We start from the raw sequence: 57499 nt of genomic DNA, 5'->3' as shown, positions 1-57499 counted from the left end.
GCCAAGAGCCTCACATGGGCGTCGGCGGCGTCGAAATGGACCCATTGCATGTCGCCGACCGGTTTGCCGGTACTCGGAACGACACGTTTGCGGGCATGGTCGGTCGCCGCGTCGAGCGCGGCCTCGGCGATGCCGATCGACAGCCACGGTAGGCCGAGCGCGATGATGTTCGGCGCCGTCGGGTCGACGATCCGGCATCGGTTCTCGTGACGCAGCAGGGTGTTGCGGAAGTTCACCAACTGGCTGCGGGTGCCGCGCAGGCCCATCGAGTCCCAGATCGACACCATCTCGATGCTGTCGTCCCGGCTCACCCCGAAGAACGCCGGTCCCTCGTCGAGCAGCGCATTGACCAGGAAGTGGTCCGCGATCTCGCACCCGGACACGAACCGCTTCGCGCCGTCCAGTTCGAATCCGCCGTCCACCGGTTCGGCCCGCTGGAGCGGCATCAGGAAGAGGTTCCCGCCGGTCGGCTCCGACAGCGCGTTCGCGAACCGTTTGCCCGCCGCCAACTCCTCCGCGTAGAACTGCGGTCCGTAGCCGACCAGCGCCTGCGCCGCGCCCAGATGCATCATCCAGACGCACGCCGTCGACGGGCACGCCTTGCCGACGATGCCGAGGATCTCTCCGAGCGCCTGGTAGGACAGCCCGGAACCGCCTCGCTCCCGGGGCATCGCGGCCAGGTCCAAGCCGGCGTCGTGTAACGCCGTCAGATTGGCGACCGGGAGGGTGGCCTCACGATCGTGCCGGTCCGCCGCTGCCGCGAACTGCCGGGCCAGATCCCGCGCCGCGTCGACGAACCGCTGTTCTTCCCTGGAAACCGCAAACGGTGAAGTCACCGGCCCAGCCTAGAAGTCTCGTGGGGACGTCGGAGTGGGTTCCCGCGACGCGGACGGCGGGCCGGACTCGTCGTTTCGAAGGGCGAGCCTCCCATGCCGAAGCCGAAGCCGAAGCCGAAGCCGAAGCCGCAGCTACAAGCGAAGCCGGTGCTTGGCACGTCCATCGTGTAACCGGTTATACTGGTTACATGGATTCGTTCGGCAGCAAGGGTCTGACCCTGCGTTCCCATACCGGCGTCGCCTACCGGTTCGACCCTGGCGCGCTGTGTCTGGAGCTGTTGGTCACCGGCGGTCCCGGCCCCTACCGCCGGTACGAGGTGTTGCACGAGCCCGTCGACGTGGCCGCCTGGGCGGAGCGGTCGCGGCTGACGCCGACGCCCGTGTTGGAGGTCACCGAAGCCCAGGTGGCCGACCTGCGAAGGCTGCGCGACGCACTGCTGCGGGTGATCCTCGCCCACACACGCGGCGAGCCGTACCCGCCCGGCGACCTGGAGGTCGTCAACGAGGCGGCAGCCCGTCCGGCGCTGGCCCCCGCCATCGCACCGACCGGGAAGCGGCAGTGGGCCGAAACCCATGGCGGCACGCACCTGGCGGCCACCGTCGCCCGGGACGCGGTCGAGTTGCTGACCGGACCCTTCGCGCACCGTATCCGTACCTGCGCCGCCGAGGATTGCCACCTCGTCTACGTCGATACCTCACGCCCCGGCAGCCGCCGCTGGTGCTCCATGGAGCACTGCGGCAACCGTCACAAGGTGAGGGCGCTGCGCGCCCGTCACTCCGAGGAAGGATGACAACGATGCCCACAGGACTGACCAAGGACGCCGGCTGGCAGATCGGCGTGTCCCGCACGTTGCCCCACCCCGTGCCGGTCGTCTGGGACTTCATCAGCAGCCCGGAGGGGATCGCCATCTGGCTCGGCTCCGGGGCGGCCCTCGCCCCGGAGCGCGGCACCCCCTACCGGACGGACGCGGGCGCGGCCGGGGAGGTGCGCGGCTACCGCCCGCAGGACCGTATCCGGGTCACCCACGGCACCACCACGATCCAGGTCGCCGTCGCCCCCACCGCCGACGGGGCCCGGACGATGCTCCGCTTCCACCAAGAGCGCCTGGCGAGCGCCCAGGAGCGCGAACGGCAGCGGACACGGTGGGAGCACGTCATGGACCGGGTCGCCGGCGTCCTCGACGGGCACTGACGGCGGCGCGCAATCCGCACGCCGGCGATGCCGCGTGATCGTCACGGTGAGCGCGACGAAACGGCTCGGGCGATGCGGCAGCAGAGCCGACCGCGCTCGCCGACCGTCTTACCGCGCGCGGCCCGGTGTCGGCGATGCTCGCCGGCGTGTTTCCGGGTCGCCGTCCCCGCGCAGATGCAACGCTCTTGTCAGGGGCGGGCGTTCGCGGACGGGATCGCCGGTGTTCTGCCGTCGAGGACCGGTCGGCTCGGCACGGATGCGCGCGGGACCTCGAAGCGCGCGAGCCGGATGTACGGGGCGAGGCATTCCGGCGGGGTGTTGCGATCGGGGAAGCGCACGTCGAGCCTGAGCCGGCTCCCGTTCGCGTACAGCCGGGCGCCCTCGGGGTCGAGGCAACCCGCTTCGACGGTCACGGAGATCACGACGTTGTGGGCGAAGTCGGTCGCGGGAACGGGTTCCGAAGGCCGCTTGGTCGGGGCCCCGGCGAACAGCCCCGCCAGGACGTCCGCATCCTGTGTCGCCGATTCGGCGATGGCGAACACCTTGGGGAGGCCGCGGGCGTCGGCGAAGGAGATGGTCCGCGTGTCGAGGCGACCGTCGGTGGGTTTGGCGGGCGGTCGGCTGCCGGGTGATGTGGTGCCCGGCGGCGTAGCGCTCGGGGTGACCGGAGTTTCGGTGGAGCCGGCGGAGGGTGAGGCGACGGGAGTGCCGACCGATGCGGTGACCGATGCGGTGACCGGAGTATCGGACGCCGTTCGGATCGGCTCTCCGGCCGTGGGTTTGTCGTCGTCGTCTCCTGCGAGCAGGAGCCACAGTCCGATCCCGAGGCAGGCGGCGGCGATCAGTGTGGCGGCGACGACGATGATCGTCCGGGTGGCGGGTGGTCGTGCGTTCGACTCGGCCATGGTGATGTGACGTCGTCGCCCTGCGACTGGTTCCCCGCATCGCAGAACGTGGCGGTGCGGGTGGGGACGGCCTGGCGTCGTCTGTGCCGGGAAGGTCGGTTCAGGGCATGCGCGTGGGACGACCAGCGGGACCGACACGAGGCGCGGGGGCACGTACTGGGGTGGGTGCTGGGGTCGGCCAACTACCAGGAGCCGTCCGGGCTTTGCCGCGCCCAGGTCGACCACGGCGCGGGTTCCGGACGTACCCCTCCTCGTGTGGTCGATCGGCGGGCCGCACGCGGACTTCGACGTAGACGGACGTGGGCAGGACAGCCGCCGGTCGCTTCGGGCCTCGCGGCTGTCCTGACGCGCGCACGCTCTCGGTCGATGCGCGCCGAGCGGGCCGGTCGGAATGTGTCCGGGAGAGGAAACCGTAGAAGGCTCGGCGCGCGACCGATGGGCCTAACCGGGTCGAACGGCCGCGTAGAACTCCATCGAGAAGACCGGCGCTATGGTCACGTTCTTGCCCGGGCGCGGGGCGTGCACTATCTGGCCGCCGCCGATGTAGATGCCCACGTGCGAGTTGTCCGAGTAGTAGAACACCAGGTCGCCCGGCTGCAGCGCGTCCTTGGAGATCCGCGGGCCGTCGTTGACCTGGGTCCAAGTGGTGCGACTCAGCGAGACGTTGGCGGCCTTCCACGAAGCCTGGGTCAGTCCCGAGCAGTCGTAGGAGCTGGGACCCACGGCCCGAGGCGAGTACGGCTTGCCGATCTGCGCCTTCGCGAACGCGACCGCGGCCGCGGCCCGGCCGGAGACGGGGACGTTGTTCGCCGGCGGCGGTGTGTCCGGCTTGTCCCGCGAGCTGCGGTCGGTTCGCTGGGGGTTCAGGTGCAGCAGGCGCAGCCGGGCCGGCAGCCGCAGGTGTCCTTCTGCTGTCGCCGGGTGGGGAGTTCGACGGGCGGGGTCGCGCAGCAGCCCTTGCCCTGCCAGGCGTCGCGGCCTTCCTTCGCGGCGATGGCGGCGATCACCAGGGCTGCGACGGGGTCGGCCCAGGACCAGCCGAGGGTGGTGTTGAGGATCAGGCCGATCAGGAGCACGGCGGACAGGTACGTGCACAGCAGGGTCTGCTTCGAGTCGGCGACCGCGCCGGCCGAGCCGAGTTCGCGGCCCGCGCGGCGTTGCGCGGCGGACAGGAACGGCATGATCGCGAGCGAGAGGGCGGCGATGACGATGCCCGGCAGGGAGTGCTCCGCCTCGCCGCTGACGGCCAGGGCGCGGACGGCGTCGGCGCCGACGCAGGCGGCGAGCGCGAAGAAGGACACGGCGATGATCCGCAGGGTGCGCTGCTCGCGTGCTTCGCGCACCGTGTGCTCGCGGGCGGAGAACTGCCATGCGACCGCTGCCGCCGAGGAGACCTCGATGACGGAGTCGAGGCCGAAGCCGACCAGCGCGGTGGAGGAGGCGAGCGTCCCGGCGGTGATCGCGACGACGGCCTCGATCACGTTGTAGGTGATGCCGGCGGCGACCAGGAGCCGTATTCGCCGGGCGAGCGCATCGCGGCGGGCGGGGGAGGGCCCCAGGGATATCACGGTCACGGACAGCAGCCCTTCGCCTCGGCGTCCGGACACGCCGCGGCCGGGTCCACCGCCAGGACGACGCCCAACAGGTCGCCGAGCGCGTGCGCGAGCCGTGGGTCGGCCAACTCGTACCGCAATCGGCGTCCCTCGGGGATCGCGACGACCAGGCCGCAACCGCGCAGACACGTCAGGTGGTTGGACAGGTTCGTGCGCGATACGCCCAGGGCGTCCGCGAGTTCGCTCGGATAGGCCGGGCCCTCGCGCAACGCCAGCAACAAACGCGAGCGTGTGGGGTCCGACAGCGCGTGACCGAAACGAGCCAACACCTCACCCTGCGCCGAAACAGTCATCATGCGCTGAACAATACAGTCGATGCTGAATAGTCTGGAACGGGGGTGGCGGATCGTTCGGCCAGGGAATCAGTGCGACAGCCCCAGCTCGCCGGCTCGCAGTCCGGCCTGGAAGCGGGAGCCGGCCTCGAGTTCGGCCATCAGTTCGGCCACGCGCCGCCGGTAGGTGCGTAGTGAGACGCCGAGGCGTTTCGCCGCCGATGCGTCGGTGAGGCCCGAGCCGAGGGCTTCGAGGATCCGGCGGCCGTCGGCGTCGAGGTGCGGGACGTCGCCGCGCAGGTAGGTTTCCGGATCGACGGCGGTGTCCCAGATCGCCCGGAACAGCGAGTGCACTCCGTCGACCAGGATCTGCGACGTCGTCACCGTGTACTCGCGGCCCGTGGGGGTCTCCGGGCCGGCGAGAATCATCACCCGCCGGTCGATGAGGATGGTTTCGTGCGGCAGCGGCGAACGGCTGATCCGAACGAGAGCGCCCTTGCTCCGTACCAGCCGCAGGTGCGCGCGGGCCTCCTCGTCGGCGAGTGCCACCGGGCTGAGCAGCTTCCGAGGAGTGAACTCGGCGGGATCCGCGGCGCGCATGCGATTTCGGACCGCGGCTCTGGCTCCCGGGTGGGACCAGGTCTTGAGGTCCCGGGCGGCGCACAGGAATTCGGTCCGCGCGGACTCGAAGAGATGACCTGCGCGCGCGGTCAACTCCGCGTCTCCGCGTACCGAGAACACTTCTTCGTTCCGCATCCGACCAGTGTGGCAGCTTGCTGCCATGAGCTCGCCGGGCGTCGTGGCGGTGGACACCATGAGTGTCATGACGATCAAGACTTTCTCCCTCGGCGGGGAACTGACGATCAACCGGCTGGGCTTCGGGGCGATGCGCCTGGCCATGGGCACCTTCGCCGGTCCGACGCGAGACCCCGAGACCGGAATCGCGGTGCTTCGCAGGGCAGTGGAGCTGGGCGTGAACCACATCGACACGGCCGGCTTCTACGGCAGGGACTCGGTGTGGGCCAACGAGCTGATCCGTAGGGCTTTGGCCCCGTACCGTGAAGACCTGGTGATCGCGACGAAGGTGGGGCCGTTGCGCGGACCGAACGGTGTGCCGAGCGGGCAGGCGACGGCCGATCAGCTCCGCGGCCTGGTCGAGGCGGATCTGCGCTCTCTGGGTCTCGACCGGCTCGACCTGGTCTATCTGCGGGTCGGCGGGATAAGCGGACCGGGTGGCGAGTCGATCGCCGAACGGTTCGCGGTTCTGGCCGAGCTCCGCGCGGAGGGACTGATCCGGAACCTGGGTGTCAGTAACGTCGACGCCGCCCAGTTGGCGGAGGCCCGGGGGATCGCGCCCGTCGCGGCGGTGCAGAACCGGCACGGTGACGACTCGGTCCGGCCGGCGGAAAGCGAGGAAGCGGGCATCGCGTATGTACCGTACTTTCCACTCGGCGGTGGCGTCGGCAGCGGCCCAATCGACGCCGAACGGCTCGGCAAGGTCGCGGCACGCGTGGGCGCGACCACCGCGCAGGTCGCGATCGCCGCGCTGCTGGCGGAGTCGCCGTCGGTGCTGTTGATTCCCGGCACGGGCTCTGTGGACCATCTGGAGGAGAACCTCGCGGCGAACGACCTCACTCTCGGCGTCGAGGACTTGTCCGACCTGCGAGGCTGAACGGTCGGCTCGTTCCGGCGAACCGGCTCGACCGCCGCGCCCGTCTCCGCCGCCCGCCCGCCCGACGTCCCGGGCCGCCGGCGGGCGGCGCCGGGCGAAGAAGGCACACCCGAGCAGCTCGGTCACGGCGTCGATGGCCGGTTGTGTCGGGTTCGGTTTCGATGGCGCGTTCTTCGAACCGTCGTACTTGCTCCGGCCGCGGCCGCGCACCGACGGCCGCCTCGGCCTCTCGCTTCGCGACCCGAGCCGGGCCGTGGGGTGCGTCGAAGGAGTGGCCCTGGCCGGCTAGGGTGGACGCCATGTACACCGTCGACTTCGTCGAGTTCCCTTCCGACTCGGCAGCCGCCACCGGCACGTTCTTCCGGGATGCGTTCGGGTGGACGTCCACCCCCTACGGTCCCGCCTACACCGACGTCGGCGGAGCCGGGATCGGCGTCGGTATCCAGGCGGACCCCGACCAGCGGACGGCCGCGGCGCTCGTCGTGGTGCGCACCGACGACCTGGACGCGGCCCGGACCGCGGTCGTGGCCGCGGGCGGGGTGGTCACCGTCGAGGCGTTCGACTTTCCCGGCGGACGCCGCTTCCACTTCCGCGAACCGGGCGGGAGCGAACTCGCCGTCTGGCAGCCCGCCGACTGACGCGCGGCCGACGCCCCTGGACAGTCCGTCCCTTCTCCCAGCGGGACCACCGACGGCCGAAGTCCAGGGCGGCGATCTCCTCGCCGGCGATCCCGTCCGCTCCGCCGACCGCGGCCGGCGGGCGCACCCCGCCGGCCGCACTCGCCGCTTCTCCGTCGTGTCGTTCGGAGGCCGCGCACCAGGCCGTTGCCGAGTCAGTTGCCGGCGGTGGTCCGGGGCGGCGCCTTGAAGCGGTCGGCGTGTTCGGCCACCCACTCGGCGAACGTGCGCGCCGGGCGACCGGTCACCCGCTCGACGGTGTCGACCACCGTCTTGGACTCCTCGCTCGAAGAGGCGTACCAGCCGACGACGTATTCGGCGTCCGCACGGGACACGCCGTCGGCGATCAGCCTGTCGACCGCCTGTTGGTGGGTGATCCGGACAAAGGTCACGTCGCGGCCGATCGCCCGGGACAGGATGGCGAGCCGTTCACGCGAGGTCGGTGCTTCGGGCCCGGTCAGGTTGTACGCGCGCCCCGCATGCCCCTCGTCGAGCAGCGCGGCCGCGGCCACCGCGCCGATGTCGGCCTCGTGCACGAGCGCGCTGGGAAAGTCGTAGGGCTCCCGCACGACGCCCTCGGCCCGGATCGACTCGACCCAGGTCAAAGTGTTGGACATGAACTCCTGCGGTTCCAGGCGTGTCCACTCCACACCCGAATCCGCCACGGCCTGCTCCACCGGCCCCACCCCGCCGCCCCACACCACGGTGATGCGTCGCACGCCCGCGTCGACCGCCCGCCGCACCAACTCGGGCCCGACCTCGGCGAGTCCCGCCGTCACGGTGATGTGCAACCGGCTGACGCCGTCGAAGGCACCATGCAACTCCCCCGGAGCCGTGTGGGTGCCGGTCACCAACTCCGTGCCCGGCGGAAACCGCCCCTCCGCGGCGGCCGGGTTCCGCGTCAGTGCCCGGACGTGCTCGCCGCGTCGGACCAGCTCTGCCACAACGTGCCGACCGGTGTTCCCGGTGGCGCCCGTTACCAATGTCGTCATGAGGGATCTCCCGATTCCGAAGGGTTGTCAGGTGGTCGACAGCGAGTTCTCGGCGGTCTCGGACTTCGCGTCCCGCTCCGGCGTCCCGTCGTCCGAGGGTGTGGCGCCCCGGCTCTTGCGCAGCATGGCGAGGGCGAGGGCCGCGCTGGTCGCGGTGATGACGGCGCACGCGACGCCGATGACGTTCAGCCCGTTGGTGTAGGCCTGCGCGGCGGCGGCCAGCAGGTTCTCCGAAGGCTCGGCGGGCAGGTCCCGGGCGGCGGTGACGGCGTTCTCCATGCTTGCCTTCGCGGCATCGGCGGCGCCGGGGGTGGTGTCGGCGGGCAGGTCGAGCGAGTCGCGGTACACGGCTGCGCCGAGGCTGCCGAGTGTGGCGACGCCGAGCGCGTTTCCCAAGTCGCCGCAGATGGAGGAGAGGGCCGCCGCGGAGCCGCCCCGCTCCGGCGGCACGGACCCGACGACCAGGGTGGTGCCGAGCGCGCCGAAGGTCCCGACGCCGATGAAGATGATCACGAACGCGGCCATCAGCAGCGGCAGTCCGCCGACGGGATCGACGAAGACGAGCATCAGGTAGCCGATCGTGCCGATGAGCAGGCCCACCCCGATGACGGTGCCGAGCGCATGCCGTTTCGCGAGCACCGGCGCCAGTTGCGCGGCGATGATCGATGCAATCGCCGACGGCACCATCCACAGCCCCGCCTCCATCGGCGAGAGTCCCTCCACCATTTGGAGGAAGCCGGAGATGAAGAGGTAGCCGCCGCCGGTGGCCAGCATCGAGACCATCAGAATCAACAGCGCGGCGGTGAACGCGCCGACCCTGAAGAGCTTCAGGTCCAGCAGCGGCTCGGCCAACTTGCCCTGCCGCGACACGAACAGGACACCGATGGCGATACCGACGCCGATCGCGGCGACCGGGGCCGACGCGAAGCCGTAACGGGCAAGCTCCTTCAGCCCGTAGATGATCGACAGGATCGATGCCAGCGACAGCACCACACTGAAGAGGTCGATCCGGCCGGCCTCGGCATTCTTGTACTCGGGCAGGACCAGGGGCGCGACGATCAGCAGCACCGCCATGACGGGGACCCCGAGCAGGAACACCGAGCCCCACCAGAAGAACTCCAGCATCACGCCGCCGATCGCCGGGCCCAGGGCCGTGCCCCCCATGAAGCAACCGGCCCATACCGCGATGGCGCGGCCACGCTCGTACGGGTCGTGGAACATGTTGCCGATGAGGGCGAGCGTCGACGGCATCAGCGTCGCGGCGGCGACGCCGAGCAGCGCGCGGGTGACGATCAGGGCTTCCGCGCTGGTGGAGTAGGCGGCCGCGACGGAGGTGATGCCCACTGCCGTGGCGCCGATCATCAGCAGCCTGCGGCGGCCGATGCGATCTCCCAGCGCGCCCATGGTGATGAGAAAGCCGGCTATCAGAAAGCCGTAGATGTCCATGATCCACAACGTTTGCGTGCCGGTGGGCCGCAAATCCTCGGCGAGATGCGGCAGCGCCAGGTACAGCACACTCTGATCGAGGGATATCAACAGCGTGGGCAGGGCCAGTACCGCGAGCCCCAGCCATTCCCGGGGCCCGGCCTTTCGGGAAGGGGTCTCGGGAGCGATCGATGACATCGATGACCTTCCTTGCTCTGTGGTGCTCGGCTTTTGCTGCTCGGTGCGCGTCGTGCTCGATTCGTCGTGATCGCCACCCTGCGCTGTGGCGCTCTCGACGATCTCTCGGTCCGCTCTCGGTCGGCTCTCGACCTCGCGGGTGCCGTCAGGCGGAGGGCAGGGTTCGGGCGGCGCCGAGCCCGACCCGGCCGGCGTCAGGTGTTGTTCCGCGCCGGGCTCGTCCCGGCCTGCGTGACCTCGGGCGATCGGGCCGTCCGACGGCTGCCCTGCGGTGGACGGCGTCCAAGCCGAGCCGACAGGGGCGGGGTGTGCCCGTCGCATGCGCGGGCGGGACCGGGTGATGCTTGGGGGTGGAGTGGCTTCACCGACATGCGTCATCCGGCGATGTCGCGGACTCTCTCGGCGACCGCCACGCCACGAGCCGCGGCACCCGCCGCTGCGCCGGACCCGGCGTCGGCCGCCGCCGTGCCGTCGCTGCCCGTCGCGTTCGGCGTCCCGGCCCGACCCGCGGCGGGGTCGGATCGCCACGAACCGGCCCGGCTCGCGAGACTCCCACCGGAGGGCGGATGTCCGAGTTTCGACGGATGCGGGGGCGCCGTCGCCGGGTTCCTGGGCGGCCGGGAGGGTTACGGTGACCGTCAATCCGCCGCCTCCCCGGAGTTCGGCGTGGATTTCGCCGCCGTGGGCGCGGGGTCATCACGGTGCTCGAACGTCGTGCCGAGGTCGGTATCCGCCGCGCGCTGGGGGCCACACGCGGCCAGATCCGTGCCCGGTTCCTGGTCGAGTCGCTGATGCTGTCCGCACTCGGCGGGTTGGCCGGTGGCATCCTGGGGACGGCGGTCACCAGCGGGTACGCGAGCACTCGCGACTGGGACGCGGGTGTCCCGGCCCGGGCGACGGCGGGCGGCTTCGGCGCCACCCTGGTCATCGGCGCCGTCGCCGGTCTCTACCCGGCGATCCGCGTTTCGAGCCGTCCCGACGGAGGCCCTGGCCGCGGCTGCCCGCCGGCGCAATTCGGCATCATGATGCGGGGATCGGCGGATGGTTCCGCAGGGGGTCCGCGAACGAGGCTTGTGCCGTCGCCCGAGCGCTACCGACAAGGAGCCGGCCGCCATGCCGACCGCTTCCGACGACGGACCAGGTGGTCCGTCCCCAGGGCACGTTCGCCGGCTGTCACGGGTGCGGGCGTTCTGGTGCGGGGCGGTCGGCGCGTGGGTGGCGGAGCTATACGGTTCGGGGTTCGGTGGGTCTCGGTCCCATGGCGTTGACGCGCTTCGGGGGGCGCAGGTCGACCATGCGGCGTGTGCCCCACAGCCGGTCGTAGGCGTACGCCGCGTGGATGCCGACCTTCAGGGCCAGTCGTCGACCGCGCGACCAACGGAGCAGCTGACCCATGTGGGCCATCACTGCGAGGCTCACATCGCGGTTCACCTTGATTTCGGCGCGGGCGGTCTTCCGCAGGGCGTGTCCGATGTCCGTCACACAGCCGCGCGCGGACAGGCGCAGCAGCTCCTCGTGGCAATACGCGAGGTGGTTCTCCTCGTCGTCGCAGATCATCCGAATGCCTTTGCCGATGTCGGGATCGTCGCCGAGGTATCGGCGCAACATCCGCATGTCCTCGGCGGCGCGCTGCTCGGTGACGCGGCTGTGCACCAGGTATTCGACGATGTCGACCTCGGTCATCGGCTCGCCGCGGCGCAGCCGGTCGTGGGCGAGGCCGAAGCCTTGACGTTCGAGCAGCATGCAGTAGTCCGTCTCGGGCGGGACGTCGACCGGATCGAGTCCGCGACGGCGCAGCATGGCATTGAAGATGCGTCCGTGCTTGTCCTCGTCGGCGCCGTGCCGCGCGATCTTGGGTGCGAGTTCCGGGTCGGAGACCAAGGCGGCGATCCGCCCGTTCTCCCACCCGCCCTGGCTCTCGCCTTTCGCCGCGATGCTGCAGAACAGGCGGAATGCCTCGTCGTCTCGGTGGATCTCCCGAAGGATGCCGCGGGGGCTGAGCATGACCGGGCCCTCCATCTCCGCAGGCACTGCGTGTGCCGCTGAACTCGGTCATTGGACCAGGTACGGGAACAATCGTCGGATGAGCGTGCATACCACCTCGTGGTAAAGCGAAACCGGGCGATCGATGTACAACCGTTTGCCGCGATCACCGCCGACGACGGTTCCGCCATCGTTCCCTTCGCGCCGGTCCGGCCCGGTAGCGTCACCGAGGGCAACCAGATCAAGGATGAGCGGCGGTGCCGGGTGGATCCCGGCGTGGCTCGTAGTGGCCGATGCCCTTTCGAGCACGGCGGCCCGTGCACCGCCCGCTCGGCGCAATGGCACTCCCCGAACGCGCGGCCTTTCGAACGCGCGGCCTTCACCGCCAAGGCGACGTGCTCTGCTCCGTCGGGAATCAACGGCGGTCGGGGTCAATCGGCCGCGATCTTACGAGATCAGCCCCGCCCCCGGGGTCGCACTGCGGAGACCGAGGCCCACCGCTGCCAGGACCGCGCACCTCGCCACCTCGTCCGGCGTCAACCGTCCGTCCCGCAACGCGACGGCGACCCAGTCGACCGGTCCGAGGCCATCGCCGGGGTGGTCGATACTCCGTCCTCGAACCGGCTTCGTTGTGGCGGCGCCGGCGGCGGTGGACCTGCCGATGGTGCGGGTCGCGGGTCTCGCCGACCTCGCGGTGCCGGGTGGGCTCGCGAGGTCGGCGTGTTCGCGTGGTCGGTGTGTCCTTGAGGTGGTGGAGGGCCGGGCGCGGACGGGAGTCGGTTACAGGGCCTCCCGCAGTCGGACGGTGAATTGTGCGGGGTCGTCGACGAAGCCGGTGTGGTCGCCGGGGAAGAGGACGGGTTCGCTGCCGAGCGCGGTGGCCAGGGCGCGGGAGGTGCGGTCGCAGAGTTGGCCCGCGGAGGTGTCGCCGATGCCGACGATGATGCGTGTGGTCGCCGATCGGAGGGTGGTGGGGTCCGGTCGCCAGTGGGTGGTGGGGCGCAGTTCGTGCGCGAACCAGCGGAGTTCGTCCGCCTCCTCGTGCGGGGCTCGTTCGCCGCCGAACATCGCCTCGATCGCACCCTCGGGCAGTGCGATGTCGGCCTGGGCCATGAATTTGCTCCAGGCACCGGTGACGTCGCCGGCGAGGCGGGTGGCGATGATGTCGTCGGTCCCGGCGTGGAGGCGCTCGCGGTCGTCGAGGAGTTCGACGAGCGGAGGCTCGTGGGCGACGACGGTGTGCACCTGGTCGGGTCGGGTCTGGGCGAGGGCCAGTGCGGTGACGGCGCCGCCGCTGGAGCCCAGGACGGCGGCCGGCCCGAGGTCAAGGTGCGCGATGAGCCGGGACAGGTCGTCGGCGCGCAGGTGCGGGGTGGAGTCCTGGTCGGGGTCGTCGACCGGGCTGCGGTTGATGCCTCTGGGATCCGTGGTGAGCACGGTGTGGTCGGCGGCGAGCAGGTCGGCCATCGGCGCGAAGGCGGCCGCGTCCATCGGGGCGCCGACGAGCGCGATCAGCGGCCCGGTGCCGCGCACCTCGTAGTACAGGCGTGCGCCGGGAACCTCCAGGGTGCCGGTCGTGATGCAGACGTCTGCGGTCATGGTGTCCTCCTCGGACCGGGCGGTGTCGCCCGCTCGAACGGGATTGCGGGGCGATTTCTTCGCCCCTTGCCATGACGACGAACGAGACACGGCTCGATCGACACGGTCGTCGAAACTTCCTCGGCCACGGGGGTGACCGCCGCGCGGGACGGCGGCCGGACCGCGCACCGACGACGCGGTGCGCGGCGTAGCGGCCGGCCGCGAGCCCGCGGCCGTCCGCGCACCCAGGACAGGTGCCGCGGACGGCGCCGCCGATCGTGCGTCTCGGTCGCCGGTACGGAGCCGTCCGCGTACGCCGACCGAAGCCCGCTGGCGCCAGGCGCGCGGCGGGTCGGCGTCCGGAAGTCGGGAAAGATCTTCCCGGTGTCACTCGCGCGCAGTACGGTGCAGGGCCGATGATCTCGGAGGTGAACCCCATGTGGGTCATCCGTGAATGGCGTGACGGCGACGGACACCGCGTCAAGGTGGTCTTGGACCCGATCCGGGCCGCGCGGTCGGACGCCGAACTCCGGGAACGCTACCGCCACATCCTCGACCACGTCACCGAGCCGGAACCGGCCGTGATCGAGCGCGTCGAGCCGGCCGGCGTCGGCGCGTTCGCCTCGGCACGCCGCGAAGCCCCCCGCACCCGCCGCTACCTCGTCGGGCTCGACGACCTTGTGCCCGGCCTGCTGCCACCCGACCTCGACCTGCGGCCGTCGGCCTGACGAGCCCGAACATCGACCGTCACCTCGCCTGGTCGGTTTCGTACCGCTCCACGCTGCTCTCATCGTTTACCACGGCTTAACGACCCTTGCCCGGCTTCGCGTTGTTCGCCCGAGCAGCCTCGCGGCACGCTTACAGGCATCCGAACCGCCCGTCCCGATGGCACGGGGAAGCGGAAGTGGCGCAGGTCACGGAGCTGCACCTGTCACAGGGGTCGAGTGGTCGGTGTCTCGTGCTCCAACAGCGACACCAACAATGAACGGGAAGACATCATGAGCAAGGTCTGGTTCGTCACCGGTTCGTCCCGCGGCTTGGGCCGCAGCTTCGTCGAAGCCGCGCTGTCCCGCGGTGACAAGGTGGCCGCGACGGCCCGGGACACGGGAAGTCTCGACGACCTGGTCGCCGCCCATGGTGACGCCGTGCTTCCGCTCGCAATGGACGTGACCGACAGGGCGGTCGTCCTGGAGAGCGTAAAGCGGGCCAAGGAGCACTTCGGCCGTCTCGACGTCATCGTGAACAACGCGGGCTACGCCCGGATCGGCGCGATCGAGGAGCTGACCGAGCAGCAACTGCGCGACCAGTTCGAGACCAACATGTTCGGCGCGGTGTGGGTGATCCAGGCCGCATTGCCCTACCTGCGCGAGCAGGGTGCGGGGCACATCATTCAACTGTCCTCGGTGGCCGGGCTCATCGCCATGCCGCTCGGCGGTGCGTACCAGGCATCCAAGTGGGCGCTCGAAGCCCTGAACGAAACGCTCGCCCAGGAGGTCGCCGAATTCGGCGTCAAGGTGACCGTGATCGAGCCCGCCGGCTTCGCCACTCGGTCCGGCAAGAACCCGGACCCGCTCGCCAACGGCCACGTGTCCGAGGCAGACCCGATCTACGACGGTCTGCGCCGGCGCCTCGCCGACGTCATGGGCAAGCAGCCCGGCGGCGACCCGGCTGCGGCGGCCCGGGCCCTCCTCAAGATCGTCGACTCCGACAACCCGCCCCTGCGTGTGCTCTTCGGCCGGGGCTTCCACCCGATGCTTCAGCAGGTCTACGCCGACCGGCTCAAGACCTGGTCCGACTGGGAGGACCTCTCGGCCGAGGCACACGGCAGGCTCGACCACGAAGATCGGTGACGTCCCATCCGAGTCTCTTCGAAGGGGCGGGCCCGTGCGGCCCGCCCCTCGGGGAATCGCGCCCGGCGACGCCGTGGTCGACGACATCCACCCCGTCGACGAGTCCACACGAGGTCGTTTCCTTCCGGAGGGGTCGGCGAGCGACGGGCCGAGGAGCGCGGATCGGCACCCAACGCCCGAGACTCCGGTGGTCGTTGGGAGTCGGCATGGATCCGGCGGCGAACGGGTGAACCTCGACGCGGGCGTGGTCGCCTCCCGCGCAGGGCGGGTATCGCGTGCCAGGCGAGTGGATGGTATTCGCGTCGGACCGTTCCGGGAGCCCAGTGTGCGCCGTGCCGCAACGATGTTCGCAGCGTTTGCCGCCACGGGTGCGATCACCCTCACCGTGCCCGCCTGTGCCGCCGCCGCCAAGGGAACGATCGTGTTCCTCGATACCGGTCGGGTCGTCAACAACCCCGGTGGCTGCTACAACGCCAAGGCCATGCCCCTCGCGGTCGCGAACAGGACCAGCGAATACGTTCTGATCTACAGCGGGCCCGACTGCACGGGAAACCCGGTCAGGGTCGTCCCGCCGGGCGGCCGGGCAACGGAGGAGTTCGGCTCCAGCCTGTACGTCGACTGACCGCGCGGACCCGGCCGGGGCCGCGCGGTGTCCCGCCGCAGGCGTCCTTGTCGGCCCCGGGACGCAAACGTCTTCGTCGGTCCCGGGACACCGCAGCGGTGGCCATCGCCGAATTGGCGGGCCTGCCGTCGCGCATCGCCGCCCACGAAGCCAACTCGCCCCCGGTCGACCTGGTGCGCGAAAGCTGCCGCGACGCCGGATTCGAGCCCCTGCTCGGACCACCCTTCACCACCGACCAGGACACCCTCGCCGCGATCGGAACCGGCCGACCCGGTTGGACGGTGTTCTACGCCGCCCAAGCCCGCACGCTGCCCACCATCCGCACCGTGTTCCGTCCGTTCAGCGCGCCCGCTCCGGCGCTGCCGACAGCGCTCGCGGTACGCCCGAACGCGTCCGTACGCCGCCTCGCCACACTCCTCCACGCCCGTCGGATCCCGGCCGATCCGGCACCCCGCGCCCTCGGGCGCTCGCGACCTGCGCAGCGTGGGAAGCGTGAGGGTGCCCGGCAAGTCCCCCGCCCGAAAGCGGCATTCGCGCGTGCGAGAGGATACCGATCGTCCCGGACGCGAGCCCCGGCTCGCCTCGGCGATCGACGGATACCAGAGCCGGGCGAAGACGGGGAGTGGAAGCAACCGTGAACTGGGCACGCAGAACTCTCTCGCCGGCCGTCCTGGTTGCGGGCCTGCTCTTGACGACGGTCGCCTGTCAACCAAAGGACAAGGAATCCGAGAAGTACGTCACCGCCGCCGCGGACACACGGCCGTACGACCAGTGGCTTGCCGCGCGTTCGGAGATACCGGCCGACCTCGCGCTCTCCGGGCAATTCCTCACCGTGCCGGGCCAGGACGCGGCCAAGGGCGGAAATCGGGTGCTGCGTTATCGCGTGCAGATCGAGAAGGGCCTGCAGATCGACGCGCGATACCTCGCCCGTGCCGTGCACGAGACGCTCAACGACGCGCGAAGTTGGGGAGGTGACGGAACGATCGGCCTGGAGCGGGTGAGTTCGGGTGCGTCTTCCTTCACCGTGACCGTGGCCAGTACGGGAACGGTCAACTCGTGGTGCGCCAAGGACGGTTTGGATACCGGTGAACAACGGGTTTCCTGCAACGTCGCCTCCACCCGCCGGGTGATGCTCAACGCGTGGAGATGGGGAACGGGATCCTCCACCTACGGCGATGATCTGGCGAACTACCGACGCATGCTGATCAACCACGAGGTCGGCCATCGACTCGGTCACATGCACGAGACGTGTGAACGGTCGGGCGCTCCCGCGCCGGTCATGATGCAGCAGACACTGACCCTCGTCACCGGCAGCGCCACGTGCGCGCCCAACCCGTGGCCACGTCCGTAGTCGGCGCGGTCGGCACCGAACGTTTCGAGCGGCAGGGCGCCTCCCGACGAGTCGACCAGGACACCTTCGGTGTTCGTGCGCGGGGTGGTCGGCCGGGAGCAGGCCTCGAAGTTGTCGGCCCCACACCCAAGATCTCGCTACCTGGAGTACTAGGCAACGGCAGAACCCGAGCGCAGGATGGTTCGACGGGGTTGGTCAGCCCCTCCGGGGAGCCGCGACAGCGGTGAACCGGCTTTCGGGGCCTGTCGTTCGACAGTGTCGTCGGGCTGTGGGCAGGCTCCGAGCATTCGGCCGGGCAACGGCGCCCGAGCCTCATTCTCGGAGGAAGCAGTGACCGTCACTCATCTCGGTGACAGACTCAACGGCGAGTCCGTCACCATCGCGGCGTCGAGCCCCCGAATCAGGGCGTGGTTGCAGGACATCGCGACCGTGGATCGCATTCATCACCATCTGGGAGCACAACTCCGCAACGGGACCACGGATCCGGGCGCGAGACCGCTCCGTGCCATGCGTCTGCACAGCGACGACGCGCAGGCCTCGATCCTCGCGGCCGTTCGCTCGGCCGCGGCGGAGCCGAACAGCGTCTCGCTCGCCAAGGAGGTGAACGACCACGCCTTGCGGTGGGCGGATGCGTTGGCTCGCCTGACCGCACACGCGGGATGGTTCGGCCACCTCTGTGACGCACTGATCGCGACCCACCACGTCGTGCGAACCGGCGCCACCAAACCCTGCGGTCGCTGCGGGATCCATGGCGAACGCGTGGTGCTCACCAGCCCCTACCCCGGTGTTCTGGACCGGGTCACCGTGTCCTGCCGAACGTGTGGCAGTTCGACCCAGCACCCGTACGGCGAACCCGGCCCCGAGATCGACATCCGCGTCCGCTCGGGATCCGGCTCCGCCGTCCTCGAGATCGAGTCCGTCGCCGAGGCACGAGCCCTCGACTGTTCGACGATTCACTTCCAGTTCGCGCCCGGCGTCGTCGATGGCGGCCCCTCGAAGCCGCTGCCCATCGACCGGGTCCGGCTGGAACCGAGCGGGCGCTTCGCCACGACGCTGGACCTGCCCGACGTCCCGGGCGCGGGAGCCGAACTCCAGGCGTTGTGCGTGAGCGGATTCCAGGTCTCGACCCGGCGCTTCGCCGTCTCGGACGCGGCCACGACCGCTCCTCCTCGCGTCGTGAAGCCCCGCCGGGGAGGCTCCCGCAAGGCCGACCCGAAGCCGGCCGCGGTGGCCGCGGTGGTCGCTGAACCGTCGATCGACGCCGTGCGCACCGTGAAGGCTTGGAAGGCATAAAGGTCCTCATCAAGGCGCTTCCCGTGCGCGGTGGGTGACGAGGCAGACGGCGATGCCACGGCCGTCCACACATGGACGGCCGTGGTGCGCTGTGCGGGCCCGCTCAAACCGAGGTACCGCGCGCGTACTCGACCGGGCGGGCGTACCCGGCTCGGACGGCATCGCGTATCGCGGGGCTCGGACGACGTCGCGTATCGTCGCGGGCGCCGGCGCGGCGGCCGCCCGGGCGTGGATCCGCCCGAGCAGCAGGTCGTTGTCGCTGTTCAGGCGGATGGCTGCCCCGGCACTCAGGCGGGCGCGGGGAAGCGGGCTATGTTCTGCTCCACCCAGGTCCGCAGGTGCGCGAGCGGTGCGCAGGCGTCGGTACCCAACGGGGTCAGGCTGTACTCGACGCGCAGCGGCACCTCGGCGTAGATCTCGCGGTGCACCAGCCCGTGGTCCTCCAGACGGCGCAGGGTCTGGGTGAGCACCTTCGGGCTGATTCCCTGCAGGCGGGTACGCAATGCGCCGAAGCGCTGCGGGCCCTGTTCCAGTGCGCCCAGGGCGAGCGCGCTCCACTTGTTGGCGAGCAGGTCGAGCATGTCGCGGCATGGACACGCTGCCGCGTAGACGTCGACGGGATCGCCGCATTCGCCGGTCTTTGTGGTCATGGCCTGCATGGTATCCGATGGGTACTTGTTGTCCTTGTGGGTAACCACTTCCCTTCGCCTACCGTGTTTTCGGCCCGGTGGGAATCCGGTCCGGGCCGCAGCCACACTTCGACGCGAGGACCCCTGATGAACGCGATCCCTTCGACGATGCCCGCCGTCGCCTACCGCAAGAGCCTCCCGACCGACGACCCGGAGAGCCTGCTCGACCTCGAACTCCCCGTACCCGCCCCCGGACCGCGCGACCTGCTCGTCCGGGTCGAGGCCGTGGCGCTCAACCCCGTGGACTACAAGATCCGGCAGAACGCCGACCCCGGCGGCGAGCCACGGGTGCTCGGCTGGGACGCGGCCGGCACGGTCGTCGCGGTCGGCGAGCAGGTGCACCTGTTCTCCGTCGGCGACGAGGTGTTCTACGCCGGGGCACTGAACCGGCCCGGCGCCAACGCCCGCTTCCACGCCGTGGACGAACGCCTGGTCGCCCGCAAGCCGACCGCGCTGTCCTTCACCGACGCGGCCGCGCTGCCCCTCACCTCGCTCACCGCCTGGGAGGGCCTGTTCGACCACCTGGAACTCGCGGACGCCACCGGCACCCTGCTGGTCACCGCCGCGGCGGGCGGCGTCGGATCGATGGTCGCGCAGCTCGCCCGGGCTCGCACGGGGCTGACCGTCATCGGCACAGCGTCCCGCCCGGAGACCGCCGACTTCGCGCGGCGGATGGGGGCCCACCACATCGTCGACCACCACCAGCCGCTCGCCCCGCAGCTCGCGGAAGCGGCACCCGACGGCGTGGACTACGTGTTCGGCACCACCGGCACCGAACGCAACCTGTCTGTCTACGCCGACGTGCTCAAGCCCTTCGGCGCGATCGTCGCCGTCGACGACTTCGACTCCTTGCCGATGGGCATGCTGAAGGCCAAGAGCATCGCCTTCCACTGGGAGTTCATGTTCACCCGGTCGATGTTCGCCACCCCCGACCAGCAGGAGCAGCACCGTGTCCTCACCGAGGTCGCGCGGCTCGTCGACGCGGGCGCCGTCGTCTCCACCGCCACCCGCGACCTCGGTCCGGTGAACGCCGCGAACCTCCGCGAGGCACACCGGCTCCAGGAATCCGGCGGCACGATCGGCAAGCTCACCCTCACCGGCTTCTGACGGAACCGGACTTCGGCCCGCGCCATTCGTCCGCCGGACGGCGCCGGGACCGGTCCGCGGCGATTCGGACCGCCCGGTTCTTCGCTGTGCCGCGGCTCCGCACGGATTCACCGGTGCCTGAATGCGGGTCGAGGGCCATCCACCCGACCGGGAATTCGGCGGCCGGCAACGCAATCGTGAATTCGTGGGTCTCGGGCTCCCGGGGACCGACAACGGCTGACGCTCGACCGCCGACCGCCGACCGCCGACCGCCGACCGCCGACCGCCGACCGCCGACCGCCGACCGCCGACCGAATCTCGCGTGTGGCTGCGCGTCGGCGTCGAATGGGCGCGGCGGTCTCGGGTGGTCCCGGCGATGAGAACACTCACCGGGGCCGCCGCCGGGTCGCTCGTCGGCGGGCGAGGTCCGATCGCCCAGGGTCGAGGGCGCAGGGCTGTTCGGCGCGCGGGGGCGGTCCGCCGCACGGGCGTCGCCGCAACTTGCCGGTAACGGCCCGCACTTGGGAACACCCCCCGTACGTAGGCCCGTTCGTGCACTCGACCGGAGAGTTGCCGGCGCCCGGTGCCCAGTCGCCCGACGCACTTCGTCCCACTCGACCTCGCGATATGCGGATGTTTCGGTTGTGGTGGGGCGGCATTCCGCCTCAGGCTCTTCCGGCGCGATGCGACATGTGCCATGTTACATGTCGCATACCGCCAGGCTGCGTTCCCGTACGCGGCCACAACGCTCCGGAGGCCTCCACAGATGCGTCTCTCCCGGATATCGAAGGCCAACGCGCGCAGAATCCCTGCGCTCGGCGTCGCCTTCTGCATAGCGCTCGGCCTGTTCGCGCCGCAGAGCCAGGCCGCCCCCGCCGGCGCCACGACCCCGGCCGGGGTAAGCGCCGCCAAAGCCGCGGCCCCGGCGCCGCGGTCGATCCCGGTCCCCAGGTCACCCCACGCCAGGACCGACAGTTTCGGCTTCAAGATCTCCTCGCAGGAAGGCGCCGAGGAGCTTGCCACGCCGGCCGCCCCGACCGCCGAACCCGCCAACACAGACGGGCAGTTCTCGGCCGCCGCAAACGATTGCGGCGACCTGTCCGGAGTGATCAACTCCTCGGGCGCGGCGCTGATCCAACACCTCAAGGCGCTCCCCGGGGTCACCTGCACCTACCCGCTGTTCAACCTCACCGGGGAGACCGCGGGGACGGCCTTCCGCGAAGCCAAGATGGTCACCGTCGCCGACGCGCTGCGCGACACCTCCGCGACGTACCCGGGCAACAACACCACCTCCATCGGACAGTTGGTGATGTTCCTGCGCGCCGGCTACTACGTGCAGGACAACAACGCGGACGCCGTCGGCGACTACGGCCCGGCGCTGGACACCGCGGCCCGCGGCGCGCTGGACGCCTTCTTCGCCTCCCCGCGCAGCAAGGACGTCACCGACGCCAACGGCGAGACCCTCAACGAGGTCGTCACGCTCATCGACAGCACCCACACGGCCGGCCGGTACGCCGGCGTCGTCAAGTGGCTGCTCGCCGGCTACGGCGGCACGTGGCCGAGCCGGATGACCCTTGCCGTGGAGCACGTCGAGTGGGTCGTCGAGAACGGCTTCAAGGCCAAGAACGACGGCCGCGGCTGGCGGGCCGCCCTCAAGGCCGACCCCGCGATCCTCGACACCTGGTCCGACTTCATCATCCGCAACAACACCCAGCTGAACCGCTTGGACGTCGTCAGCAACGTCGGCCGCTTCCTCGGCTACGCCCTCGACGTCCCCGAACTCAAGGACCGGGTCCGGCCACTGCTGAAGGACTTGATCAACCGCTACCCGAACGTCGGTCCGACCGCGCCGCTCACCATGAACCTGGCCTGGTACACGCGCGAGTTCGACCGGAACAACTGTGCGGCGTACGCCATCTGTGACCTCGCCGACCGGGTGCTCCCCGTGGTCCTGCCGATCCAACACTCCTGTAACCCGAACCTGAAGTTCCGTGCCCAGGACATGTCCCCCGGGCAACTGGCCACCACCTGCAACAGCCTGATCAACCAGGACGCCTATTTCCACCGGGTGATCGGCGACAAGGGCGCGATCCCGGGTGACGTGAACACCAACCTCGAGGTCGTCGCGTTCGACGACTACACCCAATACGCGCTGTACGCCTGGGCCATCTACAACGTCGACGTCGACAACGGCGGCACATACGAGGAGGGCAACCCGACCCAGGCCGGCAACCAGGCCCGCTTCATCGCCCACGAGGCGGACTGGCTGCGTCCGTCCTTCGAGATCTGGAACCTCAACCACGAGTACACCCACTACCTCGACGGCCGCTACAACATGTACGGCGACTTCGAGGCCGGCATGACCACGCCGACCATCTGGTGGGTCGAGGGCATCGCCGAGAACGTCTCGTTCGGCTACCGCAACGAGCGCAACGCCGACGCCATCGCCGTGGCCGGCAACAAGACCTACACGCTCGGCGAGTTGTTCGACACCGTCTACGACCAGGTCGAGGACCCCGACGTCAACTCGGCCCGGGTCTACCGGTGGGGCTTCCTGGCCGTCCGCTACATGCTCCAGGCGCACCCCGCGGACGTCGAGACCGTGCTGGGCAAGTACCGCGTGGGCGACTGGACCGGTGCCCGCACCTTCCTGAAGCAGACCATCGGCTCCCGCTATGACGCAGGTTTCGCCACCTGGCTGACGACCACCTGCGCGACCGACGACTGCGGCCCCCTGCCGGAGGTCTCGTCCACCCCGCTCTGCACCAACGCCGACCCCCGTCAGTTCGACAAGAACTGCCGCCGGGAGAATCTCGCGGCCACCACCGGCAACTACAGCTACCACTTCCTGTACCTGCCCGCAGGTGCGAAGGAGTTGACCATCACCAGCAGCGGCGGCACCGGTAACGCCGACCTGTACTACGGCGGCAGCACCTGGGCCACCACCGGCAACTACCAGGCGAAGTCCACCAACGCCGGCAACGGCGAGACCCTGACGATCGCCGCCCCGCCGTCCGGCTGGGTCTACTTCACCCTCGCCGCCGCGCAGACCTTCGGCGGCGTGAACGTCACCACGCAGTACAAGTGAGCCGGTCCGGCGGGCATCACCGTGCCCCGGTGAACCGGGATCTGTCGGACAGAGATCCGTCGGACCGGGATCCGGCCGGCAAGGCGAGCCCGACCGGTGCGGAACAGCCGGGAATCGGGGCGGCCCAGGCATGACGACGGTCCTTGCCATCCGCAACCGGATGGCAAGGACCGTCGCTCGTGGAAGGGACGGCGGGAACGGCCCCGGACCGCGTGCGTGCGGTCGAGGCCGTTCCCGTTCCTAACGCGGGCCCTCGCTTCGGTGGGGATCGGTGGGCACGTCGGCCGGCCTCGGCGCGCGGGCCCGGGGCCGCGACGATTCGGGTTCAGCCGAGCAGACGGGCGGTACTGTCGGGGCGGTTCTTGAGCATCGTGGCCTCCCACGGTTCGAAGTCGATCCGTCGGCGCGGGCCCCGGGTGTCGGGCGGGCCGGCGGGCCGGGTGAGGACGGCCGCCGCGCACAGCGCGGTGAGTGTGCCGGCGCCCAGGGCGATCGGGCCCCACGCGTCGATCCTGCTCCCGGCGTCGGCGACCAGTCGCGGTACGAGCGCGGTGGCGATCGTCACGCATCCCGCCACCAAGGCGGCCAGGCGTGTGCCGCGACCGGCGCGCACGGCCGTGACCCCGGCCAGGAACAGGCACACCAGACCCGACAGCGCGAACCACCCGGCCGCGTATGGGGGTGTGCGGAACGCGGCGGGGATGGCGCTGCCGAGTGCCAGTCCGGATACCGCCAGGCCCACCGCGGTGGCCCAGCGCAGAGCCGTCCCCGCGACCTTCTCGGTGGCTGTCGACGGTGTCCCGGCCGGTGACGCGGTGGCGGTGAACGCCGGCGGCAGGGGTGGGAACCCGCCGGCATTCCCCGGGCCGACGGGCCCGTTCGGGCGGTGCGGGTCGCCTACTTCGACCGGGCGCCTGCCCTGCTTGGCGTGGGTGGGGTTGCTCAACAGGTCCGCCAGGAGCACGAGGTCGCTCACCGGCCGTGTCATCGCGGCTTCCCGCAGGGCCTCGTCGGCGGCCATTCCGGAACAGTCGCCCAGGATGGCGATCATCCGTGCGACCTCGGGGACGGAGCGATGGGTGGTCGCGAGGCGCAGCAACGTCTCCGCCGCGTTGTCCGGCAAGTCGTCCGTCGTGTCGTGGTCGGGCTCCTCGACCGGGTTGCCCGGTGCCGGGTGCGCGAAGGGATCGGAACGCGGCGTCATGGGCGCGGGGGCGGACCACGAAGGCGCCGCGCCGCTCGGGCGGGTCGGCGGCGAGGCGGGCCGCGGGGGAGCGCCGGGCGGGGGCGTCCAGGTGTCGAAATAGGCGCTCGGCGCGGGGGGTTCGTGATGCCTGGGCAGCGGTGCGGGCGTCGATGGTTCGGGGTCTGGTGCGAAGGTCACGGGGTTCTCCCTGCGCGTGGAAACACGGCCGGACCGCGCCTGTACCGGACACGCTCCCGGTCGCCGGACGAGGGCGTGTACCCGCTTGCGCAATCGCTCAGTCCCGGCCACCGGCGCCCGCCGCGCCGGCCTATCGCGGGTGGGGTGGGTCGGGTTGGGCGGTGGGGTGCTTGCTTTGTGCGGAGTGGGCGGGGTCGCGCAGGAGTTCCGCCAGTTGTACGAGGTCGCTGACGGGTCGTGTCATGGCCGCCTCGCGCAGGACGTCGTCGGCGGCGGATCCGGGGCAGTCTCGCAGGATCGCGATCATGCGAGCGAGGTCGGGGATCGGCCGGTGTGTCGCCGTCAGTCGCAGCAACGTCTGCGACGCGTCGTCCGGGGGCTCATGCGTGCCGTCCACGGACGGTTCTTCGAACGGATTGCCGGACGTTCCCGTCGTCGCGGGCGCCGGCGTGGTCGCTGTCGGGCGCGCGGGGGCGGGACGTGTCAGGGGTGAGGGGGAGGTGGATCGGGAGGGGGTCGGATCCCTGCGGGCCGTGCGTGAGGCGTGTCGTGGAGGGAGGACGGGCGGCCCGGGCGGGGGTCCCCAGGTCTCGAATTGCGCGGTGGGTGTGGTGGGTTCGTGATGCGTCGGCGTCGGCGTCGGTGGCGGTGTGGGTGGTCGAGGTTCGGATGTGAATGTCACGGCACTCTCCCTACATGTGGAAACCGGGCCGGAACGCGTCGGTGCCGGACGCGCTTCGGTGACAGGACAAGGGCGTGTACCCGTATCGACAACCGCTCAGTCGCAGTGGGTTGGCCCGCCGGCTCGCGCAACGTCGATAACCTCCGCCCAGGACGCGTGGGGGCGCGATCCGGTCCGGTGCCGGCGATCGCCGAGGTATCGGCCGGGCTGAGGGGGACGGTGTGGCGCACGCTGACGCAACGCACGTTCTCCGGGGGTGTTTTCCGCTGTGCCGCGGCGATACGGTGTGGGTTCCGCACCTTGCGCTCCGGACCGGGGCGGCCGAGAGCCGTCCACGCACCACCGGGTCTTTGCATCGAGAGGTCCGGGCATCCAGGGAAGACGAGAGGTGTCGCCATGCGTACGACATCGCACAGCATCCCCGTCGACGAGATCGTCGCCGCCTGGCGCGCGGGCGCCGGATCACCCCGAGGTATGGAGAACCCGGCCGGTTCCCTCTATGTCGGAGGGTCGGCGACCGAGCGAGGACTGACCGAGATCGACGTCGCCGCCCAGACCTGCGGCACCGTGTGCTCGGTCTCCCGCACCCGCATGTGTTGTTGAGGAATCCGCGTCGATTCGCGGCGTGACGGGTACGGCTCGGGACGAGCGGGCCGGCACGTGAGGATTCGCGATATGTGGGGCCGGGTCGGACGGTCTGCGAGGTGTTCGGCATCGCGGTGTCCTGCCGGGTTCCGCCGACCGTACGCGGCTCGGACGCGCCCGTCACCGTGCGCGCCGCCGCGACCGGAGTGCCTCGGGGCCGCGAGTGCCGCCGGCTCGGGGCATGGGGAGGGGCACGGCGACATTGTGGAGACGCCGGCGAGCAGGTGTGTCTTCGGGGCGGCGAACGCCCGCTCGCGGTCGTATGCGAGCACGACGAAACGGATCGGTTCCCGAGCCGACCCGGGTGGCCGGCCACATCGGGCAGGCCACCCGTCCCACGCGTCCTCCGGGCCGCGTGAGGCCCGTGCGGCCGTGCCGGACCGCGCGCGTCGAACGCCAGGCCCCGCAGCACGCGGGGCCGGTGAGCCGTAGCGGGTCGCGGACGCCACCTCGGGCAGGGTCTAGCCCACCGCGTACATCCTGATCACCACCACGTCGTCCCCGTCCGGGCGGGCCAGGCCGACGAACACGGTCTCGGTGAGGCGGCGGTGGGCCGGGGCGTCGGTGCGGAAGATCGGCGAGGTGCGGTAGTAGTGGCCCTTCTCGGTGACCCGGAGGTCGCCGTCGTACTGGTCGGGGCTCTCCGGTGCGGGGTGGTAGTAGCCGCGGTTGACGATGTCGACGACCGCGCCGTCGTCCGCGCGGATCAGGTAGCGCGCCTCCAGTTCGCAGACTTCGCCGCGCGTGTTGCTCCAGTCGCCGCCGGCCAGCACGGTGCCGGTGAACCAGGGGCCGGCGACCGTGCCGCCGACGATCGGGGTGAACTCGGTTCTCTCGCCGTCGCCATTGCCGATGTGCAGCGTCTCGGCGACGTGGGCGCGGATCTCGAAGGCGAACTCGAGGGCGGGGGTGAAGGTCATGAGGGTTCCTCGCCCTGGGGCAGGCAGGCCAACGAGGCCACCGCGGGTCTGGCGCACTGTCGAGGTTGCCGGAGCGCGGCGGAAGGAGAGGCGCTGTGCCGGGCGGTGGTGAGCAAGTTCCCCGACGGCAGCGGGAAATGGTGCGCCAGGGCCGTATTTGGCGTGGCCGGCACCGCCGACGTCGCAGTCTCGTGCAGGACTGCGAGCGAGAATTGGACATTCCGCGGACGGCGGACGAGAAAAGTCATCGTCGCTCGTCGCGCGGGCGCAGCGAAACGGCCCGCTGGGAGTGGGTCTTCCGGCGAGCCGTTTCGGCCGAATCTGTGCGTCGGGTCGGATCAGGCCTTGGCCTTTACCGCACTTTCGGACCAAGCCATGGAGTCACAGTCCCAGGCGACGTTGTCCTCGGTCAGGCAGGCTCGGAACCAGACCGTGGCACCTTCGGGGAAATCCTTGTTGAAGGCCTTGACGCTGCCTTTGCCGCCGTTGTTGACCAGCAGCGGATAGGCGTAGGAGTCGTTGATCCGGTACTGGACGGCCACCCCGTGGCTGTCCGTGGCCAGGTCCTGGGCGTAGAACCAGTCGCCGTCGTGATCGAACCACACCTTGCCGGTGGCGGTGCTGCCCGTATACACGTAATCGGTGTTGTTCGTCCCCGCGTTCGCCGATCCGGCGCCCGCGATCATGCCCAGGCTCATGGTGATCGCACCCAGGCCGACGACGAGCTTGCGCTTGTGCTTCATGGGACCTCTTTCCGGCCGTACCTTGATCACGACGGCTCGAAAAGGATGTTCTCAGTGGCCGGAAAACGCCACTATCCAGAAAGTGCGGGTGCCCTCGCGCCTTTCGGATGAGAGGGAACCGAAACGAACGCGATACCCGACCCCGGCACCGCCACCACCGCGTGTCCGGCGACCGGGTCGCCCCCGCGACCCGGTCGTGAAGCAGGCCCGGTGATGGCGACCGTTCACCAGCCGAGTTGGTCGCCGAGGCGCAACCGCAGCCACAACACCAGGCGTTCGTCCGGGTCGGCGAGATCGAAACCGAAGATTTCGCCGGCGCGGGAAAGGCGGTAGCGGATCGTGTTCGGGTGCACGGACAGCCGATGGGAGGCGGCGGCGACATCGCCGTTGGCGTCCAGGTAGGCGAGGATCGTGGGCGCATAGGTGGTGCCGTGCTCGACGTCGTGGGCGCGGACCGCCGGACCCAGTCCGCGGGGGAGCACCTCGTGCGTGGCCAGCATCTGGGCCAGTGCGGACAGCGTCGCGCCCGCCCACACCTCGTCGATCGTGGCCACCTGGCACGGCTCCGGATCACCCGGCCGCTCGGAGAGCGCACGCAGGACGAGATCCGCGTCGGCGCGTGAGCTCACGATCGAGCGCAGCCCCTCGACGATCGAGCCGAGACCGGCCCGAACGGGCACGCGGAGCGCGCTGTGGGCCCGCCGCGCGATATAGGCGACGAGTTCCCGGTGCGCGTCCGGCGAAGGCCCGCCCGGCAGCAGCGCATAGACCGTCGCGTCGATCAACGCGCAGCCGTGCCTGCCGTAGCGCGCCTCGCAGTGCAGGCTCACCAAGTCGGCGAGCCGGGTGGCCGCGTGTGCCGTGAGTACATCCTCGGCATCGACCGAGGCGACGGCGAATGCGGCCACCGCGACGGGCAGGTTCGGGTCCAGGCCGAGCTGTGGCGCCACCGCGGTGACGCTGCTCGGGTCGGCGAGCAGCCGTCGCAACAGGTCGGCGTACCTGCGCCGGACGGCGGATTCCGTGGTCCGGGCCGCGAGCAGGTGCAGCGCGACGTTGTCCGCGACATCGGAAAGGGCCTGTTCGGCAACGGAGTCCAACTGTTCCCCGGCATTGACGACCCAGATCGAACCCAACACCTCGTTTCCCACGCGGACCGCGACACCGAGACGAGGAAGACCCCCGGCGACGGCGGCGAACCGACAGGTGCGCTCGACCCGGGTGAGCACCCGGTACTGCTCGTCGTACTCCGGGCCCTCCGGCACCTGGAGGCCGAGGATGCCCTGGCGACGGCCCTCGTCGACGGCCTGGCCGGGCAACGTCGAGTAGGCGAGGATGCGCCGGTGCGGATCCTCGATCACGGTGGCTCCGCCCACCATCCCCGCGATCGCGTTGGCCAGCGCGAACAGATCGCCGACGGCCGGGGCACCCGCGGCCTGCCCGAAGCGCACCGTCGGGGTGAGAGCCGAGGAGATCATGGCATCCAAATGGTGCCAGGCCACGGCCTCGTCCGCGGCAAGCAGCACGATGCCGGATTTCCGGGCGGCTTCCACGAGTTGGGTGACCGGCTCGCCGAAACTCTTCACCACCAGACAGGCGTACCCGGCCTCGGCCGCCGAGGCGACCAACTCCATCGCCTGCGCTTCGACCATCCCCACTCCGACGGCGAGCAGGATCGCGTCCCGGACCGGGGGAAGTGGAAGCGGGGCTCGCCGTTCGAAGATGAGGACGCCCGAGACCGGCACCAGGCTTTCCGGCGGTACGGTCAACGGCCGCAGCAGCGACGAGCCCAACACTTCCAGGACTTGTCCGAGATCGGGAACCCCGGTACCGAGCATCCTCACCTCTTTAGCCAGTCGCACAAAACATTCCGGGAATCTCTGGACGGGTACCGCATGTACCCGGCCGGTCCAGACGCCACGCTGTCCGCATGCACAATCCAGCAAACGTGCGGCGGCCACCCCCGGCGACCGTACCCCCCACCGCCCCGTGCAGCGCAACCCACCGCGACCGCCCCCGCCGTCCCTCGTACGGCGGCCGTCTGTCCCGGCACCGGGCGCCATCGATTCCGCCCCACGGATCAGTACTGCAGAAGGAGAAAGTATGCGATACAGGACGAGTGTCGTCGTGGCCTTGGCGTGCGCGGCCTCTCTGGTGACGGTGCCTACGCAGGCAAGCGCGAAGGCGCAGTGTGACAGCAAGCCCATCCAGACGGCTCTGAAGTCACTGGAGGGTATCGGCGCCTCGGGCATCAGCGTGACGGTGAAGAGTCCGAACTGCGGCGTCCGGAACGGCGGTGTCGGACTCGCCGACCTCAGAACGGGCCGCAAGGCCGTCGGCAACGAGCACAGCCGGATCGGCAGCAACACCAAGACCTGGACGGCCACGGTCGTGCTTCAGCTCGTCGGCGAGGGCAGGATCGGTCTCGACGACACCGTGGACGACTATCTGCCCGGCCTGATCCGCACCAAGCTCTACGACGGGCGCACCATCACGATCCGGCAGCTTCTGCAGCACACCAGTGGCCTGCCCGATTACCTGGACGCGCCGTTCTGGGAGGACGAGGACGAGCACCGCTGGGATCACATCGAGCCCTTGCAGACGGTCCGGCAGGCGCTCGGTCTGCCCAGGCCCGACCGGACGGCGGACGGCTTCGCCTACTCCAACACCAACTACAACCTGGTCGGCCTGATCGTCACCAAGGTCACCGGCCGCGGCATCGGCACCGAGATCAAGGAACGCATCATCAAGCGTCTCGGTCTGTGCGAGACCTCATGGCCCGGCGATCGCACCACGATCCCCAAGCCGGACCTGCGTGGCTACGGGGAGCGCGGATCCACTCTGGTGGACCTGACGGAATGGAACACCTCGGAGGCCGACGCGTCGGGCGCGCTGATCTCCGACGGTGCGGACACCACCGCCTTCTGGACCGCCCTGTTGAGCGGGAAACTGCTGGCTCCGGCCCAACTGGCCGAAATGAAGAAGACCGTTCCCGACGACTTCCCGGGCGAGCGCTACGGCCTGGGAATCGAGCGCCACGAGCCCGCTCCGGGTCTGGTCGTCTGGGGACACAGCGGCAGCGTGGCCAGCGGCCACAAGTTCAGGAACGCCGTCACCGACGACGGCCGACGGGCGGTGACCCTGCTGATCGGCTCGGAGAAGTTCGACTCGGACAAGGTGGACTCCATCATGGGCAAGCTCATGCGCGACCTCCGCTGACTCCACTGACGGTGACCATCGAATCCGGGCGGCTCGAATTCGGACGAGCCGCCCGGACCGACGACCGGCCGGTTCCCGTGCCATCGCACGGGAACCGGCCGGTCCTCACCTTCCGGCCGTACCCGCGGCACCGTGCCCGCCGGGTGCGGCCGGCTTCGTGGTCCGCTGCGCGGCCGACAGCAGGACGGTGTCCTGCGGGGCCTGGTCGGCGAAGTTCTCCGGGTGGTGGCAGGCCACCCGCTGACCGAGCCGCAGCTCCTGGAGAGGCGGCTCGCCGGTCGTACAGATCCGCGTCGCCTTCCAGCACCGGGTGTGAAAGCGGCAGCCACTGGGTGGGGCGATCGGCGAGGGCACGTCGCCCTCGAGCAGGAGGCGCTCGCTCGCGGCGTGTCTGCGCCGCGGGTCCGGGATCGGGACGGCCGACATGAGCGCCTTGGTGTACGGGTGCATCGGCGCCTTGTAGAGCAGGTCCCGATCCGCGAGTTCGACGATCTTGCCGAGGTACATCACCGCGATCCGGTCCGAGACGTGCCGGACGACGGACAGATCGTGCGCGATGATCACGTAGGTCAGGCCCAGTTCCCGTTGCAGGTCGTCCATGAGGTTGACGACCTGGGCCTGGATCGAGACGTCCAACGCGGACACCGGCTCGTCCGCCACCACCAGCTTCGGCCGGAGGGCGAGTGCGCGGGCGATACCGATGCGCTGCCGCTGCCCGCCGGAGAACTCGTTCGGGTAGCGGTTGTAGTGCTCGGGGCTGAGGCCGACCACCGACAGCAGTCGCTGTACCTCCTTCTTGATGCCGCCCTCGGGTTCGACGCCCTGGAGCCGGAAGGGGGCGCCGATGATCGTCCCGGTGGTGTGCCGCGGATTCAGCGACGAGTACGGGTCCTGGAAGATCATCTGCACGTCGCGGCGCATCGGGCGCATGCCACCCACACCGAGGTGGGTGATGTCCCTGCCCTCGAACTCGATCGTCCCCGCGGTCGGTTCCAGCAGCCGGGTGATCAGCCGGCCCATCGTCGACTTGCCGCAGCCCGACTCGCCCACGACGCCGAGGGTCTCGCCCGAGCGCACCTCGAAGTCGATGCCGTCGACCGCGCGCACCGCGCCGACCCGGCGCTGGAAGAGGCCCTTGCGGATCGGGAAGTGCTTCCGCAGCCCGGTCACCCTCAGCAGGATCTCGCCGGGCGCGGCGTCCTGGACGAGGGTGGCCGCGCCGCCGGTCACGGCCGGGCCGAGATCACCGGCCTGCCCGCCGTCGCCATGTGCAGGGATGCTCACTGCGCTCTCCTCCGCGTTCTCGCTCACAACCTCGGCGCAATCTCTTCGATCCAGATCCGCTCCCGCTGCTCCGGAGTCATGTGGCAGGCGGCCCAGTGCCTGTTGCCGACCTCGGTCAACTCGGGGCGGACCGTGCGGGTGACGTCCCCCTTCGGCACGTCCGCGTACGGGCAACGCGGGTTGAATGCGCAGCCGGACGGGAGGTTGATCAGGGACGGCGGGGAGCCCTTGACCGGGATCAGCCGCGCCTGCTGCTCGCGGTCCAGGCGCGGCATCGAGCCGAGCAGGCCCCAGGTGTAGGGGTGCCGGGGCTCGTGGAACACCTGCTCCGCCGGGCCTCGCTCGACGCAGCGGCCGCCGTACATCACCAGGATGTCGTCGGCGAGTTCGGCGACGACGCCCAGATCGTGGGTGATGACGATGACCGCGGAGCCGAACTCCTTCTGCAGGTCCCGGATGAGGTCGAGGATCTGCGCCTGGACGGTGACGTCGAGGGCGGTGGTGGGCTCGTCCGCGATGAGCAGTTCGGGGTTGTTCACCAAAGACATCGCGATCATCGCGCGCTGGCGCATGCCGCCGGAGAACTCGTGCGGATAGTTGTCCACCCGCTTGTCCGGCTGCGGGATGCCCACCCGGTCGAGCATTTCGACCGCCCGCCTGCGGGCGGTCTTCTTGTCGACGTCGTGGTGGATCCGGTACGCCTCGACGATCTGTTGGCCGATCGTGTAGTACGGGTGCAGCGCGGACAGCGGATCCTGGAAGATCATCGCCATCTCGCGGCCCCGCAGCCTGCGCACGTGGTCGGGTCCGGCCGACAACAACTCGGTGCCGTCCAGCCAGATCTCGCCGGAGATCCGCGCCTTGCGCCTGCCGTACCGGCCGGTGGTGTGCAGGCCCATGATGCCGAGCGAGGTCACCGACTTGCCGGAGCCCGACTCGCCGACGATACCGAGGGTTCTGCCCCGCTCCAGGCGGAAGCTCAGCCCGTCGACGGACTTGACCAGGCCGTCGTCGGTGGGGAAGTGCACCTTCAGGTCACGCACTTCCAGGAACGCACTCGGGGCGGGCGAGGCGGCGGCGGGCCCGCCCGCGACCCTGCTCCGGTGGAGCCGCTCGCCGATTTCGGTCATGTGAGCCTCACTCTGGGGTCGATCACGGCGTACAGGACGTCCACCACGAGGTTGGCCAGGAGCACCGAGAGGGAGGTGATCAGGACGACGCCCAGAATGACGGGCAGGTCCTGGTTCCTGATGGCGTTCAGCACGGCCTGGCCCAGGCCGGGCAGATTGAACGTCGACTCGGTGAGGATCGCGCCGCCGATGAGGGCGCCGAGGTCCATGCCCAGCATGGTGAGGATCGGCGTCATCGTGGAGCGCATGGCGTGCTTTCCGATGACGGTCCGCTCCCGCAGGCCCTTGGCGCGCGCGGTACGGATGTAGTCCTCGCCCAGCACTTCCATCATCGTGGCGCGGGTGATGCGCGCGTACATCGCCGCATACAGGAAGGCGAGGGTGATCCACGGCAGGATCATGCCGCCGAACCAGCCGCCCGGGCTCTCCGCGAGCGGTACGTACTGCGCGTCGAACCACTTCAGCCCGAACGCGAAGGTCGCCAGGGAGAGCATGCCGGTGAAGTAGATGGGGAGGGACACGCCCGCGAGGGCGACGACCATCGCGCCGCGGTCCCACAGGGTGCCGCGCTTGAGCGCGGAGAGCACCCCGGCCGCGACACCGAAGGCCAGCCACAGCACGGCGGCGCCCAGCGCGAGCCCCAGGGTCACCGGGAAGCGGTCGGTCAACACCGGCCAGACGGCCTGTTCGCTCTTGAACGAGTAGCCGAAGCACGGCGCTGAGCAGTGCACGACATCGCCGCCGGTCGCGTAGGTGCGGCCCGTGAAGATGCCCTTGAAGAACTCCCATGCCTGGAGGTGGATGGGGTCGCTCAGACCGAGCTTCTCCCGCACGGCCTCGACGGCTGCGGGGTCGGCCTGCTTGCCCACGAAGCTCGCGGCGATGTCGACGCCCACCCATTTGGGGACGAGGAAGAAGATGCCGAAGACCACCATGATGATGACCACCAGCATCACTGCGGCGGCGAACAGCCGCCTGATGAGGTAAGTGAGCACAGCTAACGGCCTGCCGCGGATCGCGGGCCGCCGGGGCTTCCGGCGGCCCGCGGTCACGCCGCGCCGGCCTTCACCTGCCTTTCGTGCCGTTCGGCGGGTGTACCGGAGTTCACTTCGAGGGCTTCAGGCCGAGGCTGACGAAGTCGTAGCCGTTGTACGCGTCGGTCATGTAGACGTTGGTGAGCCGGCCGGAGCGCCAGTTCAGATACTTCTCGTGGGTGAAGGGCAGGTAGTACGCGCCCTCCATGACCTTGTGGTTGATCTCTTTGGCGATCCGGACCTTGGCGGCCTCGTCGGGCTCCTTGGCATAGGCGTCGAAGAGGTCGTCGATCGCCTTGTCCTCGATCAGGGCGTAGTTGACGTTGCCGCTCTGCAGGATGTACTTGCTGTCCCACAGCGGCCGACCGAAGCCCTGGACGGACGGGAAGTCCGCGGCCCAGCCGTCGATGATGATCCCGTAGCCGTTCTTCTCCACGTTGGTGGGGCTGCCGACGATGCCGGAGGTCTGCGAGCCGTCGTACTGGTCGATCTGCGCGTCGATGCCGATCCTCTTCAACGACGCCTGCAGGGACTGGGCGGTGGCCACCTCGACCGGTCTGTTGTTGCGGACGGCGATGGTGGTGCCGAAGCCGTTCGGCTTGCCGCAGGCGGCCAGTTCCTCCTTGGCCTTGGCGATGTTTCCGCTCTTGTCGGCGCCGGCTGTCCCGAACGGGTCGTACGTCTGGCCCTCGGTACCCGGAACCGACGCCGGCAGCATGTTGGTTCCGATGTCCCCGCCCGCGACGGGGCCACCGCGCGCGGTCTGCAGGGACAGGTGGTCGGCGCCGTGGATGACCGCCTTGCGGCAGTGTTCGTTGTCGAAGGGCTTCACGTTCTTCGGGAAGGCCGCGTAGCGGACGTAGCCGGAGATCGGATTGTCCAGGTTGCCCTTGTGCTGCTTCAGCGCGGTCTGGCGGCCCTGCGGCGACAGGCCGGACTGGTTGAGGTCCAAGTCGTAGTCGCCGGCGATCAGTCGCTGGTCCAGGTCATTCGCGTTGGAGAAGAACTTGACGCTGATGGTGTCCGGGTAGGCCTTGCGGACCGGGTCCGAGGCTTGCTTCCACTGCGTGTTGCGGACCAGTTCCAGGCCCTTGCCCGGATCGTACGAGTCGAACCGGTAGGGACCGCTGGAGAACGGACTCAGGCCGTACTTGGACCTGGTGTCCTTGTCCCGGCGTACCGGGGAGGCCGACGGCATCGCGAGCATCTGGGGGAAGTCGCTGTTGGCCTGCGGCAGACGGAAGACGATCGTCTTGTCGTCGGGTGTCTCGATCGCCTTCAGGCCCAGCTTGTCGGCGGACTCGTCCTGGTAGGGGCCGTGGTACTCGCCGTCGGGATCGAGGATGTCCTTGAGGTAGACCGGGCCGCCCGACAGCACGTCCTGCGCCCACTGGCGCTCGATGCCGTACTTGACGTCCTGGGAGGTGATCGGTTTGCCGTCCTCCCAGGTGATCCCGTCGCGCAGGCCGAACGTGTAGGTCCTGCCGTCGGCGGAGACCTTGCCCATGTCGGTGGCGAGGTCGGGTTGCAGCGCCGCGCCCGCCTTGCCCGGCTCGGTCTTGTAAGTGACCAACTGGCGGCTGTAGTACCGCATGAAGTTCCAGGCGAAGCCGTAGTAGCTGCGTGTGGTGTCCCACGAGTCGCCGTCCTGGGCGGCGGCGAACTTCAGGGTGCCGCCCTTGGTGGAACCGGCGTTCAGGACCTTGTTGTTGGCGGCGTCGTAGCCGGCCGCGCTCGTTTTGTCGCCGCTGCCGCCGCCGCACGCCGCGGTGGTCAGCAGTCCTGCGACCACGGCCGCAGCGGCCAGTGCCTGCTTGCGCCGCCCTGAGGTGCGTTGGGTAGTCACGATCTCGGATCCTCCGGATTTGATGAGAAACCCCGTGTGAAGTGCCGCGGGTCGCCTCGCATTGGGCGGTTCAGCGGGAGCCCTTGGGGTCGAGCGCGTCGCGCACGCCGTCGCCGAAGAGGTTGAAGGCAAGGACGGTGATGAAGATGGCCACGCCCGGAACGATCATGTACATCGGATCCGAGTCGTAGTAGTCGATCGCGTTCGAGAGCATCTGTCCCCACGAGGCGGTGGGCGGCTTGACGCCCACGCCCAGGAAGCTGAGCGCGGCCTCGGTCAGGATGTTCGTGGGAATCATCATCGTCGTGTACACGACGATCGGGGCGACGAGGTTGGGCAGCAGTTCCTTGTACAGGATGTAGAAGCGCCCGGCGCCCAACGAGCGGGCGGCTTCGACGTATTCACGTTCGCGCAGCGAAAGCGTCTGGCCGCGCACCACGCGCCCGATGTAGGGCCAGCCGAAGAAGCCGATGACCAGGATCATCACGAAGACGCGGACGCTGGAACCGGTCATGCCCAGCATGTCACTCGGCATGACCGAGACCAGCGCGATGATGAACAGCAATTGCGGAAAGGCGAGCAGACCGTCCATGACGCGGCTGATGGCGGCGTCCACCCAACCGCCGAAGAAGCCCGCCAGAATGCCGAGGATCGTCCCCAGCACGACCGCCACCAGGGCCGACAGGAAGCCGACGAGCAGCGAGATCCGGGCACCATGGAGGATCCGGGCGAAGATGTCCCGGCCGTTGACCGGCTCGACACCCAACAGGTGCTCGCCGCTGATGCCGCCCAGCGCCCCCTTGGGGGTGCCGAACAGCGCGTCGATCTCCTCCTCGTGGTAGGCGTTCGGATCCTGCCCGACGAGGTCCGAGATCACGGGCGCGAACAGCGCGATCACGACGAGCGCGAGGATGACGGCGCCGCCCGTCAGAGCCAACCGGTCGCGCTTGAGCCGTTCCCAGGCGATCCGCCCCAGCGAACGGCCTTGTACAGGCTTGGTGTCGCCGACCGTCGTCGCTTCCCCGGCCGCGCTCGGGGCCGCTTCCGCGATCGGCTCGTGCAATGGTGCCGTCATCTGACAGGGACCCCTCTCAACCGGCGCCGGCCGGAACGTATGTGCCGCTGTGGCGGCGTCATCACTTCGTCGGCGACAAGGGCGGACGCCCCTGCTGTGGAAGTCCTCAACGCATCGGCGCCGCACCGACAGGCCGAGGAGTTGGAGTTCTGATCCAGCCGGACCGGGAGATCGGGCCCGGATGGACGTGTGGTGGGCGCCGGACCACCACACCGCTCACAAGAGCTCGGCCACGAGACCGGAGTGCCGGCCCACCGCCGCTGCGTTGGGTACGGCCGCCGGGGGTGCCCGCCGCATCCTTGCTGGATTGTGCATGCGGACAGCGTGGCCCCTGGACTGGCCGGGTTCATGCGGTATCCGACCAGAGATTTCTCTGATGCTTTGTACGACTGGCTAAAGTCGTGGACTCCGCTCGGCCGGAATTCTGGACCTCACCGCCATCGACGGCTCCTTCGTCGGCAGGTCGGTATCCACTTCCTGCGGAACACCATGGCGTTGGAGATCTGTCGACCACGGTGGGACCGCTTCACGCGGGCGCCGAGTGCGGGCACGGCGCCGGCTCCCTCGGCGAACTCTGCGGCGGCCGGCGTCGGCGCATCGCCATCACCCGCGCACCGAAACTCCTGATCACGCTGATCCCGTCGCACATCCCCACGTCGTGTGGGAGGCGTGCGATGCCGCCGCCGTCATGCGCCACGGGCACCTCATGGGAAGCGCACGTCGGCACGAGTACACCCGAATCCCTCCGCACGCGGCTCCACTTCCGGCCACGTGCTCCCTCCCACGCGAAAGGACCCGCCGTGTCCTTGGACCTGCACCACCGCGCGGTCGTCGCCGATGCCCACAACGACCTCCTCATGGCCGTTGCCGCCCGCCCCCCGCAGCACTGGGGCGGGTTCTTCCGGGACCGATGGCTGCCGCAGTTGCGCGAGGGCGGGATCGACATCCAGGTCCTGCCGGTGTTCATCGACGAACGGTTCCAACCGGAGGGGGCATTGCGGCAAACGCTGCGCATGATCGAGTGCGGTCGTGTCCTCGCCGAGGCCAACGCCGAACACGTTGCCCTGTGCGTGAGCGGCGCGGACATCGACAGGGCTCTCGCCGACCACAAGATCGCGCTCGTTCTCGCCCTGGAGAGCGCACCGGGCGTCGACGCCTCCGTCGAACTGTTCTCCACCCTCTTCCGGCTCGGTGTGCGTATCGCTTCGATCGCCCACTGGGGGCGCACCCCGCTCGCCGACGGCAGCCGGGAGGAGGCCACCGGCAGTCGGCTGACTTCCTCCGGCGTCCGGGCGCTGCGGGAAATGGAACGTCTGGGCATGCTGTTCGACATCTCCCATCTGGGATCCAGTGGCGTGGGCCATGTCCTGGAGTTGGCCACCCGCCCGGTGATCGCCACCCATTCCTGCGCCCGCGCCCTGCGGGATCACCACCGCAACCTCACCGACGACCAGATCCGTGGAGTGGCCGGCACCGGGGGAGTGGTGTGTGTGAACTTCGTCCCGGGCTTCCTCACCGACGACGCGGCGAAGGTGAGCGTCGACCGGGTCGTCGACCACATCGACCACGTCGTCTCCGTGGCCGGCATCGATCACGTCGGCCTCGGAGCGGACTTCCTCCGCGAGGTGATCGCGGACCTCACCCCGCCCTGCTGCGAGGACGCCGACGACGAGGACCCCCTCTTCGACTTCCCCGACCTGGAGGGCCCGGCCGACATGCCCCTGGTCACCGCGGCGATGGTGCGCCGAGGCATGCCCGAGGAGCACATCCTGAAGATCCTGGGCGGGAACGTGCGGCGGCTGATGAGCGAGCACATGGGCTGACGCCCGATCGGTTCCCATCGCGCCCGGCGTGCCCGGTCACCCCCCGGGGAGCAGCGCTGCCCGCGTCGGGTCCGGAATACCACTCGGCCGCACGGCTCGGCCCCGGTCCGCCGCGGCGGACGGCTGTCCGGGCAACCCCCGACGGCAACCACCCCGCCGGGGTGGGGTGTTCCACGCTCGCCGGCCTCGGCGCGGCCGGCGATGCCACGCACACCGACCACGAACCCTGTCATCACCGCCACCATGCCGGCCCGCGCCCGGCCCCTGGCCCACCCAGTCGGAGCACCGCGATGAACGGATCCACAATCCGAGAACTGCACATGATGGAGGACCTCGACGCCGTCAGCCTCCTCTATGCCGACATCTGGGGGTCCCGACCCGGCGCCTCACCCATCTCCGCCGAGGTCATGCGGGCGCTCTCCCACGCCGGCAACTACGTGGCCGGAGCATACGAGGACGGCCGTCTGGTGGGGGCGTCGGTCGCCTTCTTCGGCGAACCCATAGGCACCAGCCTGCACTCGCACATCACCGGCGCCGTGGTCGGGCGCGGCGTGGGCCTTGCCCTCAAGATGCACCAGCGGCAGTGGGCGCTTGCCCATCGACTCAGGCGCATCACCTGGACCTACGACCCGCTCATCCGCCGCAACGCCTACTTCAACCTGACCAAACTGGGCGCCCGGCCGGAAGAGTACCTGACGTCCTTCTACGGCACGATGCACGACACCATCAACGGCGGCGACGAGTCCGACCGGGTCCTGGTCGCCTGGGACCTCACCGCGCCCTCCCCGCCCCGGATGATCGAACCGCCCGCCGGCGCCGCCCACCGCGTCCGCAACCGCGAAGGCCGCCCGGAGACCGCCGCGACCGACGCCGAGACCGTACTCATCGACCTCCCCGACGACATCGAAGCCCTGCGCCGCACGGATCCCGGCGCTGCCCGTGCCTGGCGACTGGCCGTACGAGAAACCCTGGGCGGCCTGCTCGCCGAAGGCGCCCGTGTCGTCGGCTTCCACGAACGCCGCCGCTACGTGGTCCAACGACCCACGACCCACAAACGCGGCACAACCCACATGTGACCACCCGCAGAGGAGCCACCAGTCATGAAGACGAAGATTTCCGGCGTCGAGCTGCGCCGGATCGCGATGCCGCTCGTTGCCCCCTTCCGTACCTCCTTCGGTGTGGAGACCACCCGCGATGTGCTGCTGGTCCGCGTGGTCACCACCGACCACGAGGGTTGGGCCGAGTGCGGGGCCATGTCCGAGCCGCGCTATTCCTCCGAGTACGTCGACAGCGCCCGGCACGTCCTGCGCAGGTTCCTCATCCCCGCCTTGCCGAAGGACGGCTTGGACGTGCACGAGGTGGGACGAGTCCTGGAGCCCTTCACCGGCCACCGGATGGCGAAGTCCGCGCTGGAGACAGCGGTGCTGGACGCCCAACTCCGCGATGCCGACCAGTCCTTCGGCTCCTACCTGGGTGCCGCTCGGGACCGGGTCCCGTGCGGTGTCTCGGTCGGGATCATGGACTCCGTGCCCGAACTCCTGGACGCCGTGGAGAGGTACATCGCCGAGGGCTACGTCCGGATCAAGCTGAAGATCGAGCCCGGCTGGGACCTGGGCCCCGTGCGTGCCGTGCGCGAACGCTTCGGTGACGATCTGCTCCTGCAGGTCGACGCCAACGCCGCCTACACGCTGTCGGATGCCCAACATCTCGGCGGGCTCGACGACTTCGGACTGCAACTGATCGAACAGCCCCTGGCCAACGACGACATGGTCCAGCACGCCGCACTGGCCAAGCGGCTGCGCACCCCGATCTGCCTGGACGAATCCATCAAGTCCGCCGCCCACGCGGCGGCGGCCATCTCCCTCGGCGCCTGCTCCGTGATCAACATCAAGCCGGGCCGGGTCGGCGGATATCTCGAAGCCCGTCGCATCCACGATCTCGCCCGCGCCCATGGCATCCCCGTCTGGTGCGGCGGGATGCTGGAGACCGGCATCGGCCGCGCCGCCAACGTGGCTCTGGCCGCGCTGCCCGGCTTCACCCTCCCGGGTGACACTTCCGGCTCCAGCCGGTACTTCGCCACCGACATCACGAAGCCGTTCGTCCTGTCCGACGGACACCTCGAGGTCCCCACCGGCCCCGGCCTCGGTGTCGAGCCCCGCTCCGACGTCCTCGACGAGGTAACCACGTCCAGCGAATGGATATCGATGTGACAACCGGGACGACCGCCCGGGAAATCCGGGTTCCGGGGTTGGGCGCCGAGCGCGCCGAGGGCCCTGCCCGGGTATTCGGACAGGGCCCGTGCCGCTGTGCCTCGCGGAGCCGCGGGGCCGGCGTCCCGCGCGTCTCGTCGCGGTCGGGGGTCGGCGTCAGGGGTTGTTCGTCGCTCCGCCGACCGGCACCGGGACGCCGGGGGCGACGGGGGTGGCGGCGGTGTCGTCCGGGGCTCGACGGGTGCGCCTCTGGTGGACGAACGCCATGATCAGGACGACGGCGGCGGCCAGGAGCGAGAGCAGCATCTGCTTGCGACCGACGTCGTCGTACAGCATGTAGCCGATCACGAAGAGCAGGAACGCCGTGGTGCCGTAGGTCAGGTACGGGAAGAGCCACATCTTCACGGTCAGCTTTTCGGGCGCCTCGCGCTCCAGGATGCGGCGCATGCGCAACTGGGTGAGGCAGATCGACAGCCAGATGAACAGGGCGATGGCGCCGGAGGAGTTCAGCAGGAAGTCGAAGACTGTCTCCGGCGAGGTGTAGTTGAAGAACACCGCGACGAAGCCGAAGACCACCGAGGCCAGGACGGCGTTGCGGGGGACGCCGCTGCGGCTGACCGCGCCGAAGGCCTGCGGCCCGTCGCCCCGCTTGGCCAGCGAGAAGGCCATCCGCGACGCGCTGTACAGGCCGGAGTTGAAGCACGAGAGCACCGCGGTGAGCACGATGACGTTCATGATCTGGCCGGCGGCCGGGATGTCGAGGTGGTCGAGCACCGCCACGTACGAGCTGTCTCCGACGGCGCTGGAGTCCCAGGGCATCAGCGTGACCACGATCAGGATGGAGCCCAGGTAGAACAGCGCGATCCGCCAGATCACGCTGTTGGTGGCGCGGGTGACCGCTCGGCGGGGGTCCTTGGACTCGCCCGCGGCGAGGGTGACGATCTCGCTGCCCATGAAGGAGAAGGCGACGAGCAGCATGCCGGAGAGGATCTGGCCCCAGCCGTTCGGCAGGAAGCCGCCGTGCCCGGTGAGGTTGGTCAGGCCGACCGGGTCGGTGTCGGGGAGCACGCCGAAGACCGCGAGGCCGCCGATCACCAGGAACGCCGCGATCGCGACGACCTTGATGCCCGCGAACCAGAACTCGAACTCGCCGTACGAGCCCACCGAGATCAGGTTGGTCGCGGTCAGCAGCACCATCACCGCGAGGGTGAAGGCCCACTGCGGTACGGCGGTCACCCAGCCGTGCAGGATCGCGCCGCCGGCGGTGGCCTCCACCGCGAGCACGACGACCCAGAAGAACCAGTACAGCCAGCCGACCGTGAAGCCCGCCCAGCGGCCGAAGGCGCGGTCGGCGTACGAGGAGAAGGATCCGCTCGTGGGGTTGGCCGCCGACATCTCGCCGAGCATGCGCATGACGAAGACGATCATCAGACCGGTGAGGGCGTAGGAGATCAGGATGCCCGGGCCGACCTTGTTGACGCCCGAGCCGGAGCCCACGAACAGGCCGGCGCCGATGACCCCGCCGATCGCGATCATCGACAGGTGGCGGTTCTTCAGACCGCCGCTGAGGCCCTGCTCGCCGGAAGGCGCCGCCTCGATCGGGTCGGGCGGCGCGGTCTTCCGGCCGGGGACGTGGGACGACATGCAATAGCTCCTCGTGGTGCGGGCGTGCGACGTTCACCAATGCGAAACGGGGTGCGGACCCGGTGTACCGGGACCGTGGGGAACGTGTGAGGCCTGTCACGGACCCGGAGGAAGGTATGTCTGGTTTGAATAGATGAGCAATGCATTGATCTATGAATATGACTTATGCCACATAGAGGTATCGATGGGTGATTGTGTCGTCGCAGGACGTCGGACCCCGACGGGCGTGGGAACGATCGGCGTCGCGGCCCGGGCTCCACCACCGAGCCCCGTCCTGCCGTCCGAGGGGCGGCGCCGGGCCGGACGGGCGAGCGGCGCGAACGGGTGGCGGCGCGAACGGGTGAGCGGCGCGAAGGGTGAGAGCGGGCGACGGCGCGCGGCGTCGCGCCTGTGCGCTCCGCGCGAGTGGCGCGCCCCCGGTTCGGCGGTTCGGCCGTTCAGCGGCCCAGCGGCCCGCGCGGCTCCACCGACCCGCCGGCCAGGCGCTCGCGGTCGAGCGCGTCGTCGAGGGTGCAGGCGGCGGTGATGAGCGAGAGGTGGGTGAACGCCTGGGGGAAGTTGCCCAGTTGTTCGCCGCTGGGGCCGACCTCCTCGGCGAACAGGCCCACCGGGTTGGCATAGGTGAACATCTTCTCGAACGTGTAGCGGGCGTTGCGCAGGCGGCCCGCGCGGGCCAGTGCGTCGACGTACAGGAAGGTGCAGAGGCTGAACGTGCCCTCGGAGCCGCGCAGGCCGTCCGGGGACGCGGTCGGGTCGTAGCGGTAGACCAGGCTGTCGGAGACCAGCGTGCCCTCCATCGCGTCAAGGGTGGACAGCCACGCGGGGTCGCGCGGCGCGAGGAAGCCGACGCGCGGCATCAGCAGCAGGGAGGCGTCCAGCACGTCGCCGCTGCCGTAGTGCTGGACGAACGCGCCGGCGGTGTCGCTCCAGCCGCGCTCCATGACCTGTTCGAAGATGGCGTCGCGGGCCTTGGTCCACACTTCGGTGTTCGCGGGCCGGCGGAACGCGTCGGCCAGGCGCAGGCCGCGGTCGAAGGCGACCCAGCACATGACCCGGCTGTAGGTGAAGTCCTTGCGGCCGCCGCGGGTCTCCCAGATGCCCTCGTCCGGCCGGTCCCACCAGTCGGCCAGCCAGTCCAGCGCGCGGGAGAGGGTCTTCCAGCCGACGTAGCCCGCCTGTGGGGCGATCTCGCGGCCTTCGGAGACGCCGTACAGCGCCTCGCCATAGATGTCGAGTTGGAGTTGATCGGCGGCGGCGTTGCCGAGCCGGACCGGCGCGGAGCCGCGGTAGCCCTCCAGGTGGCCGAGGATCTCCTCGGTGGTCAGGCGTTCGCCGTCGATGCGGTACATGATCTGCAGTGGTTCGGCGTCCCTGCCGACCGAGTCGCCCAGGCGTGCGCCGAGCCAGTGCACGAAGTCGGTGGCCTCCTCGACGAAGCCGAGGTCCAGCAGCGCCCGGATGGACAGCGAGCCGTCGCGGATCCAGGTGTAGCGGTAGTCCCAGTTCCGCTCGCCGCCCACCTGCTCGGGCAGACCCATGGTGGCCGCCGCGACCGGGGCGCCGGTGGGCCGGTAGGTGAGCAGTTTGAGGGTGATCGCGGAGCGGTTGACCATGCCGGGCCAGCGGCCGCGGTAGTTCGACCCGCGCACCCATCGCTGCCAGAAGTCGGTGGTGTCCCACAGTTGTTCGATGACGGCGTCGGCGTCGGGCGGGGGTGGTGCCGCGCCGTCGGGGCCGCAGAAGGTGAACACGGCGACCGCGCTCTCGCCGTCGTTCAGGGTGACGCTGCCGTACAGGTCGTCGCCGTCGCGTTCCAGCGGGAAGGTGCTCTGGAGGTATGCGGTGGCGCCGGGGGCTCGGAAGGCGGCGGCGTCGGGCCGTACGTCGAGCCGGTGCGCGGCCCTCCCGTAGTCGAAGCGGGGCCGGCACTCCAGGTCGAAGCGGACCGTCCCGCGCACGGTGCGCACGATGCGGACCAGTGTGTGCCGGTCGCTCGGCGCGCGGCCGGTGAGCGGCGGCATCAGATCGACGACCTCGCCGACGCCGTCGGGCGACATGAAACGGGTGACCAGGACCGCGCTGTCCGGGTAGTAGAGCTGTTTGCGAGCGATGTGCCCGCCGTCGACCCCGAGGCGGAAGTAGCCGCCCCGCTCGTGGTCGAGCAGGGCGGCGAAGACGCTCGGCGAGTCGAAGCGGGGAGCGGCGAACCAGTTGACGACGCCTTCCGAGGAGACCAGGGCGGCGGTCTGGAGGTCGCCGATGAGTCCGTGTTCCGCGATGGGAGGGTAGCGCTCCATGCGTTCGGTATCCTTTATGCGGCTTATCGGTCATCTGGAACCACTATCGGGCAGACCCCGCGGCGTCGCCTGCCGGGACCGAGTCGCGATCCCGGTGGTGTCGCGGTGGCGGGCGGCTCGCGGGATGCGGCCGAGTGGCGTCACGGCACGCCGCGGGGAAGGCACGCCACGGCGGACTCGTGCAGGCCGGCCGCGGGGTCCGCGGGTGGATCGACGGTGGCGACGACTCCCTTTCGTCCGGGTGATCGGCGCGATGGTCGGTTGTGTCCGATGACCGGGTGCGGGCGGTACGGCGTCTCGAGCGGGGCCGTCTGTTCCTCGTCGAGGGTGATGTCCAGTGCGGCGATCGCGTCGTCGATGTGGTGCGGCTTGGTCGCTCCGAGCACGGGCGCGCTCACGGCGGGGGACATTCGCGGCCAGGGCCCGGAGTCGAAGGCGGTTCGGGCGGCTTGGACGGCGCCGAGCACATCCACGACGCCGCCATCCGCGATCGTCGCGAGCACCGATCCGTCCCCGGGCGAGACGTCGTCGAACCGACCGTTGCCACCGGGTGCCCAGGATCGATTCACGAACAGCCCGGCTTCCGCGATGGTGCCGATGTCCAACGTCATGGCCACTCCCCCCTCCCGCCTCCCGTCACCCGGGAGGCGACACGTGTCGAGATGGCGGGCAAGGGTTCGGAGGCCAACGAGGATCGGTCAACTTGACCAGGTCAAGGGATCCGTCGGGGATGTTCCGTGCACGACGTCAACGCCGGGTGGGCGACACGGTGGGCTTCCGAAACGCGTTCGTCCGTGCGGAATACTCGCCGGCCGTGCTCTTTCGAGCCGCGTCGACAATCCGTTCATCGGCGGTCAGGCAGGCAGGGACATCCGTACCAGCGACCCCATCGGAGCCGCACACGGTCGGCAGGTCGGGGCGAAGGCCCGCGTCCTGCGCAGGAGCGAGCCGCGAGCCGCGTGCGACTGGGCCGTGCGCGCGGGCGGTCGAGCGGACGATGGGCCGGTCGGCGAGACGCGGGGACGCGGCGCCCGGCGTTACGAGGGTCGTGGGTTGCCGGGCTTGAAGGTGAAGCGCATGACCTCGCCCAGCGCGCCTGGGCTGCCCAGGTCGACGCCGTTGACGTCGAGCCGCACCGCGCCGGCGTTACCGATCAACAGGTCGATCCTCGAGGGATCGGTGAACTGCCGCGTGGCGCCCTCATCCACGCGTCCCTCGAAGATCAACGTTCCGTCGGATGCCTTCGCGGTGATCCAGGGGCTCTTGCTCGACGCCTTCACCCTGACGACGACACCGGCGGGATACCCCGAGGTGGAGCCGCTCGGTGTCGCCGAGTTCGGCTCCGGCGCGGCGGACGGAGGTTGCGTACCAGGGGGTTTCGGGGTGCTTGCGGTGTTCGGTGTGGGAACGGACGAACTCGACGTCGCCCCCGTGTTGCCGGTGGACCGACTACCGTCGCTCGCACCGCCATTGGAGTCGCCGATCAGCAGGAGGGGCACGGTGATCGCCGCCGCGACCGCCGCGACGGCGGACAACACGACGGCGGGCATCCGCTTTCCGGCGAAGCGGCCGCGCGGAGCCGTCGACGGGGCGGCAGGCGGTGTGGCCGGCTGTTGCGGCACGACGGGGTCGAACGGCGTCGGTGGTTCCGGGGGTTGTCGTGGTTGCTGCGGTTGAGTCGGTGCGTATCGGAGGGCAGGGGTCACTTCCGTGGCGGCCTGCGCGTTCGCGGGCGCGGAGGACGCGGCCGGTTGCCGGTGCGCCGCTGCTCGGTCGGCCACCAGGGCTTGCAGCGTGGGCGGTAGCCAGTCCGGCCCGAAGTGCGGCGGTGCGATGGCGACCAACTGCTCCAACAGGGCCCGTGCGGAAGGGCGTTCCTCCGGCTCCTTGGCCAGGCAACCCGCCGCCGGGCCGCGCAGGGGCTCCGGCAGGTCGCCCAGGTACGGCTCGTCCTGCACGACCTGCCGCAGGAGTTCGGCGAGCGACGCCGACGCGTACGGAGGCCTGCCCGTCCCCGCGAACACCAGGACGCAGCCGAGCGCGAACAGATCGGACGCGGTGCCCGCCCGCATGCCGTGTGCCTGCTCGGGGGACAGGTAGCCCGGTGTCCCGATGATCGCCCCGGTCGCGGTGAGCCGCGCCGCGAGGCGGTCGGCGGGGGAGGCGGGGTCGTCGGCGCCCACCGCGATTCCGAAGTCGATGATTCTGGGCCCGTCGGCGGCCAGGAGGATGTTGGCGGGCTTGATGTCGCGGTGCGCCGTGCCACCGGAGTGGATCGCGTTCAGGGCCTCCGCGAGTCCACACGCCATCACATGCAGGGTGGACGCGGGCAGCGGACCGAACGCGCGTATCGCTTCGTCGAGGGTCGGGGCCGGGATGAACTCGGTTGCCAGCCAGGGTGGTTCACCGTCCGGGTCGGCGTCGACAACGGCCGCCGTGAACAGTGAGGCGACACCGCGCAGTGCCGGGACCTCCTGCCGGAAGCGCGCTCGGTAGTGCGGTTCGGAATCGAGGCCGGAGCGGATCACCTTGACCGCGACGAGGCGCCCGCCGCGCGAGCGCCCGACGTACACGCTCCCCATGCCACCCGAACCCAGTCGGCCGAGGATCTCGAAGTCACCGATGCGCCGCGGATCAGTCGGCCCCAACTCGTCCACCGCACCCCGTCCTTCGTCCGTCGCCGCCGACCACACGGTGCCATACGTCTCAAGCGCGCCGCGCCGGAACCGCCGCCACCCGGGGGCCGTGCCCGGCAATGGTCGTGCGCAGGATCTCGATCCACCAATCGAGCATGCGATCTCGCGCTGTGGTGTCGAGTCCGACGCTCCTGCGGAAGTCATCGCCGAATAGGGGATCCATCGCAACGGCTTGGTGCAATCCGGCCATCGTCAGTTGGATCGCCTCGCGGGGCGGGGGAGTTCGCCCTTCGGCGGCACACTGTTGCCGCGCCTGAGCGTGCAGTCGGTCCACCACCTCGTCGAGCAGGCCGCTGCCGGTGTCGCGCCAACCGGACTGATGCAGGGCCAGCGCCAGTTCGGCATAGCCGTCGGCATAGAGCGCGGACAACGCCCGCACCAACTCGGCGGGGTCGACCGGGCCGTCGGTCCACATACTCAGCACCGCGTGCAGTTCGGCCTTGAGCTTCGTCCCGCCGAATCGCAGCAGCGACTCCAACAGCCGGTCACGCGTGCCGAAGTGGTGGTTGACCGCCGCGTCGGTGATCCCGATCTCGGCGGCGACGGCGCGCACCTGTACGGCGGCCGGACCACCGGCGGCGAGCAACTTGCTCGCCGCCTCGAGGATCATGCGCCTGGCGTCTTCGGGGTTGCGTCGTACGCGGGTGGGCACGCACTCACCCTACCTTGATCAGTCAAGGTGGCTCCCTTCGCCCTGAGCGGGCAAGACAAGGAAGCGAGTGGATGCGCGCGGAAGTCCGTGATTCCGGCTTCGGGTGTGCGGGGCCGGGCGTCAGGCGGATACCGCACCGAGCAGGCCGCCGTCGATGACGAGGTCCTGGCCGTTGACGTAGGACGCGTCGGACGAGGCGAGGAATGCCACGGCCGCCGCGATCTCCTCCGGGCGTCCGACGCGGCCTGCCGCGATCCGGCCGGTCAGCGCCTTCGCCTCCGCCGGCCCGATGCGCGCGACGCCGACGCCCGTGCGGCCGGCGCGTGTGCAGTCGGGGGTGGCGAACTCGGCGAAGCTCATCGGGTTGCTGCCGTTGTCAGCACGGCCTTGCCCCGTATCCGGCGCTCCCGCAAGTCCACCAGCGTGTCGGCGGTTTGCGACCAGGCGGCGATCCGGCCGATCTCCGGGTGCAGCCGCTCCTGCTCCACGAGGCGTACCAGGGCTGCGAGGTCGGAGCCGTAGGGGGCACCGGCGTAGTGGAAGTGCCGGATCGTGACGCGCTCGGGCCCGCTCAGCAGTTGGAAGAAGTCGAGGGTCACCGGGGTGCGGCTGGCCTGGCCGAACCAGACGAGCAGCCCGCCGGGTCGCACCTTGGCGAGGGCGGCCGGCAGATCGGGCCCGCCCGTGGACTCCAGCACGACGTCGAACGGCCCTCGAGCCGCCGCGACGTCGTGCACCACCTGCGCGCCCAGCTCGGCGAGCCGCCGGCCGCGAGCCGGCGTGGCCGTGACCGCTGTCAGCTCGGCCCCGGCAGCGACGGCCAGTTCGGTGACGTAGTGGCCGACCCCGCCCGCGGCACCGGTCAGCAGCACTCGCCTGCCTGCCAGGGAACCGGCCGTACGCAGCAGACGCAAGGCGGTGATCCCGGCCAGGGGCAGGGCCGCCGCCCGTATGCTGTCGACCCCGTCCGGGAGCACCGCGAGCGAGTGAGTGGGCACGGCGGCGTACTCGGCCCAGCCGCCCTGCGCCGGATGTCCGACCACGCGGGTGCCGATGCCGGGACCCGAGCCGTCGGCCGCCGCCTGCACGACGAGCCCCGCGATGTCCTTGCCGGGCAGCATGCCAGGCCGGGGGTGTTCGAGGAGGAACGTCTCGCCTCGGTTCGGAGCGAACGCCTCGACCTTGACCAGCGCCTCACCGTGTTCCGGGATGGGCCGGGGAGCCTCGGTGAAGGCGACGGGACGCGCCGCCTCCCCGGTGGGAATCAGTCTTCGCATGGCGAGCATGCAACCTCCACGGCAACCCCGTGATCCAACAACGCCCACGCACAGCCGACAACTTTCGGTTGTCACCTATGGTGGGAGCCATGGATCTCGACGTGGCACAGGTACGCGCCTTCGTGCGAGCCGCCGATGAACTGCACTTCGGGCGGGCGGCAGGGACGCTCGCCATTTCCCAGCAGGCGCTGTCCAAGAGGATCGCGCGGCTGGAATCCCTGCTCGGCGTCGAGTTGTTCCAGCGCGACGGCAACGGGGTTCGCCTCACCGAGGCCGGACAGCGTTTCCTCCCGCCGGCCCGGCAGACCCTGGCCGTCGCCGACGCCGCGGTCGCGGCGGCGGTCGGCAGGCACCGTCCACTGCGTGTCGACGTCTGGGGGCACCTCTACGCACCGATGCGGACGCTGGCCCATGTCGCCGGTCAAGCCGGGGACCTCACGCTGGGGCACGGTCGCGACCTGCCGTCGGTGACGGCGGCACTGCTGCACGGCGACATCGACGCGGCCTTCGGCCGGGTCCACCCCCCGCTGCCGTCCGGCCTGACCCACCGCCTCGTGCGCCTGGAGCCGGTGGATGCCGTACTGAGTACGGACCATCCGCTCGCGGCCGAACCGGCACTGCGGCCCGACCGGTTGAGCGACAGCGTGCTGTGGGCACCCGGTCGGCTGGACCGGCTCGACTTCCTGCACCGGTTCGCCGACCGATTCGAGATCCGAGACACGGCCACGAGCGTCAACCTGGGCCTCGCGCACTTCCTCGCCGAGGTGGCGCAAGACCCGCGAGGCTTCTCGCTCCTGCCCGCGGACGCGCCGCTGCCGGAGATCCCGGGGCTGCGCTCCGTCCCGCTGGTGGACCCCACGCCGCTGTACGCCTGGTCACTGCTGTGGCGCGCCGGCAACGGACACCCGGGACTGGGCGACCTCACCGCCGTCTGCGCCACCGAAGCGGCGCAACGCCGGTGGCTGGAGTACGACCCGGCTCGCGACTGGCTGCCCGAACCGCCCGCGAACCGGGCCGTCGGCAAGGAGCAGGCGATCCCCACGGCAACGGCCTAGCGGTACGCGTCGCGATACCCGCGCAGCCGGGAGGCGCGTGCGGCGGGCAGCCCGACCAGGTGTGTGGGCGAGGTACGCCCAGACCCCGCTGTCCAGCGGCACCCCCGAGTGGCGGCCGGGTGTGTCCTCACCATCCGCCCGCCGGGATCGTCCGCGGTGATGGTTGTGGTTGGCTTGGTGGCATGGAGGCAATTCTGGTCAGTGCGTGTCTGCGTGCGGTGCCGTGTCGGTTCGACGAGCGGCACTCACCCGAACGGCATGCGGACCCGGGCCGATTGCGAACCGACCCCCGCGACCGACTCACGCCGGTACGTCGGGCGGCACGACCTCCCGGGTCGAACCGTCACAGTTCCCGACGTGGACCGCGCGGTGCCGGTCCGCGAGACTGACCCCGCATGGGTTGCGCGGTGCCGAGAGACCAAGACGCGGACGGACGCCTCGGAGCGAGATCAGCTCGAACCGCACCTGTTCGCCCTGGGGCAGGTACAGCGTGGGGATGTTCCCGCTCGACCCGACGTCGTAGACCGCTCCGGCCCGATTCGCCGGGTCCTCCAGGTAATTGAAAGCCCACTGCCATGGGGGCCGACCACCTTGACCACGTTGACCGGCGCGGACGCGCCCGTCGGCGCGCGCGTCGTCGCCGGGGCCTCGTCGTTGTTCGTGGCGCTCCCTTCGGCGGAGACCCCGGCGGACGTCGGGCCTTCGGTGCGACGGAGATCCGGTATGCCGCCGTCCCCCGACGAACACGCCGTCAACAGCCGTGGCAGGGCCGAAAGACCTGTGGCCAACCGGCCCGCATGCGAAGCTCGCCCGAAACGGGGCACGGAGTGCCCCCTCTGTCGATTCCGCGATCCCTCATGCGTTCCTGCCGCCCATCCTGACAGCCCGGAGGACGCCGGCGACGGCCGGTGACGGGCTTACCGGGCGGTCGGGAGTCGGGATGCGGACGTGGTTCGGCCGGTGCGTTCGGCGTGTGCTCGGATCAGGGCGGCGTAGCGGTGACCCGAGGACTTGATGGTGCGTTCCTGGGTGGCGTAGTCGACGTGGACGAGGCCGAAGCGCTTGTCGTAGCCGTAGGCCCATTCGAAGTTGTCCAGCAGGGACCACGCGAAGTAGCCCCGGACCGGCGCGCCGCGCTCGATCGCGCGGGCACAGGCGGCGATGTGGCCTTCCAGGTAGGCGGCGCGCAGTTCGTCGTGCACCTCGCCGGCGGCGTTGCGCTCGTCGGGCCAGGCCGCGCCGGATTCGGTGACGTGCAGGGTGTCGACGGGGTATTCGGCCGCGGCGCGGACCAGCAGTTGCTCCAGGCCGTCGGGATACACCTCCCAGTCCATGCCCGTGGTGGGTGCGCCTGGTACCGGGACCTGGCGGAAGTGCGGTGCGGGGCCGGTCGGATCGTCGGTGACGATCTGGCGAAAGTAGTAGTTGATGCCCAGGAAGTCGATCGGCTGGGCGATCACCTCGGCGTCCCCGGCCTGTTCGGGCAGTTCCACGCCGTACACCTCGCGCATGTCGCTCGGGAAGCCGCGGCCGTACACCGGGTCGAGCCACCAGCGGTTGATGTGTCCGTCGGCGCGGGCGGCCGCCGCGATGTCCTCGGCGCGGTCGGTGGCCGGCTCGCACGGGCTGAGGTTGACGACGTAGCCGACGGAGGGGGTGCGCGGCGCCGCGGCCCGAACGGCCCGGGTGGCCAGGCCGTGGCCGAGCAGGAGGTGGTACGACGCGCGCACGGCGGCGGTCAGGTCGGTCAGGCCCGGTGCCATCCGGCCCTCCAGGTGGCCGATCCAGGCCGAACACAGCGGTTCGTTGAGGGTGATCCAGTCGGTGATCCGGTCGCCGAGCCGACCGGCGACGACGCCCGCGTACTCGGCGAAGCGTTCGGCGGTGTCGCGTACGGTCCAGCCGCCGGCGTCCTGAAGTGTCTGTGGCAGGTCCCAGTGGTAGAGCGTGGCGAACGGCCGAATGCCCGCGTCGAGCAACCTGTCGACGAGCCGGTCGTAGAACGCGAGCCCCTTGGCATTGACCGCACCGCTGCCGGTGGGCACGATCCGCGGCCAGGCGATCGAGAAGCGATAGGCGTTCAGGCCCAAGTCGCCCATCAACGCCACGTCTTCGGGCCAGCGGTGATAGTGGTCGCAGGCCAGGTCGCCGGTGTCGCCGTTGTCGATGGTTCCGGGGGTGTGGGCGAACGTGTCCCAGATGGACGGCAGTCGGCCGTCCGCTGCGACGGCTCCCTCGATCTGGTAGGCGGACGTGGCCGCTCCCCAGACGAAGTCCTCGGGGAAGGCGGTCGTATCAGGCATGAGGTTCCTTCGGATGTTCCGGGCATGCCTCGCATCGCGCCCGCGCGTCGTGTCGACACGCGTGCGTCGGGCGCGAATCCGCGAGAGGTGCGATGGGGCTGAATCGGGCTGGTGAGCGGATGTACGGGTGTGCGGATGCAGGGGTGTGCGGATGCAGGGGGTGCAGGTGATGGATGTGCGGGTGTACACGTGCGCGGTGCGCGTGAGCGGGGAGTTGTCCGGCGGCTGTGGGACCGACCGTTCGCCCGGCTGCTCGACGCCCACCCGGACGGCTACTTGACGGCACCGGCGGTCAGGCCGGCGACCAGGTAGCGCTGGAGGAAGAGGAAGCCGGCGACCACTGGCACGCTCACCACGAGCGAGGCGGCCATCACCTGGTTCCAGAAGACGTTGTTCTGCGTCGCGTACCCCTGAAGGCCGACCGCGAGCGTGCGGGTGGACTCGTCGGTCATCACCGAGGCGAACAACACCTCGCCCCACGCGGTCATGAACGCGTACACGGCCACCGCCACGATTCCCGGCGACGCGGCCGGGATGACGACCCGGATCAGCGCGCCGATCGGCCCGTTGCCGTCGACCATCGCGGCCTCGTCCAGGTCGCGCGGAATGGAGTCGAAGTAGCCGACCAGCATCCAGATCGCGAACGGCAGCGAGAAGGTCAGGTAGGTGACGATCAGCCCGAGCCTGCTGCCGTAGAGCTCGATGCCGGTGGCGTTGCCGATGTTGACGAACAGCAGGAACAGCGGGAGCAGGAACAGGATTCCGGGGAACATCTGAGTCGACAACACCGAGATCGAGAACACCTGCCGGCCGCGGAAGGTGTGCCGGCTGATCGTGTACGCGGCGAAGACCGCGATCGTCACCGAGCAGACGGTCGCGACGCCGGAGACGACCAGGCTGTTCACGAAGTACCGGCCCAGCGGCACCGTGTCCCAGATGTCGGCGAACGGGCGCAGGGTGACCCGCGAGGGGATCCAGCGGAACTCGCGCTGCACGTCCTCCAGCGGCTTGAGCGCGGAGGTGACCATGACGTACACCGGGACGAGTGCGAACACGGTGAGCAGGCTCAGTCCGACCCGGCGCACCCAACGAAACCACCGCGGCTCAAGCATCGGCCCTGCCTCTCAGCCGGCCGACCGCCAGATAGGCGAGGCTGACCAGCATCAGGAACAGCAACAACAGCACGGACATCGCCGAACCGGTGCCGAAGTTCCAGGTGACGAACGAGTTCTGGTAGATGTGGATCGAGATCAGGTCGGCCTCCTCCGGCGCCGACTTGCCGAACAGCACGTACGGCGTGTTGAAGTCGTTGAACGTCCACAGGAACAACACCAGTACGACGACCCGGTTGACCGGCGCGAGCATCGGCAGCGTGACCCGGCGGATCTGTTGCCAGACGCCGGCGCCGTCCAGCGAGGCGGCCTCGTACAGATCCTTGGGGATGTTCTGCAACGCGGCCATCAGGCACAGGAACGCGAACGGCCAGGTGCGCCAGACGGCGGTGATCACCAGCGCCCAGAAGCTGTTGCCGCCGATCAGCCAGAACGGCCGGTCGTCGACCAGACCCAGTTGGTCGACCAGGACGTGGTTCACCAGGCCGGTGTCGCGCTGGAACATGAAGCCGAAGGTGATCACGCCGGTGTACACGGGCAGCGCGTACGGGACCAGGAACACCGCGCGCAGCACCGCGCGTCCGCGGAGCGCGCCCTGCATCAGGATCGCGCCGATCGCGCCGAGCAGCCACGAGATGCCCACGACCAGCGTGGTGAAGGCGACCGTGATCCAGAACGAGTGCAGCAGCGACTTGCCCACCGGACCGTCGATGTCGATCGCCAGTCGGTAGTTGTCGAATCCGGCGAAGGGTGCGCTGCTCCAGTGTCGGATGTGGAACTGGGTGAGCTTGAGGAAGCTCATCCCGATGCCGACGAACATCGGGACGATGTGGATCAGCAGTTCGAGCAGGATCGCGGGTGCCAGCAACAGATAGGGCAGCGCGCCGCGGCGGACGCGAAACGGCCGGCGCAGACTCCTGCGGGGGCGTGGGGTGGGTGGAGGGTCCTTCGCGACGGTCGGCTGCCGCGTGGTGATGGCGGCCATCGAGTACTTCCTTTCGTGATCCCGCGCCCGACCGCGGTCGTGGTGCACGCGGGTGCCCGGCGGGCGGGGTGGTTCGGGGGCGGGGGAACCGGCCCGCCCCCGAACCGATGCGACGATGGGTCAGCCGGCCGCGAGCATCTTCTGCTGGGCGTCCTTGAGCCGGGAGCGGACCGCTTCCTCGTTGATCGTCCTGCCGGAGGCGGCGTCCGCGACCAGTTGCTTGACGGCGTTGCCGACGAAGGTCTCGAACTGGCTCTCCGACGGCAGTTGCGGCAGCGGACTGGCGGTCTCGGCCAGGACCTTCTGGTAGACCTTGACGTTCTCGGTCTGGAACGCCGGGTCGCCGTAGGCGTCCTTGACCGAGGGCAGCGAGCCGTAGGCCTTGTTCAGCACCGTCTGCGTCTCGGCGCTCGTCATGAAGGCGAGCAGTTCGGTCGCGGCAGCCTTGTTCTTGCTGCCCTTGAAGATGGACATGTTGATCCCGCTGACCATGCTGTTCATCTTCTCCCCGCCCGGGGGCGGGCTCGCGGGCATCGGGATCGGCACCACGCCGATGTCCTCGGCCTTCATGCCGTTGGAGATCAGCGAGCCGCTCGCGGACTGCCACATGAGCATCGCGGACTTGCCGCCGGCGAAGTCGGCGAGCGACTGCGTGCCCGCGCCGTACTCGGCGTTGCTCGGGTTGACGATCTTGTCCTTGCTCATCAACTCGACCAGGCGCTGTACGCCCCTGACCATCTCCGGCGAGTCGAACCTGGGCTTGTCGCCCGCGAAGATGTCGGCACCGTACTGCTTGCCGAACGTGAAGGCGTGGTGCACCAGTTCGGTGCCGCTGCCGCCTTCGAGCGCCAGTCCCCAGCGGCCGTTGCCGGTGAGCTTGGCACCCACGTCGGCCATCTCGTCCCACGTGGTCGGCGGCTTGAGGCCGGCGTCCGCGAACAGCTTCTTGTTGTAGTAGAGCGCATAGGCGTTGCTGTACACCGGCAGCCCGACGGGCGGCTTGCCGACCGCTCCGGTGGCGGCGTAACTGGGGCCGAGGAAACGATCCTTGCCGCCGACCTTCGCCAGGATCTTGTCGTCGATCGGCACGAACGCGTCGGTGGCCTGGAGCGAGGCGGACCACGTGTTGCCGATGTTGAGCACGTCCGGCCCCTTGCCGGAGGTGGTCGCGGCGAGGATGCGGTTGAGCAGATCCGCCCACGGGACGACTTCGAGGTCGACCTTGATGCCGGTGCGCTGGGTGAACTTGTCCAACTCGGGCCGGAGGACCTGCTTGTCGTGCTCGATGCTGGTGCCCTGGTTGCTGGCCCAATAGGTCAGGGTCCGGCCCGCGTTCGAGCCCGAGTCGGAATCTCCGGAGGACGAGTCGTCGGATCCACCGCACGCGGCGAGGGTGGAGGCGGACAGGATCAGCGCCACGGCGGTGGCGACTCTTCGTACACGCACGATGATGAGCTCCTCGGTACGGATGGGTGCGGTGGGGAAGCGGCGGGCGCGGGGGCAATGGAAGGTGCGAGAGCGGAGTGCGGGGGTGCGGTGCCGGGTGTGCGAGGAGGTGCGGGGCGGGGGCACCGGGCGCGCGCGGGGGCATGGGCTGCGTGGGGTGTGGGCGGGCGTGGCCCGGTGAGCGGTTCGGTGCGGCGCCGAGATGGTGGCTTCGGGGGCACGATCGATCGGATCTGCCGGCCCGTGGTCACCGAAGACTTCTTTCGAGGTGTGATTTAACTCGGCGGTCACAACACCGTCAAGAGTTTGTTCAACACGTAAATTAAGCGGTGTTCATTGATGGACCGGCCTTGACTGACTTGCTCCATGAGTTGAAATATGTACGAAGCATTGACCGGCATGGGAGTGACGATGGCGCCGAACAAGCTCAGTACGGTCCAGGACCTGCGACGCGGCAACCGCGCCCAGGTCCTGCTGCGGCTGTACTCCGACGGACCGCTCAGCCGACAGGAGCTGAGCGGACTCACCGGCCTGAGCGCCGCGACCGTCAGCAACGTCGTCGGCGAACTCGTCGACTCGGGCATCGTCGGTGAGGCCGGGGCCCTCGACAGCTCCGGCGGCCGCCCCCGGGTACTGCTGCGCGTGGAACCGGGTTACGCCTCGGTGATCGGCGTCGACGTCGGCGAAACCCGGGTCCGGGTCGAGCTGTTCGACC

General features: G+C 70.0%; 50 protein-coding genes and 1 pseudogene (2 of these 51 only partly in view). 19 read left to right on the top strand and 32 right to left on the bottom strand.

All coding sequences use genetic code 11. The features are described 5' to 3' along the window. Positions 1-836, bottom strand: the 5' portion of a protein-coding gene (locus tag ACIBSV_RS07185) for an acyl-CoA dehydrogenase family protein (protein ID WP_395860119.1). Its footprint begins 274 nt before the window's first position; the window shows 836 of its 1110 coding nt (coding positions 1-836); it begins with the start codon at positions 834-836; the stop codon falls past the left edge of the window. A 188-nt stretch (positions 837-1024) separates the two neighbouring features. Here ACIBSV_RS07185 and ACIBSV_RS07180 point away from each other — a divergent pair, with 188 nt between their 5' ends. Next, positions 1025-1627 carry a CGNR zinc finger domain-containing protein gene (locus ACIBSV_RS07180; RefSeq protein ID WP_395860117.1) on the top strand — a complete coding sequence of 201 codons (603 nt, stop codon included), beginning with the start codon at positions 1025-1027 and terminating at the stop codon, positions 1625-1627. A 5-nt stretch (positions 1628-1632) separates the two neighbouring features. Next, a complete protein-coding gene (locus tag ACIBSV_RS07175; protein ID WP_395860115.1) occupies positions 1633-2028 on the top strand; it encodes an SRPBCC domain-containing protein in 396 nt (131 codons plus the stop codon). A gap of 188 nt (positions 2029-2216) precedes the next feature. Here ACIBSV_RS07175 and ACIBSV_RS07170 read toward each other — a convergent pair whose 3' ends face one another. The 5 genes from ACIBSV_RS07170 to ACIBSV_RS07150 form a co-directional block, all read right to left on the bottom strand. Beyond that, a complete protein-coding gene (locus ACIBSV_RS07170; RefSeq protein WP_395860113.1) occupies positions 2217-2933 on the bottom strand; it encodes a hypothetical protein in 717 nt (238 codons plus the stop codon). 441 nt (positions 2934-3374) lie between these two features. Further along, the gene (locus ACIBSV_RS07165; protein WP_395860947.1) at positions 3375-3683 is read right to left on the bottom strand and encodes a C40 family peptidase; all 309 of its coding nucleotides are present in this window, start codon (positions 3681-3683) and stop codon (positions 3375-3377) included. A 113-nt stretch (positions 3684-3796) separates the two neighbouring features. After that, positions 3797-4507 carry a cation transporter gene (locus ACIBSV_RS07160; protein WP_395860110.1) on the bottom strand — a complete coding sequence of 237 codons (711 nt, stop codon included), beginning with the start codon at positions 4505-4507 and terminating at the stop codon, positions 3797-3799. Next, complete coding sequence (locus tag ACIBSV_RS07155; protein WP_395860108.1) at positions 4504-4842, bottom strand: ArsR/SmtB family transcription factor; 339 nt, start codon at positions 4840-4842, stop codon at positions 4504-4506. Before ACIBSV_RS07155 ends, ACIBSV_RS07160 begins: the two co-directional genes overlap by 4 nt. 66 nt (positions 4843-4908) lie before the next feature. Then, on the bottom strand, positions 4909-5574 hold the full coding sequence (locus tag ACIBSV_RS07150; protein ID WP_395860106.1) for a DNA-binding response regulator: 666 nt from the start codon (positions 5572-5574) through the stop codon (positions 4909-4911). 67 nt (positions 5575-5641) lie between these two features. Here ACIBSV_RS07150 and ACIBSV_RS07145 point away from each other — a divergent pair, with 67 nt between their 5' ends. Next, entirely contained in the window at positions 5642-6490 is an 849-nt protein-coding gene (locus tag ACIBSV_RS07145; RefSeq protein ID WP_395860104.1) for an oxidoreductase, read from the top strand. A gap of 299 nt (positions 6491-6789) precedes the next feature. Beyond that, positions 6790-7128: a VOC family protein gene (locus ACIBSV_RS07140; protein ID WP_395860102.1), complete on the top strand. Its 339-nt coding sequence runs from the start codon at positions 6790-6792 to the stop codon at positions 7126-7128. A gap of 194 nt (positions 7129-7322) precedes the next feature. Here ACIBSV_RS07140 and ACIBSV_RS07135 read toward each other — a convergent pair whose 3' ends face one another. Next, positions 7323-8159: an NAD(P)H-binding protein gene (locus ACIBSV_RS07135; protein ID WP_395860100.1), complete on the bottom strand. Its 837-nt coding sequence runs from the start codon at positions 8157-8159 to the stop codon at positions 7323-7325. Between the two features lie 27 nt (positions 8160-8186). Continuing rightward, positions 8187-9782, bottom strand: coding sequence for an MFS transporter (locus tag ACIBSV_RS07130; RefSeq protein ID WP_395860098.1), 1596 nt, complete (start codon positions 9780-9782; stop codon positions 8187-8189). A gap of 692 nt (positions 9783-10474) precedes the next feature. Between ACIBSV_RS07130 and ACIBSV_RS07125 the strand changes: the two are divergent. Next, positions 10475-10808: pseudogene (locus ACIBSV_RS07125) on the top strand (ABC transporter permease); the annotation flags it as partial. A 198-nt stretch (positions 10809-11006) separates the two neighbouring features. Here the strand turns inward: ACIBSV_RS07125 and ACIBSV_RS07120 are convergent. Together ACIBSV_RS07120 and ACIBSV_RS07115 are read right to left on the bottom strand one after the other, a co-directional pair. Next, positions 11007-11786: a ferritin-like domain-containing protein gene (locus tag ACIBSV_RS07120; RefSeq protein WP_395860096.1), complete on the bottom strand. Its 780-nt coding sequence runs from the start codon at positions 11784-11786 to the stop codon at positions 11007-11009. 759 nt (positions 11787-12545) lie between these two features. Next, positions 12546-13364, bottom strand: coding sequence for an alpha/beta fold hydrolase (locus ACIBSV_RS07115; protein ID WP_395860094.1), 819 nt, complete (start codon positions 13362-13364; stop codon positions 12546-12548). Between the two features lie 416 nt (positions 13365-13780). Between ACIBSV_RS07115 and ACIBSV_RS07110 the strand changes: the two genes are divergently transcribed. The 5 genes from ACIBSV_RS07110 (at position 13781) to ACIBSV_RS07090 (ending at position 18459) form a co-directional block, all read left to right on the top strand. After that, positions 13781-14071, top strand: a complete 291-nt coding sequence (locus tag ACIBSV_RS07110) for a hypothetical protein (RefSeq protein WP_395860093.1) — start codon at positions 13781-13783, stop codon at positions 14069-14071. A gap of 270 nt (positions 14072-14341) precedes the next feature. Beyond that, a complete protein-coding gene (locus tag ACIBSV_RS07105) occupies positions 14342-15193 on the top strand; it encodes an SDR family NAD(P)-dependent oxidoreductase (RefSeq protein WP_395860091.1) in 852 nt (283 codons plus the stop codon). Between the two features lie 226 nt (positions 15194-15419). Beyond that, the gene (locus tag ACIBSV_RS07100; protein WP_395860089.1) at positions 15420-15815 is read left to right on the top strand and encodes a hypothetical protein; all 396 of its coding nucleotides are present in this window, start codon (positions 15420-15422) and stop codon (positions 15813-15815) included. 634 nt (positions 15816-16449) lie between these two features. Then, on the top strand, positions 16450-17166 hold the full coding sequence (locus ACIBSV_RS07095; protein WP_395860088.1) for a DUF3152 domain-containing protein: 717 nt from the start codon (positions 16450-16452) through the stop codon (positions 17164-17166). A gap of 507 nt (positions 17167-17673) precedes the next feature. After that, on the top strand, positions 17674-18459 hold the full coding sequence (locus ACIBSV_RS07090) for a hypothetical protein (RefSeq protein WP_395860086.1): 786 nt from the start codon (positions 17674-17676) through the stop codon (positions 18457-18459). A 287-nt stretch (positions 18460-18746) separates the two neighbouring features. Here the strand turns inward: ACIBSV_RS07090 and ACIBSV_RS07085 are convergent, their stop codons facing one another. Then, positions 18747-19040 (bottom strand): winged helix-turn-helix transcriptional regulator, encoded by a 294-nt coding sequence (locus ACIBSV_RS07085; protein ID WP_395860945.1) that lies wholly within the window; start codon positions 19038-19040, stop codon positions 18747-18749. A 195-nt stretch (positions 19041-19235) separates the two neighbouring features. Here ACIBSV_RS07085 and ACIBSV_RS07080 point away from each other — a divergent pair, with 195 nt between their 5' ends. Together ACIBSV_RS07080 and ACIBSV_RS07075 are read left to right on the top strand one after the other, a co-directional pair. Continuing rightward, positions 19236-20255, top strand: coding sequence for a zinc-binding alcohol dehydrogenase family protein (locus tag ACIBSV_RS07080; protein ID WP_395860084.1), 1020 nt, complete (start codon positions 19236-19238; stop codon positions 20253-20255). 745 nt (positions 20256-21000) lie between these two features. Next, the gene (locus tag ACIBSV_RS07075) at positions 21001-23322 is read left to right on the top strand and encodes a collagenase (RefSeq protein ID WP_395860082.1); all 2322 of its coding nucleotides are present in this window, start codon (positions 21001-21003) and stop codon (positions 23320-23322) included. Between the two features lie 325 nt (positions 23323-23647). On the opposite strand, the gene ACIBSV_RS07070 is transcribed toward ACIBSV_RS07075, so the two are convergent. Beyond that, the gene (locus ACIBSV_RS07070; protein ID WP_395860080.1) at positions 23648-24706 is read right to left on the bottom strand and encodes a hypothetical protein; all 1059 of its coding nucleotides are present in this window, start codon (positions 24704-24706) and stop codon (positions 23648-23650) included. 130 nt (positions 24707-24836) lie between these two features. Next, positions 24837-25103, bottom strand: coding sequence for a hypothetical protein (locus ACIBSV_RS07065; protein ID WP_395860078.1), 267 nt, complete (start codon positions 25101-25103; stop codon positions 24837-24839). Positions 25104-25784: 681 nt separating this feature from the next. Between ACIBSV_RS07065 and ACIBSV_RS07060 the strand changes: the two genes are divergently transcribed. Continuing rightward, on the top strand, positions 25785-25991 hold the full coding sequence (locus ACIBSV_RS07060) for a DUF6229 family protein (protein WP_395860077.1): 207 nt from the start codon (positions 25785-25787) through the stop codon (positions 25989-25991). A 503-nt stretch (positions 25992-26494) separates the two neighbouring features. On the opposite strand, the gene ACIBSV_RS07055 is transcribed toward ACIBSV_RS07060, so the two are convergent. From ACIBSV_RS07055 to ACIBSV_RS07045, 3 genes are all read right to left on the bottom strand, one after another. Next, on the bottom strand, positions 26495-26953 hold the full coding sequence (locus ACIBSV_RS07055; RefSeq protein ID WP_395860075.1) for a DUF3237 domain-containing protein: 459 nt from the start codon (positions 26951-26953) through the stop codon (positions 26495-26497). Between the two features lie 338 nt (positions 26954-27291). Beyond that, positions 27292-27696: a hypothetical protein gene (locus tag ACIBSV_RS07050; RefSeq protein WP_331769941.1), complete on the bottom strand. Its 405-nt coding sequence runs from the start codon at positions 27694-27696 to the stop codon at positions 27292-27294. 224 nt (positions 27697-27920) lie between these two features. Next, positions 27921-29534: a PucR family transcriptional regulator gene (locus tag ACIBSV_RS07045; protein ID WP_395860072.1), complete on the bottom strand. Its 1614-nt coding sequence runs from the start codon at positions 29532-29534 to the stop codon at positions 27921-27923. A gap of 265 nt (positions 29535-29799) precedes the next feature. Between ACIBSV_RS07045 and ACIBSV_RS07040 the strand changes: the two genes are divergently transcribed. Beyond that, positions 29800-30915 (top strand): serine hydrolase domain-containing protein, encoded by a 1116-nt coding sequence (locus tag ACIBSV_RS07040; protein WP_395860070.1) that lies wholly within the window; start codon positions 29800-29802, stop codon positions 30913-30915. Between the two features lie 105 nt (positions 30916-31020). Here ACIBSV_RS07040 and ACIBSV_RS07035 read toward each other — a convergent pair whose 3' ends face one another. The 5 genes from ACIBSV_RS07035 to ACIBSV_RS07015 all read right to left on the bottom strand — a co-directional run bounded on the left by ACIBSV_RS07035 (position 31021) and on the right by ACIBSV_RS07015 (position 37284). Beyond that, entirely contained in the window at positions 31021-32226 is a 1206-nt protein-coding gene (locus ACIBSV_RS07035) for an ABC transporter ATP-binding protein (protein ID WP_395860067.1), read from the bottom strand. Further along, positions 32223-33329 carry an ABC transporter ATP-binding protein gene (locus ACIBSV_RS07030; protein ID WP_395860065.1) on the bottom strand — a complete coding sequence of 369 codons (1107 nt, stop codon included), beginning with the start codon at positions 33327-33329 and terminating at the stop codon, positions 32223-32225. The genes ACIBSV_RS07035 and ACIBSV_RS07030 overlap by 4 nt, the downstream gene beginning before the upstream one ends. Next, the gene (locus ACIBSV_RS07025; protein WP_395860063.1) at positions 33326-34324 is read right to left on the bottom strand and encodes an ABC transporter permease; all 999 of its coding nucleotides are present in this window, start codon (positions 34322-34324) and stop codon (positions 33326-33328) included. The genes ACIBSV_RS07030 and ACIBSV_RS07025 overlap by 4 nt, the downstream gene beginning before the upstream one ends. A 109-nt stretch (positions 34325-34433) precedes the next feature. Then, a complete protein-coding gene (locus tag ACIBSV_RS07020) occupies positions 34434-36209 on the bottom strand; it encodes an ABC transporter substrate-binding protein (RefSeq protein ID WP_395860061.1) in 1776 nt (591 codons plus the stop codon). Between the two features lie 70 nt (positions 36210-36279). After that, entirely contained in the window at positions 36280-37284 is a 1005-nt protein-coding gene (locus ACIBSV_RS07015; protein ID WP_395860059.1) for an ABC transporter permease, read from the bottom strand. An 800-nt stretch (positions 37285-38084) separates the two neighbouring features. Here ACIBSV_RS07015 and ACIBSV_RS07010 point away from each other — a divergent pair. The 3 genes from ACIBSV_RS07010 to menC all read left to right on the top strand — a co-directional run bounded on the left by ACIBSV_RS07010 (position 38085) and on the right by menC (position 41317). Next, positions 38085-39107 carry a dipeptidase gene (locus ACIBSV_RS07010; RefSeq protein WP_395860057.1) on the top strand — a complete coding sequence of 341 codons (1023 nt, stop codon included), beginning with the start codon at positions 38085-38087 and terminating at the stop codon, positions 39105-39107. 290 nt (positions 39108-39397) lie between these two features. Next, entirely contained in the window at positions 39398-40183 is a 786-nt protein-coding gene (locus ACIBSV_RS07005; RefSeq protein ID WP_395860055.1) for a GNAT family N-acetyltransferase, read from the top strand. Positions 40184-40207: 24 nt separating this feature from the next. Beyond that, positions 40208-41317, top strand: coding sequence for an o-succinylbenzoate synthase (gene menC, locus ACIBSV_RS07000; protein ID WP_395860053.1), 1110 nt, complete (start codon positions 40208-40210; stop codon positions 41315-41317). Between the two features lie 156 nt (positions 41318-41473). Here the strand turns inward: menC and ACIBSV_RS06995 are convergent, their stop codons facing one another. The 7 genes from ACIBSV_RS06995 to ACIBSV_RS06965 all read right to left on the bottom strand — a co-directional run bounded on the left by ACIBSV_RS06995 (position 41474) and on the right by ACIBSV_RS06965 (position 49883). Then, on the bottom strand, positions 41474-42961 hold the full coding sequence (locus ACIBSV_RS06995) for an amino acid permease (protein WP_395860051.1): 1488 nt from the start codon (positions 42959-42961) through the stop codon (positions 41474-41476). A gap of 437 nt (positions 42962-43398) precedes the next feature. After that, positions 43399-45258 (bottom strand): glycoside hydrolase family 15 protein, encoded by a 1860-nt coding sequence (locus ACIBSV_RS06990; protein ID WP_395860049.1) that lies wholly within the window; start codon positions 45256-45258, stop codon positions 43399-43401. Between the two features lie 140 nt (positions 45259-45398). Then, entirely contained in the window at positions 45399-45869 is a 471-nt protein-coding gene (locus ACIBSV_RS06985; protein WP_395860047.1) for a hypothetical protein, read from the bottom strand. Positions 45870-46295: 426 nt separating this feature from the next. Then, on the bottom strand, positions 46296-47915 hold the full coding sequence (locus tag ACIBSV_RS06980) for a RodZ domain-containing protein (RefSeq protein ID WP_395860045.1): 1620 nt from the start codon (positions 47913-47915) through the stop codon (positions 46296-46298). 49 nt (positions 47916-47964) lie between these two features. Further along, positions 47965-48606 (bottom strand): TetR family transcriptional regulator, encoded by a 642-nt coding sequence (locus tag ACIBSV_RS06975; protein ID WP_395860043.1) that lies wholly within the window; start codon positions 48604-48606, stop codon positions 47965-47967. Positions 48607-48726: 120 nt separating this feature from the next. Then, positions 48727-48966 carry an SDR family oxidoreductase gene (locus ACIBSV_RS06970; RefSeq protein ID WP_395860041.1) on the bottom strand — a complete coding sequence of 80 codons (240 nt, stop codon included), beginning with the start codon at positions 48964-48966 and terminating at the stop codon, positions 48727-48729. Next, on the bottom strand, positions 48963-49883 hold the full coding sequence (locus tag ACIBSV_RS06965) for a zinc-binding dehydrogenase (protein ID WP_395860039.1): 921 nt from the start codon (positions 49881-49883) through the stop codon (positions 48963-48965). The genes ACIBSV_RS06970 and ACIBSV_RS06965 overlap by 4 nt, the downstream gene beginning before the upstream one ends. 89 nt (positions 49884-49972) lie before the next feature. Between ACIBSV_RS06965 and ACIBSV_RS06960 the strand changes: the two genes are divergently transcribed. Next, on the top strand, positions 49973-50938 hold the full coding sequence (locus ACIBSV_RS06960) for a LysR family transcriptional regulator (RefSeq protein WP_395860036.1): 966 nt from the start codon (positions 49973-49975) through the stop codon (positions 50936-50938). A 917-nt stretch (positions 50939-51855) separates the two neighbouring features. Here the strand turns inward: ACIBSV_RS06960 and ACIBSV_RS06955 are convergent. From ACIBSV_RS06955 to ACIBSV_RS06940, 4 genes are all read right to left on the bottom strand, one after another. Further along, positions 51856-53241, bottom strand: coding sequence for a GH1 family beta-glucosidase (locus tag ACIBSV_RS06955; protein ID WP_395860034.1), 1386 nt, complete (start codon positions 53239-53241; stop codon positions 51856-51858). 272 nt (positions 53242-53513) lie between these two features. Next, the gene (locus ACIBSV_RS06950) at positions 53514-54353 is read right to left on the bottom strand and encodes a carbohydrate ABC transporter permease (protein ID WP_395860032.1); all 840 of its coding nucleotides are present in this window, start codon (positions 54351-54353) and stop codon (positions 53514-53516) included. Continuing rightward, positions 54346-55338 carry a carbohydrate ABC transporter permease gene (locus ACIBSV_RS06945; protein WP_395860029.1) on the bottom strand — a complete coding sequence of 331 codons (993 nt, stop codon included), beginning with the start codon at positions 55336-55338 and terminating at the stop codon, positions 54346-54348. The genes ACIBSV_RS06950 and ACIBSV_RS06945 overlap by 8 nt, the downstream gene beginning before the upstream one ends. Before the next feature lie 120 nt (positions 55339-55458). Beyond that, positions 55459-56784, bottom strand: coding sequence for an ABC transporter substrate-binding protein (locus ACIBSV_RS06940; RefSeq protein WP_395860027.1), 1326 nt, complete (start codon positions 56782-56784; stop codon positions 55459-55461). 378 nt (positions 56785-57162) lie between these two features. Between ACIBSV_RS06940 and ACIBSV_RS06935 the strand changes: the two genes are divergently transcribed. After that, positions 57163-57499, top strand: the 5' portion of a protein-coding gene (locus ACIBSV_RS06935; RefSeq protein WP_395860025.1) for an ROK family protein. It continues 902 nt past the right edge of the window; 337 of the gene's 1239 nt are visible here — the first part of the coding sequence; it begins with the start codon at positions 57163-57165; its stop codon lies off the right edge, out of view.

Origin of the sequence: Embleya sp. NPDC050154 (assembly GCF_044460165.1) — a bacterium.
Classification (GTDB): Bacteria; Actinomycetota; Actinomycetes; order Streptomycetales; family Streptomycetaceae; genus Embleya.
Note: the sequence above shows the minus strand (reverse complement) of the source record. Positions and strands in the feature narration are given on the sequence as shown.

Coding starts and splice junctions, on each gene's coding strand:
- ACIBSV_RS07180 (WP_395860117.1), top strand. CDS start 1,025: ATGGATTCGTTCGGCAGCAAGGGTCTGACCCTGCGTTCCCATACCGGC.
- ACIBSV_RS07175 (WP_395860115.1), top strand. CDS start 1,633: ATGCCCACAGGACTGACCAAGGACGCCGGCTGGCAGATCGGCGTGTCC.
- ACIBSV_RS07170 (WP_395860113.1), bottom strand. CDS start 2,933: ATGGCCGAGTCGAACGCACGACCACCCGCCACCCGGACGATCATCGTC.
- ACIBSV_RS07155 (WP_395860108.1), bottom strand. CDS start 4,842: ATGATGACTGTTTCGGCGCAGGGTGAGGTGTTGGCTCGTTTCGGTCAC.
- ACIBSV_RS07150 (WP_395860106.1), bottom strand. CDS start 5,574: ATGCGGAACGAAGAAGTGTTCTCGGTACGCGGAGACGCGGAGTTGACC.
- ACIBSV_RS07145 (WP_395860104.1), top strand. CDS start 5,642: ATGACGATCAAGACTTTCTCCCTCGGCGGGGAACTGACGATCAACCGG.
- ACIBSV_RS07140 (WP_395860102.1), top strand. CDS start 6,790: ATGTACACCGTCGACTTCGTCGAGTTCCCTTCCGACTCGGCAGCCGCC.
- ACIBSV_RS07135 (WP_395860100.1), bottom strand. CDS start 8,159: ATGACGACATTGGTAACGGGCGCCACCGGGAACACCGGTCGGCACGTT.
- ACIBSV_RS07130 (WP_395860098.1), bottom strand. CDS start 9,782: ATGTCATCGATCGCTCCCGAGACCCCTTCCCGAAAGGCCGGGCCCCGG.
- ACIBSV_RS07120 (WP_395860096.1), bottom strand. CDS start 11,786: ATGCTCAGCCCCCGCGGCATCCTTCGGGAGATCCACCGAGACGACGAG.
- ACIBSV_RS07115 (WP_395860094.1), bottom strand. CDS start 13,364: ATGACCGCAGACGTCTGCATCACGACCGGCACCCTGGAGGTTCCCGGC.
- ACIBSV_RS07110 (WP_395860093.1), top strand. CDS start 13,781: ATGTGGGTCATCCGTGAATGGCGTGACGGCGACGGACACCGCGTCAAG.
- ACIBSV_RS07105 (WP_395860091.1), top strand. CDS start 14,342: ATGAGCAAGGTCTGGTTCGTCACCGGTTCGTCCCGCGGCTTGGGCCGC.
- ACIBSV_RS07090 (WP_395860086.1), top strand. CDS start 17,674: ATGCGTCTGCACAGCGACGACGCGCAGGCCTCGATCCTCGCGGCCGTT.
- ACIBSV_RS07085 (WP_395860945.1), bottom strand. CDS start 19,040: ATGCTCGACCTGCTCGCCAACAAGTGGAGCGCGCTCGCCCTGGGCGCA.
- ACIBSV_RS07080 (WP_395860084.1), top strand. CDS start 19,236: ATGAACGCGATCCCTTCGACGATGCCCGCCGTCGCCTACCGCAAGAGC.
- ACIBSV_RS07075 (WP_395860082.1), top strand. CDS start 21,001: ATGCGTCTCTCCCGGATATCGAAGGCCAACGCGCGCAGAATCCCTGCG.
- ACIBSV_RS07060 (WP_395860077.1), top strand. CDS start 25,785: ATGCGTACGACATCGCACAGCATCCCCGTCGACGAGATCGTCGCCGCC.
- ACIBSV_RS07055 (WP_395860075.1), bottom strand. CDS start 26,953: ATGACCTTCACCCCCGCCCTCGAGTTCGCCTTCGAGATCCGCGCCCAC.
- ACIBSV_RS07050 (WP_331769941.1), bottom strand. CDS start 27,696: ATGAAGCACAAGCGCAAGCTCGTCGTCGGCCTGGGTGCGATCACCATG.
- ACIBSV_RS07045 (WP_395860072.1), bottom strand. CDS start 29,534: ATGCTCGGTACCGGGGTTCCCGATCTCGGACAAGTCCTGGAAGTGTTG.
- ACIBSV_RS07040 (WP_395860070.1), top strand. CDS start 29,800: ATGCGATACAGGACGAGTGTCGTCGTGGCCTTGGCGTGCGCGGCCTCT.
- ACIBSV_RS07030 (WP_395860065.1), bottom strand. CDS start 33,329: ATGACCGAAATCGGCGAGCGGCTCCACCGGAGCAGGGTCGCGGGCGGG.
- ACIBSV_RS07015 (WP_395860059.1), bottom strand. CDS start 37,284: ATGACGGCACCATTGCACGAGCCGATCGCGGAAGCGGCCCCGAGCGCG.
- ACIBSV_RS07005 (WP_395860055.1), top strand. CDS start 39,398: ATGAACGGATCCACAATCCGAGAACTGCACATGATGGAGGACCTCGAC.
- menC (WP_395860053.1), top strand. CDS start 40,208: ATGAAGACGAAGATTTCCGGCGTCGAGCTGCGCCGGATCGCGATGCCG.
- ACIBSV_RS06995 (WP_395860051.1), bottom strand. CDS start 42,961: ATGTCGTCCCACGTCCCCGGCCGGAAGACCGCGCCGCCCGACCCGATC.
- ACIBSV_RS06990 (WP_395860049.1), bottom strand. CDS start 45,258: ATGGAGCGCTACCCTCCCATCGCGGAACACGGACTCATCGGCGACCTC.
- ACIBSV_RS06985 (WP_395860047.1), bottom strand. CDS start 45,869: ATGACGTTGGACATCGGCACCATCGCGGAAGCCGGGCTGTTCGTGAAT.
- ACIBSV_RS06970 (WP_395860041.1), bottom strand. CDS start 48,966: ATGAGCTTCGCCGAGTTCGCCACCCCCGACTGCACACGCGCCGGCCGC.
- ACIBSV_RS06965 (WP_395860039.1), bottom strand. CDS start 49,883: ATGCGAAGACTGATTCCCACCGGGGAGGCGGCGCGTCCCGTCGCCTTC.
- ACIBSV_RS06960 (WP_395860036.1), top strand. CDS start 49,973: ATGGATCTCGACGTGGCACAGGTACGCGCCTTCGTGCGAGCCGCCGAT.
- ACIBSV_RS06955 (WP_395860034.1), bottom strand. CDS start 53,241: ATGCCTGATACGACCGCCTTCCCCGAGGACTTCGTCTGGGGAGCGGCC.
- ACIBSV_RS06950 (WP_395860032.1), bottom strand. CDS start 54,353: ATGCTTGAGCCGCGGTGGTTTCGTTGGGTGCGCCGGGTCGGACTGAGC.
- ACIBSV_RS06945 (WP_395860029.1), bottom strand. CDS start 55,338: ATGGCCGCCATCACCACGCGGCAGCCGACCGTCGCGAAGGACCCTCCA.